Source organism: Pseudomonas sp. HP_01, from assembly GCF_055284355.1.
On the sequence record NZ_JBTOPV010000078.1, the window covers coordinates 1 to 56,462 of the forward strand.

Here is a 56,462-nt window from a genome sequence, read left to right on the forward strand (position 1 = left end):
CGAAGCATTCCTCGCTGCTTACTTCGTCCAACTCTTTGATTATCAAGGAGTTTTCCGTTTCGTCTGCGCCGGAAGTGGGGCGAATTATAGACAGATCCAGAGGGGCGTCAAGCACTTATTTCAACTTACCTGCCAATCACTGGTATTTGGCGCCTTTGCTGCTTAACACACGTCTATTCGTGGGTTCTTATAAGAAACGCGAGCCTCGCACCCCTGCCCCGTGCGGATCCGAGTAGCAGGCGGCAGCGAAGCCATCGGCGTGATACACGATGTCACTGGCATTTGTCTCACTATTGAGCGATGTTTAGCCCGTGCGCCTTAACATGGTGCCCCTGCTCCACACGGACGTGAAGGTCGGGCAGCATGCGAATTCTGGACAGTCACTGACCGCAACGTGCCGGTCGGGTAAGGATATGAATGAAGTACTTTTTGATGGCACTGGCAGCATTGGCTGTCGCTGGTTGCGCGGCAACGTCGAAACCGGTGATGGGGAAACGCGGGATTCATATCAACTGCTCGGGGCTATCGTCCTCATGGGAGCAGTGCTACGACATGGCGACCAACTCCTGCGTCTCCAAGCAATACCGGGTGATCGCGAAATCCGGTGACGGCGCAGAAGACACCGGAGGCTACCCACTCGGTCTCAATCCGGCCGGCTACACCAGCCGCAGCATGATCGTCGTTTGCAAAAAGCCGGCTAACCCTTAGTCGGCTGCCGGCATACCAGCATCGGTGAGCCCGCGGGTTTCAAAGGCCTCTATATAGATAGATAGTCAAAGGCTTCTATATAGACAGAAGACACCAGGCGCACTGCCCGCATTTGATGCCACCGCCTGCGCAGCGGTGGCAGTGACATCACACTGCTTGGGTACGACCGTTCAGCCACGCCAACGCGGCGCCCTCCACTAATGGAGTGAGGCGCTGTCTGACCTGAGCGTGGTACTCATTGAGCCATTCACGCTCCTCTTGCGCCAGCAAACTGATTTCCAGGCAGCGCGTGTCTATCGGACACAACGTGAGGGTCTCGAACTTGAGAAACTCGCCGAACTCGGTCTTGCCCGCTTGCTGATTGATCACCAGGTTTTCAATACGCACACCCCACTGCCCCGGCCGATACGTGCCGGGCTCGATCGAGGTGATCATCCCTGGCTGCATCGCGGTTTGCGGCGTGGCGGCGGCCTGATAGGCAATCACCTGCGGGCCTTCGTGTACGTTCAGGAAATAACCGACACCGTGACCGGTGCCGTGGCCGTAGTTGACGCCCTCGGCCCAGATCGGCGCGCGCGCAATTGAGTCAAGCAATGGCGAAAGAATGCCCCGGGGAAAGTGCGCCCGGGACAGCGCGATCACGCCTTTCAACACGCGTGTGCAGTCGCGCTTCTGCTCGGCCGTCGGAGTGCCGACGGGCACCATGCGGGTGATATCGGTCGTGCCGCCCAGGTATTGGCCGCCGGAATCGATCAGCAACAGGCCGTCACCTTCGATTTGCGCGTGCTCTTCTTCGGTGGCGCGGTAGTGAGGCATGGCGCCGTTGCCGTTGAAGCCGGCGATGGTGGCGAAACTCTGGGACACGTAGCCCGGTCGACGCGCCCGCGCTGCGCTAAGTTTCTCGTCGATGGTCAGTTCGCTGACGGACTCTTTGCCAAGCGCTGAATCCAGCCAGGCGAAGAACTCGCACAGCGCCGCGCCATCCTGTTCCATCGCCTGACGGATATGCCGGGTGTCGGCGGCGCTTTTCTGCGATTTGAACAGCGTCGTCGGGTTGAGCCCCTCGACCAGCGTGACTTCACTGTCGAGATAATCCAGCAGGCCGCAGGTGACCCGCGCCGGATCGACCAGCAGTCGCGCATCCTTGGGCACATTGCGCAGCGCGGTGCCGATGCGCGTGTATTCATGCAGGGTGATGCCGTCTTGCTCAAGGGTGCTGCGCAGTGCAGCGTCGACCTTCTCTGACGCGACAAACAGGTTGATGCTATTTGGGCCGATCAGGGCGAAGGAGATGAACACCGGGTTATAGGACACATCGGCGCCGCGCAGGTTAAACAGCCAGGCGATGTCGTCCAGCGTGGCGAGGAAATGCCAGTCCGCGCCGCGCTCGTCCATCATAGTGCGCAGTCGTCTGAGTTTGTCGCCGCGGGTTTCAGAGGCGTGGGGCGCCGTGTGCTCATAAATAGCCTGAGCCGGCAAAGCAGGTCGGTCGTTCCACAGCTCCGTTAAGGGGTCGAGGTCAGTGCGGAGCCGAGCACCTTTTTCGTACAGATTGGCAGCCAGCGTACGCGAAGACGCCACGGCCAATACCGCGCCATCCACCGCGACGACGGAATCCGTCCTGGCTTGCTCGGCGAGCCATTCAAGTGGGCCGGTCTGACCCGGCTGCAACCTGACCAGCTCGATGCCGCTGCCTGCCAGTTCCTTGCTCGCCTGCTCCCAATAACGGCTGTCGGCCCACAGCCCAGCGAAATCCCGGGTGATGATCAAAGTGCCGACTGAGCCGTGGAAGCCCGACAACCACTGCCGCCCCTGCCAGTAACCCGGCAGATATTCAGAAAGATGAGGGTCGGCCGACGGCACAAGCCACGCGTCGATGCCTTCACGGCTCATTAGGGCGCGCGCCTGCGCAAGGCGTTGCATCGCCACTCCAGTGGTTTTCGACTGCGTATTCATTGCATCTCCTGGTGACCCGAATTGTTTGCATCGCAGACCCGGATAATGGAGCAGCGATCAAGGCTGAGCAACCGCAGCGCCGCCCCCATCTCGGAGATGCAATGCCGCGCCCGGGCAATTGCATCGCACACTGATAAAATCTTCAGGCCTATCACGCGCGCACCCACGTTGTTTTTATATATAACCGGACACAGTTCTCTCCATAAAACTGCAACAGTGGCGTGAACCCTTGATTGCGCAATTCAAACTCATCTGATTAGTTAGCCCGGCGCATAATTACGGTTGAATGACGCATTCAATAATCGAGCGCCATAAAACCGTTACCCGCCGTCCGTGTCCAACTTCTGACGTTGGAAAAACGTCTTCCACGCCTTTTTTGGTCATGAAAGAAGCGGCCTTCACAAGCGCCTAAAAAGCGTCGCACACCTGAATAGGACGGTGATGGTTTCTTGACTACTAATAAAATCAATGACTTAGCGATGCCGAGTACAGGGTTATCAAAAAATTAACAGAATGATGGCGAAATAATTTGACAGAAACTCCGCCTCCGCCGATATATAGGCATGTCCAATGTTTTCCCGTTTTTGCAGCGCGACCCAAGAGTCGTGCGCCGAGAGCATTCCGACTTAATTAATCTGCCAGTGCCCATAAAGTTGACGATTCAAACGGTGTGAAATCAGCGCCGGTGGGCAGTTTTTGGTTCAAAGAAAGCTTTTTCGAATTACTGAATGTGCTCGGTGGGGCGGTAGCTTTGCCCAACGCTTTAGTCAGCCGCCGCTGAATGAAGCCACCGTTTGAATGCACGCCTAATTAGTACAACGGCAGGATCTGCAGATTCGGGCGGTAGCGTGCCTGAAGCACAATTTACCCCCTCCCCTGCACTCCTCACTCTCTACGAGGGCCTGATGCAATGCCTTTATCTTTCGACATGGATGAGCAGCTGGTTCAGCGACTGGCTGACGAAATCGATACCAACGGCTTTGCAAAACTGAACGCGGCCGTGCCTGACACGGACCTGCAGCAGTTGCGGGCCTGGACCGACGAGCAGGCGCAGAAACACCAGGGCGAATACTTTGCCTACCACGGTGAAGCGGCACTGAGCGAAAGCCTGCTGGCGAGCTACTGGTCCGACCCGCGATTCAAGACGCTGCTGGGTCGCCTCTATAAGCATGCCGCCCGCCGCGACGCCGCCAGTGACCGAATCTTCCCGGTGCTGCGCTGCGTGCAGGGCAATCAGGGGAAGCGCGAGTCCAACAGCTTTCATTACGACGCCAGCCTGGTGACCGCGCTGATACCGGTGTTCATTCCCAGTGAAGGCGAAGGACGTGGCGACCTGATGCTGTTTCCGAACATCCGCCGGGTTCGCTCATGGGTGTTGTTCAACGTGATCGAGAAAGCACTGCTGCAGAACAAGATCACCCGCGGCTGGATCATCAAAGGCATGCAACGCAACTGGCTCAAGCCGTATGTGCTGCGCCTGGAGCCGGGCAGCGTTTATTTCTTCTGGGGTTATCGCAGCCTGCACGCCAACCAGGCCTGTCGGCCGGACGTGAAGCGCGCCACCGCGCTGTTCCACTTTGGCGACCCCCATGCAGGCAGCCTGGCCACCCGGTTGATCCTGAAAATCAATCAGGGTCGCGCGCGGCGGATGAGCAACAAGGCGGGCAACCAGCCGCCGGCATCCACTCCCAACTGATTTCGCTCGAACCTGGCGTTGACGGCCCGGCGCTAACGCGTCACTGCCCAGAAAGCCTTTTAAAAGCCTTGCATCTGAAATGGAGAATTCGATGATCAACGTCACCAAGACTTACCTGGGCGATATCGACAAGTTCAAGGGCTACGTTGAGGGCATTTACGCCCGCGGCTGGCTGACCAACCATGGCCCGCTGGTGTGCGAGCTCGAGCAGCGTTTGAAAGATTACCTGGGCGTCAAGCACGTCATCCTCACCAACAACGGCACCCTCGCCCTGCAAGTCGCCTACCGCGCGCTGGGCCTGAGCGGCAGCGCCGTGACTACGCCGTTCAGCTTCGTGGCCACCAGCAGTTCGCTGCAGTGGGAAGGCATTCGCCCGATCTTCGCCGACATCGACGCGCAGACCTGGAACATTTCGCCCGAGCACATCGAGAGCCGCATCGTCTCCGACACCACCGCGATTGTTGGCACTCACGTGTTCGGTAACCCGTGCGCCGTTGAACGCATCGAAGAAATCGCACGTCGGCGCAATCTGAAAGTCGTGTACGACGGCGCCCATGCCTTTGCCGTGCGTCACGCCGGCCAGTCGGTGCTCAACTGGGGTGACATCAGCACACTGAGTTTCCACGCCACCAAGCTGTTTCACACCATTGAAGGCGGCGCGATCATCACCAACGATGACGAAACGGCGCGCCGGGCTCACCTGCTGTGCAACTTCGGCATCGTTGATGTCGACAAGATCGACGGCATCGGCATCAATGCCAAGCTCAACGAATTCTCCGCCGCGATGGGCCTGTGCATTCTCGACGACATCGAGAACATTCTTCAGCAACGCGCTGAAATTGCTGACCGCTACACCACCCGCCTGGGCGATTACGTCGACCTGCAGCGGCCGGAAAGCAACAGCCAGCTCAACCACAGCTATTACCCGATCGCCCTGCGCGACGAACAACAACTGCTGCGTTTGCGTTCCGGGCTGAACACCAACGGGATCAACCCGCGCCGCTACTTCTACCCGTCCCTGGACACCCTGGAGTACTTGCAGCCGCAAGCCGCGCAAACCGCTTCGCGTTCACTGAGCGAGCGCGTGCTGTGCCTGCCGATTTATCCGGGCCTGCTGCGCGACGATCAGGACCGCGTCATCAACACAGTGATCGCCGAAACCAGCACCGCCCACTCGCCGTACCGTGTGCCGTCGCTCGCGCAGGTCATGTAACGCCGCTGGGCCAGCCATTGCGCCATTCACCCTGTTTTGCCGGAAGGACTTTCGATGTCAACCAAGCGCTCAGTCATACGCAACACTGCGTTGAGCTATGCAGGCCAGGCTTACACGCTGCTCGTGGGCATCCTGATCATGCCGTTCAACCTCGGCCATATGGGCGCCGAGGCATACGGCCTGATCGGGTTCTTCTCGGTGCTGCAAGCCTGGCTGCAATTGCTGGACGCCGGGTTGTCGCCGAGTCTGGTCAGGGCGGTGGCGCACCGTCAGGGCAGTGATGGACTGGATCGCTACACCGGTCGCCTGCTGCGTTCATTCGAGATCATCTTCCTGCCGCTGGCAGGTTTCTGCTGCGTGGCGATGTACTTTGGCAGCGAATGGATTGCCGTGCACTGGCTCAATGCCCAGGAACTGTCGACCGAGACGCTGGTGCAGTGCATCGGCCTGATGGGCATCGTCATCGCCCTGAGGTTGTTTTCGACGCTCTATAAAAGCGGGATTCAAGGCCTTGAACAGCACGCATGGCTGAACATCGCCAACGTGATCATCGCCACGCTGCGCTACTTCGGTGGCCTGCTGCTGGTGAGCACAATCTCCAACGACCCTGTGCACTTCTTCGAATTCCAGGCGCTGGTGGGCTTGATCGAAGCGTTGATCTTCGCCGCACGTGCCTATCAGCAGATGCCGACACCGTCGCCGCTGACCGGTTTCGACTGGGATCTGGTCAAGCCGATCATCCCGTTCGCAGCGAGCATGTCCGGCACCGCGGTGCTGTGGATCGTACTGACCCAGATCGACAAAGTGCTGCTCTCCGAACTGCTGCCCCTCAATGAATACGGCTACTTCTCGCTGGTGGCGCTGATCACCACCGGAATCATGATGCTCTCCAACCCGCTGGCGCAGACGTTACTGCCGCGCCTCACCGTGTTGATGGCCGAAGGGCGTCGGGATGACATGCATCAGCTGTATCTCGCGGCCAACCGGTTTGTCTGCACGTTCCTGTTTCCCCTCGCCGCGCTGATCGCGCTGCACGCCGACGCGATGGTGTTTGCCTGGTCGGGCGATCGCCCTGCCGCCGACTGGAGCCGGACGATTCTGCCGTGGTACTCGCTGGGCAGCGCCATCATGGCGGTCAGCACGTTCCAGTTTTATCTGCAATACGCCTATGGGCGGATGCACCTGCATGTCTGGTACAGCCTTGTTTCGGCGCTGATCACGGTACCGGTGATGTTTTTGGCGATTCGCGGCTATGGCGCTTACGGCGCGGCGATCGCCTGGTTCGTGTTGCGCGTGGTGTCCTTCGCCATCTGGCCGGGCATCGTGCACCAGCGCCTGGCCCCTGGCATTCACAGCCAATGGCTGCGCGACATCATCCGCATCAGCGTGATGACCGGCGTGGGCCTGGCGATCACCGAGCCGTTGCTGCGCCTGATCGCCAATGAAAACCGCCTCAGCATCTTCCTGGGTCTGGCCGTCTGCGGCCTGCTCACACTGCTGATTGTGGCCGCCAGCTACAAGCCGCTGGTGATGAAGATTTCCGTTCTGTTCAGCAAACCCAGCGTTTAACTCCGAGTACCCAAGCCATGGATGCTAATAGCAATAAGACGAGCACCTCGCCGTCCGCCGCACCCCTGGTCAGCATTGTCTGTCCAGCCTACAACCAGGAGGCCTACATCGCGCAGACGCTGGATGGCTTCCTGCTCCAGCAAACCACGTTCACCTTTGAAATCCTGGTGAACGACGATGCTTCCACGGACGGCACCGCCCGCATCATTGCCGATTACGTCAAACGCTTCCCGGCGCTGATCCGCCCTTTCTACCACGAGACGAATCAGTACTCGCAGAACAACCCGCCGGTGCCGCGTCTGTTCGGCGAAGCGCGGGGCCGCTACATCGCCTACTGCGAAGGAGATGATTACTGGACTGACCCGCGCAAGCTTCAGATCCAGGTAGATTTTCTCGAGAACAACCCGGATTACGTGCTGACCTACCACGATGCCATCCCCTTCGACATCAGCGGCCAGTACCCGATCCAGCTGCAAGGCAAGCTGCGCGGGGATGCCACGGCGCTGGAGCTGCAGAAGGCGCGTCGGGTGTCGACGCTGACCACGGTGTTCCGCAACGTGTTCGAGTCGTTGCCCCCCGAGCTGCGCGCCGCGCCGCTCAACGACCTGGTCTGGTGGTCGCTGCTCGGTGCCTACGGCAAGGGCAAATTCATGGGTGAGGTCAAGCCTGCCATGTACCGGTTGCACCCCGGCGGCGTGTTTTCCATGCGCTCCAACAAACGCAAATTGCACATGGCGCTGCAGACATCGGGCGCCTTGGCCAACTACTACAACCGGCTCGGTAATCAGGAGCTGTATGAGCATTTTCTGATGGAGCTGGTCGAGTATTCGCTGTCGGCGATTACCCCGAAACGCAAGATGCAGACCCTCCTGGCCGTTGGCCAGAACTTCACCGCAAACATCAGCAAGAGACTGATGACGACCCTCAGCAAAGGTCATGTTCAGTAACGTACTGGTGGTCTGCGTCGGCAATATCTGTCGCAGCCCCATGGCCGAAGCCATGTTCCGACAACGCGTGCCCAACGCTCGCGTACAGATTTCGTCGGCCGGAACCCACGCCATGCTCAGTTCCACCATCGACCCGCTGGCCGAGGCCGTGCTGCACGTCAACGGCGTCCCCGTCCACAGACACCGAAGCCGTCAGATTGATCGGCAGATGCTCCATGAAGCAGAGCTGATTCTGGTCATGGAGCATCGTCAGACCCACAGCGTCCTCAAGCTGGCCCCCGAGGTGCGCGGCAAGACGTTTCTGATTGGCAAATGGCAACAAGCGCTGGAAATCGCCGATCCCTACCGGCGCCCGAAACTAGCCTTTGAACAGACCTACGAGCAGCTTTCGCGTTGTGTCGACGACTGGCTTCCTTATCTTCAGTCAGGAGATCCAAGATAAATGACCGCTATGAACCGTACTTCTCTGGACGAGGTCCAGGACTCCCGGATCGATTTGGCGACTATCTTGCGCACACTTTTCGATCACAAAGGATTGATTGCGTCGATTGTCGGCATCTGCGTCCTGCTCGGCGCCACCTACGCCATTCTGGCCACACCGATCTTCCAGGCCAACGCGATGATTCAAATCGAGCCGCGGAAAGTGGGCATCGAGGGCCGCACCGAAGTCTCCAACAAGCCGCTGTCGGTTTCCCAGGCCACCACCGAAATCGAGCTGATCAAATCCCGCGCGGTGCTGGGCAAGGTCGTCGACGACCTCAAGCTGTACATCGTGCAGAAGCCCAAATACATCCCGGGGCTGGGCAGCTACATGGCGCGTCGGTTCAAGCCGGAACGTGATGGCGCGCTGGCCGACCCGATGTTCGGCCTGAACAGCTACGCCTGGGGCGGTGAGAAAATCGACATCTTCCAGCTGGAGGTGCCGGACGCACTGCTGGGCGAAAAAATGATCATGGTGGCCGGCAAGCCCGGCACCTTCACCCTGTATGACGAAGACCGTAACAAGCTGCTCAGCGGCCCGGTCGGCCAGACCGTCGAAGGCAGCGGCATCAAAATCCAGGTGGCTGCGCTCAACGCACGTCCAGGCACCGAGTTCACCGTGGCGCGTCAACGCACCCTGACCACCGCACTTGATTTTCAGGACCGTCTGAAAATCATGGAAGCGGGCAAGGATTCCGGGATCGTCTACCTGTCGATCCAGGACCCGGACCCGGCACTGGCCAAGCGCATCCTAAACGAAGTCAGCCGCCTGTACGTGCGTCAGAACGTCGAGCGCAGTTCGGCCGAAGCCGCCCAGCGTCTGGAGTTCCTGCGTTCGCAATTGCCGGCCGTGCGCAAGCAGCTGGAACAGTCGGAAATCGCGCTGAACAACTTCCAGATGGGCGCCAAGTCGGTTGACCTGAGCGTTGAAACCAAGTCGGTTCTGGATCAGGTGGTCAAGCTGGAAGGCACCCTGTCGGACTTGAAAATGAAGCGCGTCGACGTCGAACGTCTGTACACGCCGGAGCACCCGAACTACCGCGCCCTGATGACTCAGATCGGCCAGGTCGAATCCCAGAAAGCCGCGCTGCTGAAGAAGATCGAGGCCCTGCCGGCCACGCAACAAGAGTTGCTGCGTCTGAACCGTGACATGCAGGTCACCTCGCAGACTTACACCCTGTTGCTGGACAAGAGCCAGGAGCAGGACATTCTGCGCGCCGGCAGCATCGGCAACGTCCGCATCATCGACAACGCCGACGCCAACGTCGAAGAGCCGGTCAAGCCGATGCGCAAAATCATTGTGCTGGTCGCCGCGCTGATCGGTCTGTTGCTGGCTGTTGCCACCGTGTTTGTGCGTCAGGCGTTCTATCGTGGCGTGGACAACCCGGAAGTCATCGAAAACCTCGGCATGCCGGTGTACGCGTCGCTGCCGTATTCGCGACTGCAGGAGCGCCTGGAAAAGGCCGCCCAGAGCCGTTCGGCGAGCAAGGAGCCGCGCCTGCTGAGCGTCAGCGCCCCGACGGAACTGGCGATCGAAGCATTGCGCAGCCTGCGCACCAGCTTGCACTTCGCCATGCTCGAAGCGCGCAACAACGTGCTGATGATTTCCAGCCCGACGCCGGGCGTGGGCAAGTCGTTCGTCTCCAGCAACCTGGCGGTGATCATTGCGCAGACCGGCAAACGCGTGTTGCTGATCGACGCCGACATGCGCAAAGGCTACCTGCACAAGATGTTCAACCTGACGCCCAAGCACGGTTTGTCGGACACCCTCGCCGCGCGTCTGGGCAGCAAGGAAGTCATCAACCACACCGAAGTGCGCAACCTGGATTTCATCTCCTGCGGTTACGCGGCGCCGAACCCGTCCGAGCTGTTGATGCACGACAACTTCAACAAAATGATCAGCGAGCTGTCGCCGCTGTATGACCTGGTGATCATCGACACCCCGCCGATCCTGGCCGTGACCGATGCCACGCTGGTCGGCCGCCAGTCGGGTACATGCCTGCTGGTGACCCGCTTTGGTCTGAGCACCGCTAAGGAAATCGAAGCGTGCAAACGCCGACTGATGCACAACGGCATTCTGATCAAGGGTGCGATCTTCAACGGTGTCCTGCGCAAGGCGTCGACCGCCGACTACGACTGCGCCGCGTACGGTTACGACTACACCACGGTCCGCAAGTAAATCGACACGCTCGCCAAGGAGATACACATGGCCAGGACCCTCGCAGTGATGCAGCCGTATATGTTCCCCTACCTGGGTTACTTTCAGCTCATTGCCGCTGCAGACATCTTCGTCCTGGGAGATGATCTGCAGTATGTGCGGTCCGGCTGGGTGAATCGCAACCGCATCCTGCACAACGGCGAGGCGAAGCTGATCACCTTTCCGTTGAAGAAAGACCGCTTTCAGTTACAGATCAATCAGCGCCAACTGTGCGACCATTTCAGCGATGAAGGACTGCGGATGATCGATCTGCTCGCCGAGAATTATCGAGAGGCGCCCTACTTCGCGCAGGTCATGCCGCTGCTGGAACGGTTGATCCGTTTCCCGCAGCAGAACATCGCGCTGTATGCCGAACACGCAATACGAGAAATGTGTGCTTATTTACACATCGTGACGCCGATCCTGCGCAGCTCGGACCTTATACTGGGTAGCGCTGCGGACAAGCAGGAGCGCATCATCCGCATCGCTCACACCTTTGAAGCGACCACGTTCATCACCCCCGAAGGCGGATCGGTGCTCTACGACCGCGATCACTTCGCCCGCAACGGCTTGCTGGTGCGGTTCTTCCGGATGAACCCGGTGGAGTATCGGCAGTTTCGGCACCCTTTCGTCGCCAACCTGTCGATCATCGATGTGCTGATGTTCAACTGCGTCGAGCAGGTGCAGCAGATGTTGACCGAATACGGGCTGGACAAACATCCAACCCGCGCCGAGCCCCGGATGATGCAGGGGCCGGCACAAAAACCTGACGTTGTCCTGACCGGGTCGCACCGGATCGCAGTGGAGTGAAGTGTATGTCTGAAGTCGTCAATAGCGCCTGTGGCTCCGCGCGCTGGTACCTGATCCAGACCAAACCCCGCCAGGAGGCACGTGCGGCAGAGCATCTGCAACGTCAGCAGTTCGAGTGCTACCGCCCGGTCAAGCACGGCGAGAAAAAACGCGGCTCACGGACGCCGGCCGAAGAAGAGCTGTTCCCCGGCTACCTGTTCATTCACATGGATCAGGCCAGCGACAACTGGTACCCGATCCGCTCGACCCGTGGCGTGGCGCGCATCGTCACCTTCGGCGGCATGCCGGTTCCGGTGCAGGATGCGTTGATCGAGCAGATCCGCCAGCGTCTGCTGGCGCCGCCGGCCAGGGTCGCCTTTCAAGAAGGTGAAACGGTACGGATCACAGCCGAGGGCTTCAACGACGTCGAGGCGATCTTCCTCGCCGCAGACGGTGATGAACGTGCGGTGATTCTGCTCAATCTGCTGCAACGGGAGCAGAAGGTCACCCTGCCGGTCAGCAGCCTGTCGCGTATGCAAGCGCAGGCTTGAACCGAGCCTTACTGTCTTTCAACTTCTTGCACCTCTGACCCACACATCCTGACTCCCACGGGGCTGATGCTTTCAGCCTCTTGACCCCCCTTCGCCCGGAACTCGCCATGACCCAGAAAACCACGCTGGTGACGCTCACCTATGGTGATCGTTTCAACTACCTGCACACCCTGGTCAGCCGCTCGCTGGAAAGCCCGCTGATTGATCGCGTGATCATCGTCAGCAACGCGTCCACCGCGCCGCTGGACAACCTGCGCCGCACCTGGCCGAATCAGGTCAGCGTGATTTACATGCACGAGAACACCGGTTCCGCGCGGGGGTATTCGGTGGGGATCCAGGCTGCGCTGGACGCCGGTGCCGAACACATCTGGCTGATGGACGACGACAACGCGCCGACCATCAACGCTATCGCAACGCTCCATCAGGTGCTCGAAGAACGTATCCGCATCGACGGCGAAGACAAGGCTGCCGTTCTGGGCTTTCGTCCGACCCATCAGGCGGACATCGCCGCTGGCGTGCCGAACCGGTTCGCCATCCAGCGCCGCTCGAGCTTCTTCGGTTTTCACATCGCGCAGCTGCCGTACAAGATCTGGCGCCGACTGCCGTGGGGCGCGCCGCAAAGCCCGCACAGCAAACTGCCGATGGTGCAGTTGCCGTTCGCTACGTATGGCGGCCTGCTCGCCCACCGCAATCTGTATCGCCGCATCGGCCTGCCGCTGGACGCGTTGATGCTTTACGCCGACGACAGCGAATACACCTGGCGTATCACGGCCGGTGGCGGCCGGATCTTTCTGGTGCCGGACGCCTTGCTCGACGACCTGGAAAGCTCGTGGAACATCAAGGCCCGCACCAACAACATCTACGAAAGCTTCCTGCTGGGCGGCTCGGACTTGCGCGCCTACTACGGCGCGCGCAACCAGGCCTGGTTCGACAAGAACATCTGGGCCAATTCGTCGCTGCTGTACGGCCTCAACCGCTGGGTGTTCTTCCGCCTGCTGCGGCTGATCGCCAAGCGACGCGGTGCCGAGGAGCGCCTCGGCCTGATCGAACAAGCCATCCGCGACGGTGAGTCCGGCGTACTGGGTCTGAATCAGTCGTATCCCCTATGAAAATACTGTTCATCAGCAGCCTGTATGCTCCTCACATTGGAGGCGGCGCGGAAATCATTCTTCAGCGTACCGTCGAAGGCCTGCAGCAGCGCGGCTGTGAAGTCAGCGTGCTGGTGACCGGTCCCGACGCGGGTTTGACCGTTGAGGCGGTGAACGGCGTCAAGGTCTACCGCGCCGGCCTGCGTAACTTCTATTGGCATTTCAGTTCGCAACGGCCTGGCCGTCTGGCGCGCCTGGGCTGGCATCTGCGCGATCGCTACAACGGCGCGATGCGCAGCTACGTAAAACAGGTCATCGGCAACGAGCAGCCGCAACTGGTGGTCTGCCACAACCTGAGCGGCTGGTCGGTCTCTGTCTGGGACGAGATCACCGCGGCAAAGCTGCCGATCGTCCAGGTGCTGCATGACATGTACCTGATGTGCCCAAGCAGCAACATGTTCAAACGCGGCCAGTGCTGCCAGCAGCAATGCGGCAGTTGCCAGACCTTCCGCAAGGGCCACGACGCACGCTCGGCGCAGGTCGCGGCGGTGGTCGGGGTCAGCCGTTTCATTCTTGAAAAGCTGCAGCTGCGCGGTTATTTCAACGCCGCCAGCCCTTACGTCGTGCACAACGCCAGCCCGTTCACGCCGCCGACGGCCTCGCCCCATCAGCGTCGGCAAGCGGATCTGGTGGCAAAAAAAGCGCCGTTGCGCTTCGGCTACATGGGCACGCTGTCCCATCAGAAAGGCGTGGGCTGGCTGATCGAGCAATTTCAGCGACTGCCTTTCGACGCCACGTTGCAGATCGCAGGCCGTGGCCAGGACGCGGACGAAGCCACGTTCAAGGCGCTGGCGAACTCGCCGAAGATCAGTTTTGTCGGTTATCAGAAGCCTGAAGTGTTCTACCGCCAGATCGACGTCGCCGTGGTGCCTTCGCTGTGGAACGAGCCGTTCGGCATGGTCGCCGTCGAGGCATGCGCCCACTCGGTGCCGGTCATTGCCAGCCGCATGGGCGGGTTGCCGGAGATCATTCAGGACCCGCTCAACGGTCTGCTGTGCGATCCGCAGGATCCCGACTCACTGGGCCAGGCAATGTTGCGTTTGCACCAGAACCCGGAATTGCTGGCGCGTCTGAGCGGTCAGGCCCGGGGCAGCGTGGCGTCGTTACTGAACCTGGAGTTGATGCTCGACAGCTACCAGAGCATTTTTGCCCAGACACTGCTGGACGACGCCGCCCAGCGCAACCGGCATTCACTGGCTCACCCGGTTTGAGCCGCACTCGCTTTGAACACACCGGCATGCACCCTCGTCATGCCGAGATTATCGCCGACGGCCCGAGACCTACCTGAGCAAGCGCTCCGGACCGTGCCTCTTCATTGAGACAAGCCATGCACATCCCTTACCTGACCCGGTTACGACGACCCTCGGCGGTCCTGTTGCTGGGCTTGTTGATCAGCTGCATCACGCGGGCTGACGAAGCGTTCATCATCGGCGTCGACACGCACTTGATGAACAAACCCGGCACCTCCACCCGCGCGTTGCAGCTGTTGAAAGCGGCGGGTGTCGACTCGGTGCGCGACGATGCCTATTGGTCCGGCGCCGAGCCGCGACGAGGGTTGTTGAAGATTGAGCCCTCGTGGCAGTCATTCCTGAGCGCCGTTCAGGAAAACAGTCTGCGACCGCTGCTGGTGCTGGGCTACGGCAACCGGTTTTACGAGAACTACGCCAAACCGCGAACCCCACCGATGCGCGATGCGTACGGCAACTACGCCAGCTTCGTCACCCGCCAGCTCACCGACAGCGTGGACTTCTACGAGATCTGGAACGAGTGGGACAAGGAAAACCCGGTCGATCCAGAGTTCGCCCGGGACTACTTCCAGCTCATCGAACAAACCGCCAGGCGCATTCGCACCAATCAGCGGCCGATGGTGATTCTGGCAGGCGCCGTCACCAGCCAGGGCATGGACCTGGGGTTCGCCGACCGGCTGGTGGAATCGGGGGTGCTCAATCATGTCGACGGGCTGTCGCTTCATCCGTATGTGTATTGCCGTTCGGATGAGCGCAATACGCCGGAAAACTGGATTGCCTGGCTGCGGCGGATCAGCGAGGACCTGAAGGAGAAGAACCGCAACAAAGGCCCGGTGCCGTTGTATCTCACCGAAATGGGCTGGCCCAGTAACGACGGGCGCTGCGGCGGTGATGAGAAGATTCAGGCAGCGTTTCTGGCGCGCAGTTTCTTCTTGGCGCAGACGATGCCCAACATCAAGGGCATGTGGTGGAACGGCTTGCTCAACGACGGTCCCGACGGCACTGATCCAGAGCAGAACTTCGGCCTGCTCAATCAGGACCTGAGCATCAAGCAGGCGTACCTGACGCTCAAGGCCATTAGCCCGACGCTGCATCAATTCCGTTACGACGCTGAGAAGAGTCGGGAAATCGAATCGCAATACCTGTTGCGGTTCGCCAAGGGTTCGGAGCAGATCATGGTCGCCTGGACCGCCGGGCTGCCGCGATCGATCAAGATCGACGCCAGCAGCGTGCTGCGCGGCAACGTGCACTACATCGACACTCGGCAGCCGCAACGCGGACTGGTCGACAGCGGTATCCCGTGGAACTGCAATGACGGGCGTTGCTCGGCGCAAGTGCCGATTGATGACTTCCCGAAAATAATAAGCCTGGGCACACGCCCGGCACTGTTTGCCTTGCCCTGAATTCTGCCTTTTTTATTCCGGCCCGCCTTTAGAGCGCCCCTTCATTCAGGGCGCTGACGCCCTTTTCACTCAGGGCGCTGACGGCTCCTGCGCACGACTGCGCACGACCCCTTTATCTCTTCTACAGGTCGACCACAATGATTGTGATCAATGCACGTTTTCTGACTCAGGAATTGCGTGGCGTTCAGCGCTTCGCCGAACAGATCTGCCTGGCCCTCAAACAACTGCGCGACGACGTGGTGTTTGTTGCTCCCCATGGCATTCAGATGCACGAGAGCGCCAAGGCCCTCGACGTGCAATGCATCGGCAGCCACAGCGGCCACCTGTGGGAACAGCTGGACCTGCCGCTGTACCTGCGCCGTCAGGGCAATCCGCTGCTGATCTCCCTGTGCAGCACCGCCCCGCTGTTGTACGGCAATCAGATCGCCACCCACCACGACGTCACCTATGTGCGTCACCCGGAAAGCTACACGCGCACGTTTCGCCTGCTGTACCGGACCATGACGCCGATCATGCTGTCGCGCATCAAATCACTGCTGACGGTGAGCGCCTTCTCCAAGGGTGAGATTTCGCAGTTCTACAAATACCCGGAGAAGAAAATCTTCGTGGTGCCCAATGCCGTGAGCGGTGCGTTCCAGCCGGGCCCGCCGCTCAAAGAGCAACAGGACTACCTGCTGGCGGTGTCTTCGCCCAGCGCGCACAAGAACTTCAGCCGGATGATCAAAGCGTTCCTGCTGCTGCGCGGCCACGATGATCTGCAACTGCGCATCGTCGGTGGCGCCAGCGGGATTTTCAGCGACGACAACCTGCAACGCCTGGCCAGCCGTGACCCACGCATCCGCTTTCTGGGGCGCCTGAGCGATGACGAACTGATCAGCCAGTACCAGGGCGCAACGGCCTTTGTGTTTCCGTCGCTGTATGAAGGCTTCGGCATTCCGCCCCTGGAAGCTCAGGCGTGCGGTTGCCCGGTGCTGGCGGCGAACGCGGCCTCGATTCCTGAAGTGCTGCAGGCCAGCGCGCTGTATTTCGACCCGCTGGACGTCTGCCATATGGCCGCTGCCATGGAACGCATTCTGACCGACATGCCGCTGCGCCAGTCGCTGCGCCGACGCGGGCTGAACAACGTGGCGCGGTTCTCCTGGGAAGAATCGGCGCGACAGGTTTCCCAACGCATCGACGCGCTGCTGAGTCCGGCCAGAGACCGCCGCACCAACCAGGGCAGCGATGCCCTGGGGCGTGAATCTTCCAGCAAGCTCTGAGGCGCTGCAATGAAACGCCTTGCCTATCTCGACGCATTGCGCGGCATCGCCGCCTTGATGGTGGTCTTCACCCATTTGTACGAACCGGTCATCGGTCACGACTGGGTGCTGGATTACCTGATCGACCCCGGCAAGTTAGGGGTGCTGTGGTTTTTCATGATCAGCGGCGTAGTGATTCCCTACAGCCTCAAGCCGGTGCCCGACGGCGCCCGCCGCTTTGTGATCTCGCGCGTGATGCGCTTGTACCCGGCCTACTGGCTGTCACTGGTGCTGTTTGTGCTGATGCTTCAGTTGACCGGCGCGCCGCTGCCGTCCTGGCCGCAGATCGTCGCCAACCTGACGATGGTGCAGACGGCGCTGGGCTTCAATGACGTGGTCGGCCTGTACTGGACGCTGTTCATCGAACTGGTGTTCTACGGTCTGTGCCTGGCGTTGTTCATCGCCGGCAAGCTCTACGACCTGGCGTACCGGGCGCGCTGTTCGCTGGTGTTTCTGCTCGCGGCGCTGGCGTTGGGCATTGCCCGCGCGTTGACCGAACACAAGCTGCCGGTGGCCCTGCCCCTGGCGTTGTCGCTGATGTTCTTCGGTTCTGTATGGCGCCAGTGGTTGCTGGCTGAACACAGCGCGGCGCTGACGCGGAACCTGAAAATGCTGTTCGTGGCCTTCGCCGTGCTATTGCCGCCGACGCTGATCATGGCCTACAGCGAAGACATGGGCACCGGCGAAACCTGGGGCCGTTACTGCTTCACCTACGCCGTGGCCATTGTCAGCTTCGTGCTGCTGACCCGCAGTGTGCGTCTGGATCACCCGGCGCTGGTCTGGCTGGGCGCAGTGAGTTACTCGCTGTACCTGCTGCACCCGTCGATGGGCCTGTTCAGCAACTACCTGCTGCGCGGCACCGACGCACCGGCCCTGCTGGTGGCGCTGGTCGCGACGCTGCTGACCCTGGCCGCGGCCCATCTGTGTTTTCGCTACATCGAACACCCTTTCATCCAGCTCGGAAAACGCCTCAATAACCGCAACGCCAAGACGCAGCCTGTGAGCGTCTGATTTAGCGCCTGCGCACATGGAAAGGCATGGGATCGCCCTCGCGAGCTTCGCTCGACATGCCGGGCGTCCCTCAGCCGTTAATGCAGAGAATTCCAATGAAAATTGCTATCGTCCACGACTGGTTGGTGACGTACGCCGGTGCCGAAAGGGTTTTGGCATCGCTGATCAAAATCTGGCCCGAGGCGGATCTGTTCTCCGTCATCGATTTCCTCAGCGACCAGGACCGTGCCCAGTTGGGCGGCAAAGTCGCCAAGACCACGTTCATTCAGCACCTGCCCAAGGCCAAAACCAAATACCAGCGCTACCTGCCGCTGATGCCGATGGCCATCGAGCAACTGGACCTGTCCGGTTACGACCTGATCATCAGCAGCAGCCACGCGGTGGCCAAAGGTGTCCTGTGCGGACCGGACCAGTTACACGTGAGCTACGTGCACTCGCCGATTCGTTACGCCTGGGACCTGCAGCACCAGTACCTCAAAGAAGCCAACCTGAGCAACGGCCTGAAAGGCAAAGTGGCGCGGATGATCCTCCATTACATGCGCATGTGGGATCAGCGCACCGCAGCCGGCGTCGATGACTTCATCGCCAACTCGCACTTTATTGGCGCGCGCATCACCAAGGCCTACCGCCGCGAATCCACGGTGATCTACCCGCCAGTGGACACCCGCGGTTTCGCGCTGCAGGAACAGAAGCAGGATTACTACTTCACCGCCTCGCGCATGGTCCCGTACAAGCGCATGCCGATGATCATCGAAGCTTTCGCGGCAATGCCGAACAAGCGTCTGGTGGTGATCGGCGACGGCCCGGAAATGGAAAAGGCCAAGGCCGCTGCTGCCCACGCGCCGAACGTCACGCTGCTGGGTTATCAGCCGTTCGCGGTGCTGCAGGAACACATGAGCAACGCCAAGGCGTTCGTGTTTGCCGCCGAAGAGGATTTCGGCATCAGCCCGGTGGAAGCCCAGGCCTGCGGCACGCCGGTCATTGCGTTCGCCAAGGGTGGCGTGGTGGAAACGGTTTGCGGTCTGGATCATCCGCAGCCCACCGGCGTGCTCTACCCGGAGCAGAGCGTTGCGTCGCTGATAGCGGCCATCGAAACGTTCGAGATCAACGGTTCACGTATCACTGCGCAAGCTTGCCGGACCAACGCCGAGCGCTTCAGCGAAGCCCGCTTCGAACAGGAAATGCGCCAGTTCGTCGAGAGCCGTCTGACCGCTGCCCGTCAAAGCCGCCAGCCTGCGCACGCACGGCCGCTGCAGTCCGCGCCGACGCTGGTCAGCAGCGACCTCTCCGCCCGTGTTGTTCCGATCAAATCCGTCTGAGCGAGCACAGAATATGCGCACACCATTAAGGGGCATCCTGCATGCCCATTCATCGTCGCTGTCCGTCGCTCACCGGCTGCTCGATCTGGCGGTCATCGCGGTTGGCGGTTACTGGGTAAACCTGCTCACCGGCACGCCGATGAGCAGCGAAGCCTGGATGCAGATTCTGCTGGCAGCGGTGGCTTTTCACTGGCTGGCCGAATACCACCAACTGTACGGCTCCTGGCGTGGCGAGCGCATTGTGCGCGAGCTGCTGAAGGTCGCCAATTACTGGGGGCTGGCCTTTGTGCTGCTGCTGTTCGTCGATTACCTGCTGCTGCAGCCCGACGATCTGGCGAACGACAGCCAGATGGCCTGGTTTGCCGCCGTGGTGGTGGCGTTGTGTGGTTATCGTCTGGCGATTCGCAGCGTGCTGCACACCTTGCGCGCCCAGGGTTTCAACACCCGTCGCGTGGCGATCGTCGGCACCGGCCACTGCGGCGAACGCCTGGCGATGTCCATCGAACGCGCGCCGTGGATGGGCCTGAACCTGCTGGGCTTCTATGACGAAGCGCCTCAGCAGATCGACCTGGCGCGCATCGGCCGACGCATTCCGGTGCTGGGCGATCTGGATCAACTGATCCAGGACGCCCGCGACGGCAAGATCGACAAGGTGTACATCACCCTGGAGCTCGGCGCACAGGAACGGTTGCAAGCGCTGATCAAGGGCTTGAGCGACACCACCGCGTCGGTCTACGTGATCCCCGACGTGTTCATGTTCGAGTTGTTGCACGCCCGCAGCGAAAGCATCAACGGCCTGCCGAGCATCAGCATTTTCGACTCGCCCATGGACGGCGCCTGGAGCGTGGTAAAGCGTCTGGAAGACATCGTGCTGTCGAGCATCATCCTGACCATGATCGCCCTGCCGCTGATGCTGATTGCCCTGGCGATCAAGATCACCTCCCCCGGCCCGGTGCTGTTCCGTCAACGTCGTTACGGCCTGGACGGGCGGCCGATCATGGTCTGGAAATTCCGCAGCATGAGCGTGCAGGAGAACGGCTCCGTGGTGACCCAGGCCACGCGCAATGACAGCCGCATCACGCCGCTGGGCGCGTTCCTGCGTCGCACCTCGCTGGACGAACTGCCGCAGTTCTTCAACGTGCTGCGCGGCGAGATGTCCGTCGTTGGCCCGCGCCCACACGCCGTGGCGCACAACGAGCAGTACCGCAAACAGGTGTCGGGCTACATGCTGCGGCACAAGGTCAAGCCGGGCATCACCGGCTGGGCACAGATCAACGGCTGGCGTGGCGAGACCGACACGCTGGACAAGATGCAGAAACGCGTTGAATTCGACCTGCAGTACATCGAGCACTGGTCGGTCTGGCTGGACTTGAAAATTATCCTGCTGACGCTCTTCAAAGGCTTCGTCAACAAGAACGCCTTCTAAAAGAAAATCTGCCAATCACAACAAACATGGCCAAGGGCTAGTAAGCTTGGCGGGAGGTGCACGGGTGCATGAGCGAATGTGATCCGATGTTCGGTGTGAGTAAGGGATGCAAAGAAATCACTGCGGTGCCAGTACGCACCTATTAGGATGAGAAGGAACATTCATATGAAAGTAACGTTAGCGGTCGTGCTGCTTTCCAGCCTGGTGTTGCAAGGCTGCGCATTCGCCCCTGGTCAATACATGTCTTACAGCGATGTCACTGAGAAAGACCCCGACGGTCCCCAGGTCACGCTGATCAACATCACCCCCGCCACCCTTGCGCAGCAGCAGAAAACCGCAGACGCGGCGGCCAAACCGCTGCCCCCGGAACTGCTGAACTACAAGACACCTGAATACATCGTCGGCCCGGGCGACGCCTTGCTGGTGACCGTGTTCGAACACCCTGAACTGACCGCGCCAGGCTCCCAGGAACAGCTGGACGCCAACAGCCGCGAAGTGCTGAACGACGGCACCGTGTTCTTCCCGTACGTAGGCCGTATTCAGGCCGCCGGCAAGACCGTTTCCCAGATCCGCGACCAACTGCGCATGGGTCTGGCGCCGCAGTACACCGAAGTGAAAGTCGACGTCAAAGTGCTCCGCTACAACAGCCAGCGCGTTCTGCTCTCGGGTGCATTCAAGACGGCTGGCCCGCAACCGATCACCAACATTCCGCTGAGCCTGGTTCAGGCCATCAGCCAGGCCGGTCTTGATTCGACCGACGCCAACCTTGCCAGCCTGACCCTGCGTCGCGACGGCAAGGATTACGTGATCGACGTTGACTCGCTGAACCGCAAGGACTCGCAGATCAGCAAGATCTTCCTGAAGGACGGCGATTACCTGCACCTCAATAGCAACTCGAAAAACAAGATCTACGTGCTGGGTGAAGTTCAGCGCCCGCAAGTGATCTCGTTCAGCACCACCAGCGTGACCTTGCTGGAAGCGCTCGGCACCTCTGGCGGCCTGAGCCCTGACGCAGCCGATGGCGACGCGGTGTATGTGATTCGTGCACAGGACGCCACCCACGGCGCAACGGTGTATCACCTGTCGGCGAAGAAGCCGACCAGCTATGCGCTGGCCAAGGGCTTCGAGCTGGCGGCCCAGGACGTGGTGTTTGTCGGCCCGGCCAACATCACCCGCTGGAGCCGTTACGTAAGTCAGTTGCTGGGCTCGAACAACATCATCCAGACGGGTGCGATGTTCAGGAATTGATGGGGCAGGCAGCTTCAAGCGGCAAGTTTGAAGCTTCAAGCTGACAGCCGCGCACCAGAGCAACACGGAAATCCTCGCAGTGGTCCGACTGCGGGGATTTTTTTTGCGCTGAATTTGATGAGGGCGGGTGTTGCGTGGGCAACAGTGAATCAACAGATAGGTGGGTGTGAATGACAGTTGGGGGATTGCAGCGGTGCGTGTTTGCTGGATTTACAGGGCTGGCAGCCCATGGCGAGCGCTGGCACGCATGCTGCTTCTACCCTGCCAAAGGGTCTTCATGCCCATCACTGCGCGTTGAACGCGGCCTGCTCGGTGCCTGGCACCACGGGTGACTGACCCCAAGGAAACAACACATGTTGGTAGTCTCGATTTCAGGTAGCCCTTCCACCCGGTCGCGCTCGGGCGTAGTGCTGCAACATGCCGCGCACTGGCTCAAGGACCGTGGCGTAGAAGTCAACGGTGTGCGCCTTCAGGATTTTGCTGCCGAGGATCTGCTCTACGCCCGATTCGACAGCCCGCAGGTGGTGGCTTTCATCGAAGCAGTGTCGAAGGCGGACGGTTTACTGATCGGCACGCCGGTGTACAAAGCTTCGTTTTCGGGGGCGCTGAAGACGCTGCTCGACCTGCTGCCGGAGCGTTCACTGCACGGCAAAGTGGTCTTGCCGGTCGCGACCGGAGGGAGCATTGCACACATGCTGGCGGTGGATTACGCACTGAAACCGGTGCTGTCGGCGCTGAAATGCCAAGAGGTGCTGCACGGGGTATTCGCCATCGACAGCCAGATCAGCTACGGCGAGAACGCGTCGGGCGGCGATCTGGATGAACTGCTGACCCAGCGTCTGCACGACGGTCTGGATCACTTTTTACTGGGCCTGCAACACCGGACCCAGGCACGTCACAAGGAAGCGGGCGGGCATTTGAAACTGGCGTTGTGAGTCTTCCGGCTTAACCCTGGCGGGCTTTCGAAGCAACGCTGACTTCGGCATTCACTTCGCCGCGGTTATCGAACTCATGGGCGCGTTGCAGTTGTGGCTGCTCCATCAGTTGCGCCTTGCGGGCCTGAAAGTCGTCGTAGGACAAGCCGCGACGATTGAGGTCTTCGAGGGCCAGCTGGTGGGTCTCTTCAGCGCTGTAGGCACGCAGTTCGGGATGATTGCCAGCGGCACAACCGGCGAGAACGGAGGCGGAAAGTAACAGGGAGAGGACAAGAAGACGGTTCATTGGGAGCCTCCATTCGGCTCGTTTCTGGAATGAACCCAAGGCTACGCCCCGGGCCTTTCCAGCAGAAATCAGTCGTCTTGATAGTGGCTATCGGGTTTGGCGCGCAATTGGGTGTTCGGCGATCTATCCAGGTGCAGGGTGCGTCGGCCTAACGGCCTCGTGTTTCGCCTTCGGCGAGTTACTTGGAAAAGCACCCCAAGTAACCAAGGGTGCTTGCTCTCGGTTGGGCCCGACTTCGTCGGGTTCCTTCACTCCGGTCTCGCTCCGTGGGCCCGCGCCGAACGGGCATCCATGCCCTGACGGCGCTCTCGCCGCATCCATGCGGCTCGGCCCACTGCGCGAGACCTGCGTTCAGCCTGCACCCAAGTCGCGTTTGGCGGTGACTGGACTTTTTGCATTCGAAGATCAAGATCAAAAGCTTCCCGGCTAAAGCCGGTCCTACAGACACCGCGCACCCACTGTAGGACCGGCTTCAGCCGGGAAGAGGCCGGCATGACCGTCATCAATTTCTTGGCAAATACCATTCCATAGGGCTGCTCACTCCCAAAAGGCTTCAGCGTTTGCTCTGGACATGGTCAGACCAAAAAGTGCCACAGCAGCGACGTGCCGATCAGCCCCACCACCGAGACAATCGTCTGCAGCACCGACCAGACCCAGATTGTCTGCTTCAGTTGCAGGCCGAAGTATTCGCGGACCATCCAGAACCCCGCGTCGTTGACGTGGCAGAAGAACACCGAGCCTGCGCCGATCACCAGCGCCACCAGTGACGCTTCCACCGGCGCCAGCCCGGCCATCATCGGCGCAAGAATGCCCGCCGTGGTGGTGGTCGCGACGGTGGCTGAACCGGTCGCCTGACGCAGCGCAACCGCAATCAACCACGCCAGCAGCAGATACGGCATGTGCGCGCCTTCGGCCACTTTGCTGATGGTCTGGCTGACGCCGGCATCCAGCAACGTTTGCTTCAAGCCGCCGCCCGCACCGATGGTCAACAGCAGCACGGCAATTGGCGCCAGGCTCTTGCGCAGCGTGCCGCCCACTTGTTCGCGGGAAATACCGTTGGCCCAGCCCAGACACACCGTTGCGGCCAGCACCGCAATGCCCAACGCCACCAGCGGTTCACCGAGAAATTTCAGCGTCAGCGCGATGTTGCTTTCCGGCTCCATGGCTATTTTTGCCAGGGTACTCCCGAGCATGAGAATCACCGGCAGCAGAATGATCAGCAACGAAACGCCGAAGCTCGGTTGGCGGGAGGCAGTGGGTTTGGCCGAGAACAGCTCGCCCAGTTCCGCCGGCTCCTCTATGTGCATGCGCTTTGACAGCCAGTTGCCGTACAGAGGACCGGCCAGAATCACCGCCGGCACCGCCACGCAGAAACCCAGCAACATGGTCAGGCCAAGATCGGCGTGCAAGGCGCTGACGGCAATCAGCGGCCCCGGGTGGGGCGGCATCAGCGCGTGCAGGGTGGTCATGCCGGCCAGTGCCGGGATGGCAATTTTCAGCAGCGGCTGATTCGACTGGCGCGCCATGACGAAGATAATCGGCACCATCATTACCAGGCCCACTTCGAAGAACAGTGGCAGGCCGATCACCATCGCCACCAGGGCCATGACCCACGGCAGCATCTTGCCTTTGCCCAGCCCCAGCAGCGTCGACGCGATGCGATCGGCCGCACCGGATTCGGCCATCAGCGCACCGAGCATCGCACCGAGGGCGATGATGATCCCGGCTTCACCGAGTATCCCGCCCGCGCCCTTGCTAAACGCCTTCGCCACTGCCTCCGCTGGCAACCCCGCGCCTATCCCTGCGATGAATGTGCCCACCAGAATCGACAGAAACGGCGGGAGCTTGGTTGCGCTGATCAGCACGATGATGGTGGCAATGGCGATCAGGCAGCAGATGATCAGGCGAGTGTCATGAAACACCCAGGCAGCAGACGATAAACCCAACGCGGAACCCCTTATCGCTCGGTTTTATTTCGGAATGGATTGAAACAATATGTTTCAACCGGCCGAACCATACCGGATGCGGCATTGGGTCGCAGTTAAATTTTCACAGGATCTGGCCGTTTCGCCACGGGTCTCCAACTTGGAGCGCGACATCATCCTGTGGGATCGAGCTTGCTCGCAAAAGCAGCATTTGAGTCTCGCGCGCATTCGATCAGCACCTCGCGCAGACCCTGTGCCGCTGCCGACAATTGGTGGTCCGCCTGGGTCATCAAACCGATACGGCGCTCGATGCGCGGGCCTTCCAGGGCAATGCAGCGAGCGCCTAGCTCTTCCATCTGCGCGATGCACAGCGACGGCACCGCGCTGACGCCCAGGCCGTTGGCGACCATGCGCCCGACCGTCGACAGTTGATGGCTTTCGAACGCCACCGACAGTTTGCCGTGCTGGCTCTGCAGGTCCTGCTCCAGCAACAAGCGCACGGCGGACGGACGTTGCAGGGTGATGAAGTCGTGACGCAGCAGTTCGTCCCAACTCACTTCGCGACGTGCGGCCAGTGGCGAGTCCTTCGGCACCACGGCGACAAAACGGTCCATGTAAAACGGCGTGAAAATCAGGTTGGTGCCCGCCTCGGGCTCGAAGCCAATGCCCAGCTCCACACGCCGATGCCCGACCATTTCCACCACTTGCTCGTTGATCACGTCGTGCACCGCCACGTTCACCCGCGGGTAGCGCTCGCGGAACACCTTCAGCGCGATCGGCAACAGATTGCCCGCGTAGGACGGCATCGCGGCCACCGACACCCTGCCCATTTGCAGGGTGAACCGCTGGCGCAGGAGTTCTTCGGTGTTGTCCCAGTCGGCGAGCAACTGGCGCGCCAGTGGCAGCAAGGCCTCACCCTCCGGGGTCAGGCTGACATTGCGCGTGGTGCGGGTCAGCAACTGCCCGCCCAGGTCCTCCTCCAGCGCCTTGATGGTCAGGCTCAACGCCGGCTGCGACACATGCAGCCGCTCCCCCGCCTGAGCAAAACTGAGGCACTGCGCCACCGCCAGAAACGCCCGAAGCTGTTTCACGTTCATATATTTGGATTACTTATCAATCGATCAAAAAAACAAAATTAACAAATCAGTGCATGCAAGAGAAGATGCGGGCAACGCTCTCCGATGCTTAGATTGTCGGACACAACTACAAATAAGGCGGGATCTCACCATGGCTGGACTCGATAAACGCGTGGCAACCTACGCTGAAGCCCTCGCCGGGCTGACCGACAACATGACCGTGCTGTCCGGCGGCTTCGGATTGTGCGGCATCCCCGAAAACCTCATCGCTGAAATCAAACGCATGGGGGTGAAGGGCCTCACCGTCGTTTCCAACAACTGCGGCGTCGACGGTTTTGGCCTGGGCATCCTTCTGGAAGACCGGCAGATCCGCAAAATGGTCGCGTCTTACGTCGGTGAAAACGCCCTGTTCGAGCGCCAGTTGCTCAGCGGCGAGCTGGAAGTCGAGTTAACCCCCCAAGGCACCCTCGCCGAAAAAATGCGCGCAGGTGGCGCCGGCATTCCCGCCTTCTACACCGCCACCGGTTACGGCACCCCCGTCGCGGAAGGCAAGGAAACCCGTCAGTTCAACGGCCGCAACGTGATTCTCGAAGAAGCCATCACCGGCGACTTCGCCATCGTCAAAGGCTGGAAAGCCGACCACTTCGGCAACGTGGTCTACCGTCACACCGCGCAGAACTTCAATCCGGTGGTCGCCACCGCCGGCAAGATCACCGTGGTGGAAGTGGAAGAAATCGTCGAGCCCGGCGTGTTGCTGCCCACCGAAATCCACACCCCCGGCATCTATGTCGATCGCGTGATCCTGGGCACGTTCGAGAAGCGCATCGAGCAGCGAACCGTCAGAAAAGTCTGACATCAGCGTCGTCCTCGAACCGATTTCCCCCTTTGTATCTCCGGTTTTTCTACAGTCCGGACAGAATAAAAGAGACCCAAGATCATGGCACTCTCCCGCGAACAAATGGCACAGCGCGTCGCCCGCGAACTGCAAGACGGCTTCTACGTTAACCTGGGCATCGGCATTCCGACCCTGGTCGCCAACTATGTGCCGGACGGCATCGACGTGATGCTGCAATCGGAAAACGGCCTGCTCGGCATGGGCCCGTTTCCTACCGAAGAAACCATCGATGCCGACATGATCAACGCCGGCAAACAGACCGTAACCGCACGCAAGGGCGCGTCGATCTTCTCGTCGGCCGAGTCCTTCGCCATGATCCGTGGCGGCCACGTCGACCTGACTGTGCTTGGCGCGTTTGAAGTGGACGTCGAAGGCAACATTGCCTCGTGGATGATCCCCGGCAAGCTGGTCAAGGGCATGGGCGGGGCGATGGACCTGGTCGCCGGCGCCGAGAACATCATCGTCACCATGACCCACGCGTCCAAGGACGGCGAATCCAAGCTGCTGTCGCGCTGCAGCCTGCCGTTGACCGGCGCCGGCTGCATCAAGAAAGTGCTGACCGACCTTGCGTACCTCGAGATCGAAAACGGCGCCTTCGTGCTGCGCGAAACCGCACCGGGCGTGACGGTCGATGAAATCATCGCCAAGACCGCCGGCAAACTGATCGTGCCCGATGACGTGGTGGAAATGACGTTTTAACGGCGATGGCGCGGTACTTGTAGGAGCGCGCTTGCCCGCGAACCGCGGATGGCCAGACACCCACGCAGTGTCTGAAACGTCCTTTCGCGGGCAAGCGCGCTCCTACAGGATCCGCACCGTGCTCCACGTATTGGCAACACCATGAGCTTTCGCACACCTGCACCTTTCGTCAGACCGCCCTGCCCCTTCAGCGATGAAGGGGCTTTGCTGTATCTAAGCCGGTGCTTTTTTCGCGTCACCGCCAACACTTGAAACTGCCGTCCTACACACCTGAACAATAATTAGAAGAGGTAACACACGTGGCCGCCGACATCGAAGAAAGCCGCTCCGCCCGCTTTGCCCTGCGTTGCGCCAAATGGGCGGAACGCTGGTTCCCGGACTCGTGGGTGTTCGCCGCCCTGGCCGTGGTCATCGTCACCCTCGCCACGCTGGTCATCGGCGCCAAACCCGCCGACACCGCCAAAGCCTTTGGCGACGGCTTCTGGAGCCTGATCCCCTTCACCATGCAAATGGCCTTCGTGGTCATCGGCGGTTACGTCGTCGCCAGTTCGCCGCCTGCGGTCAAACTGATCGACCGCCTGGCGCGCATCCCGAAAAACGGCCGTTCGGCCGTGGCCTGGGTCGCGCTCATCAGCATGGTGGCCTCCTTGCTCAATTGGGGCTTGTCGCTGGTCTTCGGCGGCTTGCTGGTGCGTGCCCTGGCCCGTCGTACCGATCTGAAAATGGACTACCGCGCCGCCGGTGCCGCGGCTTATCTGGGTCTGGGCGCGGTGTGGGCCTTGGGTCTTTCGTCGTCCGCCGCGCAGTTGCAAGCCAACCCGGCCAGCTTGCCGCCGTCGATTCTGGCGATCACCGGGGTGATTCCGTTCACCCAGACGATCTTCCTCTGGCAGTCCGGCGTGATGCTGCTGGCCTTGGTGGTGGTCTCGATCATCGTCGCCTACGCCACGGCGCCCGGTCCGGCCAACGCCCGCGATGCCAAGGAATGCGGCATTGACCCCAGCTTCAGCCTGCCACCGCTGCCGCCGCGAACCCGCCCGGGCGAATGGCTGGAATACAGCCCGCTGCTGATCATTCTGATGGTCGTGCTGGCGTCCGGCTGGTTGTACAACGAGTTCAGCACCAAACCGGCGATCACTGCGATTTCCGGCCTGAACACCTACAACTTCCTGTTCATCATGGTCGGCGCGTTGCTGCACTGGCGTCCGCGCAGTTTCCTTGATGCCGTGGCCCGCGCCGTGCCGACCACCACCGGCGTACTGATCCAGTTTCCGTTGTACGGTTCGATCGCCGCGCTGCTGACCACGGTCAAGGGCGGTGATGCGCAAACCGTCGCGCACCACATCTCGACGTTCTTCACCAGCATCGCGTCCCACGACACCTATGCGCTACTGATGGGTGTGTACTCGGCAATTCTCGGGTTCTTCATCCCGTCCGGCGGCGGCAAGTGGATCATCGAAGCGCCGTACGTGATGCAGGTCGCCAACGACCTCAAATACCACCTCGGCTGGGCGGTGCAGATCTACAACGCCGCCGAAGCGCTGCCAAACCTGATCAACCCCTTCTACATGCTGCCGCTGCTGGGCGTACTGGGCCTGAAGGCGCGGGATTTGATCGGCTTCTCGTTCGTGCAACTGCTGGTGCATACGCCGCTGGTGTTGTTCCTGTTATGGGTGCTGGGCACAACGCTGGCGTACGTTCCGCCGGTCATGCCCTGACCGGGTAGAAAATCCAGGTGCGCGGAGGATTGAACTCCCCGCGCGCCCCTTCGCAGGTCACTATTCCTCCGCCGTCGCAAATCCTGTAGGAGCGCGCTTGCCCGCGAAGGCGTCGTGTCAGTCGCTGGACATTTCAGGAATTAACCGCGTTCGCCAGCAAGCCGGCTCCGGATTTTGTGTACGACCGACATTCCTCAGCGGTGGCAAAACCACCCTCGAAATGGGCTTGATCGAGCATCAACGTCCGAAGCTGTATTCCCGCTCCACCCTGGAAACTCGAGTGGTGCATCGCCGATACCACGTCGACCGGCCGCGCTCACGGATTTCCCGGTGTTCCGGATGCTCCTTCCACGCCAGGATCGCGGCTTCGTTGGCCCAGTACGACACGGTGATCCCCAGCCCGTCATCGCCGCGTACCGATTCCACGCCGAGGAAACCCGGCTGCTGACGAACGAGTTCGAGCATCCGCCGCGCCGCGTCGTCGTATGCCTGCGCTTCGACCTCAGTGCGGACCGAGGTGAAGATCACCGCGTAATAAGGCACGCCGAAGGTGTCTGCCATCATCATGTCAAATCGACTCCGCTGCACAGGCCAGCACAAACGCCTTCACCAGCGGCGGGGTGCTCCCCTCCAGCGCAGCGCGTTCCGGTTGAAACAACGTCGCGACGAAAAACGGATGGCCGTCGAGCTCCATCGCCCGGACCTCGTCGTCTTCGTCATGGCCGGACACTTTCAGCGGACCGGTAAAAACGTCCGCTTCCAGCTCCTTGCGCAAACCGTAGCGGCACCGGTAGCGCTCTTGGGTCTCGAGCGTCCCGTACGCAGCGGCGATCAGTGACCCCGACCGCAGACGAATCGGCGCAAAGGCCTCGACCAGCGAACAGCTCAACGGCGTAATGATGGCGTTCTCGGATTCCGGCGCCGTTTCGGCGTGCTCGGCATCGGCCCAACCCAGATAATTGCGCGCGTACTCCAGCAACGCATGCTGAAAGCCGCCGCACGTCCCGAGGAAGGGAATCTGCCGCTCCCGGGCGAAGCGAATTGCCGTCAGCGCGCCGTCCATGTCGCGGTAGGGGCTGGCCGGCACGCACCAGATGCCCTCGAACCCCTGCAGGCTCGCGCCATCTTTCACATCCGTCGTCGGCACCCACCTTGCCTGCACGCTGAGTCCGGTTTCGCTCGCCACCCTGTCCAGCGCAACGGGTATGGCCTGATGTGCCGGCACGCTCGGGTCGTAATCGCCCACCAATGCGATGCGGATGTTCTGCTGCTGAGTCATGTGTGCTCCCTGATATCAAAACGCTTTGCGTGAGGTCCGGAGGCGACTATAAGCTTGTCCTCCTGCAATCAGAATTGGCGTTCAGGCAAGTGATCAATGCAGCCACGCACTATCGAATCAATCATGCCGACCTCACCCTCATCCTCGCGCTGGTGCGGGGGCGGACGCTGGCCAAGGCCGCCGAGCTGCTGAAGGTCGATGTCTCCACGGTGTTCCGCGCGGTGCGGCGGATGGAAAAGGCGGTGGGCACGGCGCTCTTCGACAAGAGCCGCGCCGGCTACGTACCGACCAGCGCAGCGCTGGCGCTTGCTCAGCAGGCCGAGAGCGCCGAGAACGCTCTGGCGCTGGCGCAATTGAGTCTCGAGCAGGGCCGGCAGGTCGTCAGCGGTACCGTGCGCCTGACCTGCACCGAAGCCGTGTTGCAAAGCCTGTTGCTCCCCGCCCTGAGCCGCTTCATGCCGGACTACCCGGGCCTGCGCCTGGAACTGAACACCTCCAGCACCTTTGCCAACCTGAGCCGCCGCGACGCCGACATTGCCCTGCGTCTGACCAACACGCCGCCTGAGCACCTGGTCGGCACTCGCCTGGGCACGGTTGCGTATCGGGTGTGTTCGAGCGAGGCCTACGCGCGACGCTGTGGTGATCTGGCCCTGGACGCCATGGCCTGGATCGCCCCCGACGATTTCCTCCCCGATCACCCCACCGTGATGTGGCGCCGGCAGCATCTGCCCGGCGTGAACCTCGCCTATCGCTGCAGCTCCATGCTTGCGGTGGCTCAACTGGTGCGCGCAGGCATGGGCGTGGCAGCGCTGCCGGATTTCATGCTGAAGGACAGCGAGCTTCAGCCCGTGAGCGAAGCGCTCGAAGGGCATGACACCGGGCTGTGGCTGCTGACGCGACCGGATTGCCGGGCGCTGCGCTCGGTGTCGGCGTTGTTCAGCGAGCTGACCAGGGCGATTGAGCTGTAGGCGGACGGCGCCAGATCGATGCCAGCTGTTCCGACGCCTTCCCGGCGCCATCACTTTCTCGCTCGAACGGGGACAGATTAATTTACGGTGAAGCGCTGTAAATAAATCAGTCCCCTTTAAAACCGCAGACACCATCACCTTTGCAGTAGAACCCCGCTGCCTTCCAAACCTCGTTCAACCACCGCGCCGATCCCGGCGAAACTGCCCCGGCGGCATGCCGTGGGCTTTGCGAAAGCGCCGCGAGAAATACGCTTCATCGGCAAACCCGCAGACCTCGGCGATGTGGCTCAGGGGTTTGCTGCTGTTCATCAAGTGCGTGCGCGCCAGCCGCATGCGCCGCTCCAGGACCAGTTCGGAAAAGCTGTTGCCGGTTTCCTTGCGCAACAGGTGGGTCAGGTAATTGGGTGACAGAAAAGCCGCCGCTGCGGCATCGGTGAGGGTCATGGCCGGATCGGCGATGTGCGCGCGGATATAATCGATCACCCGACTCATCGCATCGCGCCGTCCACGCCGCTCGGCCTTGTTCGCCGACAGCGCCAGTAACTGCGCTTCGTAGCGATTGCACACCGTGCCGATCAATTGCAGCAGGCAACCGCGCAGGATAGCGCCGGAGCCCAGCTGCCTGGCGCGGTCCATGTCGCGCATCTGCCTCAACAGCGCGGTCACCTCGGCGAAATCAGTGTCATCGAGGATGAAATCCAGATGTTCCTGAAAACGGAACGGCGCCAGCTCGGGTGCCTCGGCCACAGGCACGTCTTCAAGGTCCATCGGATCGCACTGCAGATGCTGCAGGAAAAACTCCTGAGAGAAATTGATCAGCACGAAGTTGCCGTCTTCGGGGTGCGGAATCACGTGCAGGCGATGGGGCAGGATGAACGCGAGGGTGTTGCGGGGGAATGGCCTGACCGCGCCACCGATGTGCTGCACGGTGTCGCCGCCGAGGTTGATCTGGATCTGAAAATATTCATGACGATGGGGCGCGGTCAGCGCGGGTCGGGCGGACTTGTCACGGATGTAGAAATCCATGCGGTCGCTGCGCTGCTGCATGCCATAGGTCTGGATGCGGGAGGGATGGGCCATCGCTGAAACACCTGAAATCGCCGGTCGGACCGCCCCATGGTAGGGCAACGGCGGCAGCCGGAACAAACGATTCTCAGGCGGACGGAAACAGCGGATCAACCAATCGTCACACTCAGTTCGGCGATGCCTTCGATCCCGGCGGTCACCACATCGCCGCGCTGCAACGCGCCCACCCCGGCCGGCGTGCCGGTGTAGATCAGGTCGCCCGCTTTGAGGCCCACCGATTGCGACAGGTGCGCGATCACGTCCCGGACCGCCCAGATCTGGTCAGACAGATCGCCACGCTGGCGATGCTCGCCATTGACGGCGAGCCAGATCGCGCCGGCTTCCGGGTGGCCGATCTCGCTGACCGGACGCAAGGGTGTGGCGGGGGCAGAGGCGTCGAAGGCTTTGGCCCACTCCCACGGCCGGCCCATTTGTTTGGCCTGCGCCTGCAAGTCGCGGCGGGTCAGGTCCAGGCCGACGCCGTAGCCCCAGACATGGGTCAGGGCGTCCTGCGGGTCGATGTTCACGCCGTCCTTGCCGATCGCCACGACCAGTTCGATCTCGTGATGCAGGTCCTCGGTGAGCGGCGGGTAGGCAATCCGGCCTTCGGCGGGCACCACGGCGTCGGCGGGCTTCATGAAGAAGAACGGCGGCTCGCGGTCAGGGTCGTGGCCCATTTCCCGGGCATGGTCGGAATAATTGCGACCGACGCAGAAGACCCGGCGAATCGGAAAGCGGCTAGACGTCCCGGCGACGGCCAGGGACGGCGTGGCAACGGGGGCAACAACGAACTCGGTCATGGCAGTGTCCTCGATTGAAGGTGGCTCGGCATGGGTTGAGTGTGGCGATTGATCCTTCAGCCGGGTTGGACGGATCCCGCCAGCTTTTGGACAAAACAACGCAACTCAACGCAACGAGCCGCCCCGGTCAATCAGCCACGTCCCACAAAAGGCATGCTGCTGGCCATGACAGTCATGTTCAGTACGTTGGCCGACAGTGGCAGCCCGGCCATGTAACTCACCGCTTCAGCCACGTGCTGCACGTTCATGGTTGGCTCGACCTGCAGATTGCCGTTGGGCTGCAACACGCCTTTGGTCATGCGGTCGGTCATTTCCGTCAGGGCGTTGCCGATGTCGATCTGGCCACAGGCGATGTTGAACTGCCGACCGTCCAGCGCAGTGCTTTTGGTCAGGCCCAGCACCGCGTGCTTGCTGGACGTATAGGGCGAGCTGAACAGCCGCGGCGTGTGCGCGGAAATCGAGCCGTTGTTGATGATCCGGCCGCCTTGGGGCACTTGGCGTCGCATCAGGCCAAACGCTGCGCGCACACACAAAAACATCCCGGTGACGTTGGTGTCGATGACGTTCTTCCACTGCTCGACCGACAATTCGTCCATCGGCACTGCCGGTGCGCCAATGCCAGCGTTATTGAACGAAACGTCCAGCCGCCCGAACGTGTTTTCAATGGTCGCGAACAGCGCATCGACACTGGCGGGATCGCGCACGTCCGTCGGTACCGCCAGCGCCTGCTGCCCGGCAGCCTCGGCCTGCTCGACCAGCGCCTGCAAGGGTTCAGACCGACGCCCGGCCAGCACCACGGCAAAACCGTCAGTCAGCAGTTGCAGGGCCACCGCACGGCCAATGCCGCTGCCGGCACCCGTCACCAAAGCAACTTTCAAACCTGAAGATGAAGACATGCGCGATTACTCTTGTTATTGGAGAGGTGTTGTTAGAGAGGGTTATGGGGCCGATCGTCAGCTGTGAACAGGGGTCAGCACCGGCTTGCCTGCGTAAAACGCCAGCAGATTGTCGGCGACCATTTTCACAGTGTCGCGCGATGCCTCCGGCGACAACCCTGCCAGATGCGGGGTGAGGACCACGTTGTTCAAAGCTTTCAGGGCGTCGGGAACCTGCGGTTCGTCGTCAAACACGTCCAGCGCCGCTCCGGCCAGGCGGCCCTGCTGCAGCGCGTCGATCAGCGCATCGGTGTCGACGACGCTGGCCCGGGCGATGTTGACGATGAAGCCCTCGGCGCCCAACGCCTCGATGGCAGCCTTGTCGATCAGGTGCCGCGTCGACCCGCCGCCCGGCGTCGCCACCACCAGAAAGTCTGACGCTTCGGCCAGCGCCAGCGGCGTCGCGCAATAGTTGAAGTTCACGCCGGCGCGGGGCGAGCGGCTGTGATAGTGGATGACCATGTCAAAACCCAGCGCGCGTTTGGCGATGGCCATCCCGACCGAGCCAAGGCCAAGAATGCCCAGGCGTTTGCCAGCGAACGAGGGCCGGGTGACCTTGCGCCATTCGTTGCGGCGCACCGACGCGTCTGACTGGGGAATGTCGCGAACCGCCGCCAGCAGCAAGGCCATCGCGTGGTCCGCCACAGTCGGGGCATTCACCCCTGCCCCGTTGGTCACCACGATCCCTCGCGCCTCGGCGGCTTCGAGGTCGACACGCTCGTAGCCCGCGCCAATCACACAGATGATGCCGAGGTTCGGCAGCGCGGCCATTTCCTCGGCGGTAAACCCCAGCGGCCCGCGGGTCAGCACGGCGTCAATCTCCGCGCCCCCATTCGCCACCGCCTCGGCACGCATCGCCGGCGTCGGCGCCAGGATCAGGCGAAAGCCGCTGCTTTCCAGAATCGGCAAATACATGTTCACGCTTTCAACCAGCACCAACACCGTCTTCATCATTGCTCCGCTGCACGAAATGTCTGGTGCTGACAGTAGCGCGAGTTAGAGCGGTTGGGCAGAGGCGGACATGAAAATCCAGTGTCCTGACAAAACGCGTTAGCCCGGCAGACCCATTAACGTCACAACGAACGTGGACACTTTCACTCACCCGATACCGAGTGAACGGAGCAGCCGAGGCCTTTACGATCTCCTTCAAACCGACAGCAATCCCCCTCGCAACGACAATCCCGGTTGCCCGCCATACCGGTTGCTGTTTAAGGTCTGAACCCTGGGACACCTGATTTCGTCACGATAAAAACGATGTGCCACGCGGTGCGGCAACGGCTGCGCCCTGAACGGACATGTACAAAAGGAACGTCAGAACCATGTTGAAAGGATTATCCAGAACGTTGAGCGGCGCCGCGATTGCCGGTGTGTTGTTGTCATCCGCCGTGGCCCTGGCGGCCGCGGACACCGACAAGGAGCCGGGTCGGGCGCTGGCGGCGAAGATCGGCGTGCCGTGGCCGGCGGTGATTGCCCATCGCGGCGCTTCGTTCAATGCGCCCGAGGAAACCGTGCCGTCCTACACGCTGGCCCGCGAGCTGGGCGCGGACTACCTGGAGATGGACATCCAGCGCACCAAGGATGGCGTGCTCATCGCCCTGCATGACAACACGCTGGAACGCACCACCAACATCGCCGAGGTCTACCCGCAACGGGCCAAGGACCCGCTGAACACGTTCACGCTGGAAGAAATCAAGCGTCTGGACGCCGGCTCCTGGTTCAACAAGGCCTACCCCGATCGCGCCCGCGCCACCTACGCCGGGTTGAAGATTCTGACGCTGGACGAAGTCATCGACATCGCCGAAGGCGGCAAGAACAAGCCCGGTCTGTACATCGAGACCAAGGTGCCGGCGCAGTTTCCGGGCATCGAAGAAGATTTGAAGAAGAAGCTCGATCAGCGCGGTTGGCTGACCCAGCGCCCTGCCGCCGAGAAAGGCTACGTCAACGTCGCCCACCTGCCGGGCCGCGTCGTGCTGCAGACCTTTGAGAAACCAAGCCTGGAATTGCTGCAGAAGAGCATGCCCGACACGCCGAAAGTGCTGCTGCTGTGGCTGGGTGACGGCTCTATCGAAACGGCTTCGGGCAAAACGTTCAAGGACTCGGGGGCCAAGGACAAAGCCAGCTTTTACGCCAGCCAGCAGGTGAAATCGAAAGAGGAGTTCGCCGCCTGGATGGACTGGGCCAAAGCCCACGGCGCCGTAGGTACCGGGCCGTCGGCAGCGCTGAAGAACGGCGGGGACCAGAGCTACAGTGACCTGGTGCAGCCGTGGATGAACAAGATGGCCCACGATCGCGGAATGATCGTTCACCCGTACACCGTGGATGACGCAGTGGATTTCAAAGCGATCAGCGAACAAGGGGTGGACGGGTTCTTCACCAACCGGGCTTCGGAATTGCTGAAGTTCTACGGTCGGCCCTCCAAGGAAAGCATAGAGTCGATCCTGAAACGCAGCGGTTTCTGAGTGAGAAACCGGTGGTGCGGGATACGGGCGATTACGGCGTGTGACGCGGTACCTTGTGTCGCTCACATACCGTGATCGCGGGCAAGCGCGCTCCTACAGGATCGAGTCCAGCAGCAGCTGGCGTGCTTTACGCCAGCTCTGCAACCACCGCAGCCAACGCTTTCGCCGGATCGGCCGCCTGGCTGATCGGGCGGCCAATGACCAGATAGTCGGAGCCTGCATCCAGCGCCTGTCGCGGCGTGAGGATGCGACGCTGATCGTCCTGCGCGCTGCCGGCGGGACGAATGCCCGGCGTCACCAACTGGAGGGACGGGTGCGCGGCTTTAAGTGCCTGGGCTTCCAGCGCGGAACACACCAGACCGTCCATTCCGGCTTTTTCAGCCAGCGCCGCCAAGCGAAGTACTTGCTCCTGGGGTTCGATGTCCAGACCGATTCCGGCCAGATCCTCGCGCTCCATGCTGGTCAGCACGGTGACGCCGATCAACAGCGGCTTGGGGCCGGTGCGCTGATCCAGCACGTCACGGCAGGCCGCCATCATGCGCAAGCCGCCTGAGCAGTGCACGTTGACCATCCACACCCCCATCTCGGCAGCGGCCTTGACCGCCATCGCCGTGGTGTTGGGAATGTCATGGAATTTGAGATCCAGGAACACTTCGAAGCCCTTGCTGTTGAGGGTTTCGACGATGTCCGATGCGCAGCTGGTGAACAACTCCTTGCCCACTTTGACCCGGCACAGCTTGGGATCCAGCTGATCAGCCAGATTCAACGCGGCTTCGCGGGTCGGGAAATCCAGGGCGACGATGATGGGGGTCTGGCAGACGGACATGAGCGGGTTCTCTGGCAAGTCGAAATCGGCGCGCATTGTAGCCGAACATCCCGCAGCGCGGGACCCGGCAATCGGTAAATGCCTGCCGACCCGCGCCAGGCGTCGGGCATCTTCTACAATTGAACCACTGGACAGCGTCGCTGCTCCAACCTCTATCACAAGAAGGAGAGCGTTATGCCCTGGTATGCCTGGTTAATTCTGGTCGTTGCAATCGGCTCGATCGTTGGCGGTCTGCTGATGCTCAAGGATTCAGCGAAGAAACTGCCCCTGACCGATGAACAACTCAAGCGCGTCCACGAACGCAATGCCGAGATGGACGCAAAGGAAGCGCGAGACCGCTGAGTCACCCCGCCTAAACCCTACGTTTGAAGCCATTGGTGGGAGCGCGTTGCCAGCGCTCCCGCATCGAGCTCTTAAAGTCGCCTGCCGCGCGTTCCAGCCGGTAATGCCTGCCCTCGTCAGTCTTTCTCGTTGCCTTCCCCCAGCGCTACCGCGTGGTGGGTGGATTGTGGCGTCACCGCGATGCGAAACGGCTGAAAGATTTTGAACATTTCCCCGTTCTCCCGAAGCTGGCGCAGCAGTTCGCTGAAACGTTCGCCAGTGATGGGCGCATCCGGACGCAGCAGCGCATAGTGGCGATAAACCTGATCCACCCGGTCCGAGACCAGAAACTGGTCTGCATCCTTCGGGTTGTTGGACATGAACGTGCTCAGGTAGGAGCGCGTCACAAGGGCGATGTCGGCACGGTCCCGCAGCACCATCTGCAGGTTGCTGTCGTGGGAATAGGTCAGCGTGGCGTTATAGCTGTCGGCAAGGAATTTAGGGTCGGCGTCGAAACCCGCGAACGCGTAGTGATAGCCGCTAAACAGGGCGAGGCGTTTGCCATGCAGTTCATCGAAATACGTCTGGGTCCTGCCCTGCAAGCGATGGGCGACAAACACTTCGGCGTCTTCGAGACCCATATCGACAGCTACATGGGGAATGCCCTTCCAGCCCCAGGCGGGGTTTTCGAAGATGGCCATGTCGAAGCGCGCCTGCTGGAAATCGCGAAACCGGCGCGGGATGGAAGTGGGCACCGCTTCAAAGCGGTAATCATTCTGCATCGCGTTCAGTGCGCTGATCATCTGCGGCAAGAGCCCGGTGTCTTCACCGCGCTCGGGACGAATCGTATACGGCGGGAAATGCGCCGCACCAATGCGCACGATCTGCGTCGCACCGACCTGCCAGGCCCACAGGGTCGTGGTCGTGAACAGCAGGGTTTTAAAAGCCATCCGCATCGGCGTGGACATAAAGACAAGGCACCTCAGGCGAAACGGAGTACGTAAGCTATGCGTTCGCAATCAATTAGACAACGGTAAAACGGAGGCTAAATCGCCCCTGTCGTTCCCACTCTCGCCGTCCTTGCGCCTTGCTGCCCCTTTCCCTTTTAGCCCCCATCCAAGCCCCGGACCCACCGTAGAGGGCTCAAGCCGTCCTTGTCCTGTGCGTTATCGACCGCGCTGCGCTTTATGTGAGGACCAAATGCGCCTGCAATTTATGCCGAGGTGCATTGGCCAGGCAAGGGCTGTCCCGGCCATATGCCAGTCAGACACTACAAAAGACGCAACCCCGGCAAACCTTCCTGCCTGCCGCGAGTCCCAATCATGGATCATCTGCCCCGGCAGTTGGACGTGACGGCCGTGAAGTGGCTACGCTCCAGGGCGCTGTCGCTGGTTATGAAACAGGAGTTCGAAATGTCCTACTGGCTGGTGATAGACCTGGAGGCCACCACTGAAGAGGGCGGATGGCCGGTAGCGGAAATGGAAATCATCGAAATCGGTGCGTCGCTGGTCAATCAGGACGGGCGCGAGATCGACCATTTCGAACGCTACGTGCGGCCCGTGCGCCGGCCGTTACTCACACCCTTCTGCCGAGAGCTGACCCACATTCGGCAGAGCTTCATCGACAGTGCCTTGACGCTGCCCGCCGTATGGCCTCAGTTCGAACGCTGGATTGCCCAATACCGCGAGCGCCTGGTCGCCTGGACCAGTTGGGGGGATTACGATCGTCAGCAACTGCAACAGGACTGGCGTCATCATCAGCTCTCCAGCGAACTTGCCAGCCTGCCCCACATCAACCTGAAACAACGCTTCGCCAAAGCCCGTCACCTGCAAAAACACTGCGGCCTGAATACCGCGCTGCAACTGGCAGGGATGCATTTCAATGGTCAGCAACACCGGGCGCTGTCAGACGCGCGCAATACCGCACGTTTGTTACCGCTGGTGATTCCAGGCTGAAGTGTGACGCCCTTACCAAAGCGGATGACGGCCTTTTGTACGTTCGGCATACTGTCCGGCCCTTTCCAGCCCTTCCCAAGGAGATCAGCCATGTTCAAGGTCAACGAGTATTTCGACGGTACCGTCAAATCCATCGCCTTCAAGCAAGCAGCAGGCGACGCGACCATCGGCGTCATGGCTCCAGGAAAATACAACTTCGGCACCGGCGACCGCGAAATCATGCACGTGATCTCGGGCGAGTTGAAAGTACTGCTACCGGGCGCCAATGATTGGGAAACCTTCAAGGCCGGCACGGATTTCAAGATCCCGGCGAACGTCAAATTCGACGTCGAAGCCACCGAAGAAACCGCCTATCTCTGCGAATACCGCAAAGATTGATGCGCAGACGCAGGTCGGCATTCACCCGGCCTGCTCCACCCCGGCGTTGAACTGCAAGGCTGCCAGCCGCGCGTATAGCGGGTTACTGGCAATCAGCTCGCGATGGGTCCCCACCGCCACCAATTTCCCCTGATCCATCACCGCAATCCGGTCCGCGTTCTGCACCGTCGCCAGTCGGTGGGCGATCACCAGGGTCGTGCGGCCCTTCATCAACGTCGGCAACGCCTGCTGAATCAGGTACTCACTCTGGGCATCCAGTGCGCTGGTGGCTTCGTCGAGCAAGAGAATCGGCGCATCGGCCAGCACCGCCCGGGCGATCGCCAACCGCTGACGCTGACCGCCCGACAAGCCCATCCCTCCGTCACCCAGATGGGTCTGATAACCCTGTGGCAGCAACTGAATGAATTCATGGGCATGGGCAATCCGTGCGGCCGCCTGCACCTGCTCGACACTGGCCGCCGGGTTGCCGTAGCGAATGTTGTCCTCAACCGAGCCGAAAAACAGCGCAGGGGTCTGCGACACCCAGGCGAAGCAACGGCGCAGGTCCAGCGGATCGAGGCGTTCGGCATCGATGCCTTCAATCAGCACGCGCCCCTGTTGTGGGTCATAGAAGCGCAGCAGCAGGTCGAACAGTGTCGACTTGCCCGCGCCCGAAGGCCCGACCAACGCCAGGGTTTCCCCGGCTTCGACGGTCAGGCTCAAGCCGTCCACGGCATTGCGCTCCGGGCGTGAGGGGTAGGCGAAACTGAGGTTTTCCAGGGCCAGGCGACCGCTGATGCGTTTGGGTAACGTGAGCAGATCGTTGACGGGCGCAGTGATTTCGCTGCGCGCCTGCAGCAATTCGGTGATGCGCTCTGCCGCGCCCGCCGCCCGCTGCATTTCGCCGATCACTTCGCTGAGGGTGCCGAACGCGCTGCCGACGATCAGGCTGTAGAACACGAAAGCCGCCAGTTCGCCGCCGGAAATGCGGCCGGCAATCACGTCCATCCCGCCGACCCACAGCATCACACCCACCGCCCCCAGCACCAGCACGATCACCAGAGTAATCAGCCACGAGCGCTGCAGAATTCGCTTGCGCGCCGTCTCGAAGGCGCCTTCGGCGGTCTGCGCGAAACGCTGCCGATCCTGCTCCTGGTGGTTGTAGGCCTGAACGGTTTTGATCTGCCCCAGCGCCTCGGACACGTAGCTGCCAACATCCGCCACCCGGTCCTGGCTCTCCCGCGACAGGCTGCGCACACGCCGCCCGAAAATCAGGATCGGCGCGATCACCAGCGGCAATGCCACGACGACGATGCTGGTGAGCTTGGGGTTGGTGAAGAACAGCAGGATGATCCCGCCTATGACCATCAGCGCGTTGCGCAGGAACATCGACAGCGACGAGCCGATCACCGACTGCAGCAGCGTGGTGTCAGCGGTCAGGCGCGACTGGATTTCCGAGCTGCGATTGTTCTCATAGAAGCCCGGATGCAGGCTGACCAAATGATCGAACACCTGCTTGCGCAGATCGGCGACCACTCGTTCGCCGATCCACGAGACCAGATAAAAACGCGCGAAGGTGCCGATGGCGAGGGCGACCACCAGCCCCATGAACAGGCCGATGGTTTCGTTGAGCAGGGTTGGGGAACGGGTCATGAACCCCTGATCGACCATCAGCCGGATACCTTGGCCCATCGACAGCGTGATGCCCGCAGTGACCACAAGCGCGAGCAACGCGCCGATGGCTTGCTTGCGGTACGGCGCGATCATGCGCAAGGCAAGGCGAATGGCATGCCGCTGACGGCCGGAGAACACTGAAGCCATGGGAAACACTCGCGAGACAAATCAGTCGCAGAGCCTACACCTCCCTCCCCGCGCACGCTTGTCAGCTTTCGATGAACTCTGCGCGAGGGAGTCAGTCAAGGAATGCTGTCACGGCGCGGTCATGCCGGCGTGATTACTATCGACGCGCACACACCTGATGAGGAGACAGCCATGAGCTTGCAAAGCAGCAGCAATCAAGAACCCGTGTTCCGCCCTCAACCCGAACTGCAACTGGGTGGCGCGATTCTCGACAGAAACGGGCAGGAAATTCTGATTACTGAAGAAATGGTCCAGGCCGCCTGCCAGGAATGCGAGAAATACTGGGTGCAGCCCGAAAAACAAGATTGATGTGCAGCTTTGATTGAAACCCGGCCATGGCGCCGGGTTTTTTATGGGCGTTATAAACATTCTGCAATACACAGCGCGTTTATCCAGTTGCTCATTGCCGGGCACTGCGATTACGTCCTTGAGACTTTCAACAGTCAATCCGACTTAACTCAAGGAAGAACCGCCATGACCGAAACACACTACGCCTACACGCCAAAAGAACTGGATGCCGTATTCGAGGCGATCGTAGGCACCATGTTTGATGTGCCTAAAGACATTGCAGACGATGGAAGTCCTGCACCGAAGATCCTGGTGGTCGCCGGCGTGCAGGGCTCGGGCAAGACGTACATGCTGAACAATACGCTCCTCAAAACACCGGGCTACGGCAACTACGTGCATCTGTACCAGGAAAACTTCCGCGAGCTGCACCCTCGATATGCGGACTTCGCCGATCAGGACGTGACCCGCCGGTACAAACATACGGAGGCGTTCATCTGGGAGCTGTGCAGCCGCATCTTCGCTTATGCCCACAGCAACAAGTTCAACATCGTGATGGAAACCGCGCTGGACACCAAAGCGTTCGCCACGGTGATTTCGGGCCAGGAACTGGCTGACTACCAGTTCGACGTTCATTTGATCGGATGCAAGAAGGACTTCGTTCACCTCTCAACCATCAAGCGCGCCTTCAACGCGCTGGAAGCCGGGACCCTGGAGCGCTTCGTCGATATCGCGACCATCGAAACGAGCATCGAAAACGCCGAGGTCATTCTCAACGCGTTCGAAGAGGCCTGCATGAGGGTCAGTGGCTCTACGATCAGTCTGTACGAGCGGGGCTTCGGTGAACTGAAGAACCGAAAGAAGCTGTGCAGCAGCCGCTGTGATCGGGTCAGTTCGCTGACCCCTTACGTGTTCACCGACGAACAAGGTGTGGCGATCACCGTGCAGGAACAGATGCACCGGATTGAGCGTAGCGAGGCGTTACCGATCCCTTGCAGCTTCGCCAGCTTCATCGGGCTGATCGAAGCCCCGGTGACGCGCCCTGAAGATCGCGAGGAGGCGTGGCAAGAGGCCTATAACGCACTCCCGAAGATGCGCCGATTCTGGCAGCACGTTCCGCAACGACTGCCCGAAACGTTGTGGTCTTACATCAAGAAATACGCCGTGTGAATCAATCGGCGATCAACGTTGCGCCCAAGGCCTCGACGATCTGACGCAGGGCCGCCGACTCGCCGTTGATGCGCACCTGCAGGCTGTCGATTTCCCGGCGGGGCGGGTAATGCTTGCGTAGCGCGTCGAAGGCCAGGCGTTGGCTGTCGCCCCCCCCTACCAGACTGCGGCGGAAATCCGCGTCGTCGCGGCGAGGATCGTAAACGCCGCGACACAACGCATTCAGCGCCCAGACCGGGTCGGTCGCAGCGTCCAACGTGACCTGCGCCAGCCAGGGCTTGGGCAGCAGGTCTTCAAGCCTGAGGCTCGCCGGCTGGCCAAGGTGCGCACACAGGGCCTGATAGATTTGCGCCGTGCCGCGCTGCCGGCCGTCGAGGCTATAGCCGGCGATATGGGGCGTGCCGATCACGCACAATTCGGCCAGTTCGACATCGACCGCTGGCTCGTGCTCCCAGACATCCAGCACCGCTTGCAGGTCTTCGCGCTCCAGCAACACCTGGCGCAAGGCGGTGTTGTCGACCACCGGACCGCGCGCGGCGTTGATCAGCCAGGCTCCCTGCTTGAGCTGCTGCAAGCGGGCGCAGTCGAACAGGTGCCAGGTGGGCGTGTCGCCGTGTTTATCCAGCGGTGTGTGCAGGCTGATCACATCGCAGCGGCCGATGATCTCGTCGAGGCTGACGTAATCGCCGCCTTCACTGGCCTGACGCTGCGGGTCGCAGACCAGGACGTTCCAGCCAAGCCCGCGCAGGACCTCGATCAGGCGACCGCCGACCTGACCCGCCCCGACCACGCCATAGGTGCGACTGGCGAGTTCGACGCCTTCGATTTCCGCCAGAGTCAGCAGGCTGCCCAGCACGTAGTCCACCACGCCACGGGCGTTGCAGCCCGGGGCGCTGGACCATTGAATGCCGGCTTCTTTGAAGTAATCGAGGTCGAGGTGATCGGTGCCGATGGTGCAGGTGCCGACGAATCGTACGGGGGTGCCTTCGAGCAAGGCGCGGTCGACCAGGGTCACCGAGCGCACCAGCAGGATATCGGCCTCGGCGACGGCGGCGCGGTCGAGTGTGCGGCCCGGGTAACGCTGGATATCACCGATGCCTGCGAAAAAGGCGTCGAGCAGTGGAATGTTTTCGTCGGCAACTATGCGCATGTGAGGGCTCCTGGAGTGGCCGCAGTGTAGGCGCCAGCGCCCTGCCGAGCCAGCGCGAAGCGAAATGCGTCAGCTGATACGCAGCCAGTCAGTCGAGCTTCTTGCGGATCCAGTACAGGAACTCGCCGTCGCCCGCCTGTTTGTCCACCAGTTCGTGGCCGAGGAACACACAGAATTTCGGGATATCACGCTGGGTGGAAGGATCGGTGGCAATCACCTTGAGCAGGCCGCCAGGGTGCAGGTCACGCACCTTCTGGTGCAGCATCATGACCGGCTCGGGGCAATTGAGGCCGGTGGCGTCGAGCACGGCATCGACGGCGGGGCTTTTAATGGAATCAGACATGGGGCGCTCCGGAAACAGGCCGGCATTGTCGCCTAATTGATGAAGTACGCCAAATCGGTGAGCCGGACTTCAGGCGAACAAAGTTGTGTCAATTGCTATGGACTACGCTGCTGCCTACAAACTTTGTAGGATTCTGCGACATCTTGGCGTTTGGTCATCCCGGACCCGGCACGTATGATCCTTGACATTTCTTCGCAGATTAGAAGCCTATGTCCCTGATAGTTCTACTGCTTCTGCCTTTCATCGGCAGCTGTCTGGCGGCGCTTTTGCCGCACAACGCACGCAACAGTGAATCCATCCTCGCAGGCCTGATCGCTTTAATCGGCGCGGTGCAGGTCGCACTGTGGTATCCGCAGATCGCCAACGGCGGGGTCATCAGAGAAGAGTTTTTCTGGCTGCCCAGCCTGGGCCTGAACTTCGTCCTGCGCCTGGACGGTTTTGCCTGGCTGTTCTCGATGCTGGTGCTGGGCATCGGCGCGCTGGTGTCGCTGTATGCGCGTTATTACATGTCGCCGGACGACCCGGTGCCGCGCTTCTTCTCCTTCTTTCTGGCGTTCATGGGCGCCATGCTCGGGCTGGTCATGTCCGGCAACCTCATTCAAATCGTGTTTTTCTGGGAGCTGACCAGTGTCTTCTCGTTCCTGCTGATCGGCTACTGGCACCACCGCGCCGACGCTCGACGCGGCGCTTACATGGCGCTGATGGTGACCGGCGCCGGAGGCCTCGCGCTGCTGGTCGGGATGATGCTGCTCGGGCACGTCGTCGGCAGCTACGACCTGGACCGCGTGCTGGCCTCGGGCGATGCGATTCGCGCCCACGCGCTGTACCCCGTCCTGCTGACGCTGATCCTGATCGGCGCACTCAGCAAGAGCGCGCAATTCCCTTTCCATTTCTGGCTGCCCCACGCCATGGCGGCGCCGACACCGGTGTCGGCCTATCTGCACTCGGCGACCATGGTCAAGGCCGGGGTGTTCCTGCTCGCGCGCCTGTGGCCGTCGCTGTCGGGCAGCGAACAGTGGTTCTGGATCGTCAGCGGCGCAGGGGCCGCCACGCTGGTGATCGGCGCCTATTCGGCGATGTTTCAAAATGACCTCAAGGGCCTGCTGGCCTACTCCACCATCAGCCACTTGGGTTTGATCACGCTGCTGCTGGGCCTGAACAGTCCGCTGGCCGCCGTCGCCGCAGTGTTTCACATCCTCAACCACGCCACCTTCAAGGCCTCGCTGTTCATGGCGGCGGGGATCATCGACCACGAAAGCGGCACCCGCGACATCCGCAAGCTCAGCGGGCTGATCAAGCTGATGCCCTACACCGCGACGCTGGCGATGGTCGCCAGCGCGTCAATGGCCGGGGTGCCGCTGCTCAATGGCTTCCTGTCCAAGGAAATGTTCTTTGCAGAAACGGTGTTCATCACCTCCACCGACTGGGTGGAAATCGCTCTGCCAGTGATCGCCACGATCGCCGGGATTTTCAGCGTGGCGTATTCCCTGCGCTTTACCGTCGATGTGTTCTTCGGCCCGAAAGCCACGCGCCTGCCCCATACGCCCCACGAACCGCCGCGCTGGATGCGCCTGCCGGTGGAATTGCTGGTGCTGGCCTGCCTGATCGTCGGCATTTTTCCCACGCACTCCGTCGGCCCATTGCTCGCCGCCGCGGCGCAACCGGTGGTGGGCGGTGAGCTCCCCGAATACAGCCTGGCGATCTGGCACGGACTCAACGCGCCGATGATCATGAGCCTGATCGCCATGGCCGCCGGCATCGTTCTGTACCTGCTGCTGCGCGGCCCGATCAAGCGCAAACAGGTCAATGGCCCGCCGCTGATGTGGCGCCTGAACGGCAAGCGCATGTTCGAGCGCGTGCTGGTGCTGAAGATGCGCGGCGCGCGGCGACTGGTGGGGCTGCTGACGACCCGTCGCCTGCAGGCGCAGCTGTTTCTGATGGTGCTGGCGGCACTGGTCGCCGGCTTCGTGCCGATGTACGAGAGCGGGCTGAGCTGGGGCGATCGACCGAAGATCCCGGGTTCCGGCGTGTTCGTGATGCTCTGGCTGATCGCCATTGCCTGCGCCATCGGCGCTGCTTGGCAGGCCAAGTACCACCGTCTGGCGGCCGTGACCATGGTCAGCGTCTGCGGGCTGATGACCTGCGTGACCTTCGTCTGGTTCTCCGCGCCGGACCTGGCACTGACCCAACTGGCGGTGGAAGTCGTCACCACGGTGTTGATCCTGCTCGGCCTGCGCTGGCTGCCGCGACGCAACGAAAACGTGCCGCCGCCGTCCCAGGCGCGACGCCGGGCCAAGGTGCGGCGGATCCGCGATTTCGTCCTCGCCGTGGCGGTGGGCGGCGGCATGGCAGTGCTGTCCTACGCGATGCTGACGCGGCCGACGCCGAACACCATTTCCGAGTTCTACCTGAGCCGCGCCCTGGCCCAGGGCGGCGGCACCAATGCCGTCAACGTCATGCTCGTGGACTTCCGTGGCTTCGACACCTTTGGCGAAATCACCGTGCTGGCCGTGGTGGCGCTGACGGTCTTCGCCCTGCTGCGTCGGTTCCGTCCGCCGAAAGAAAGCATCGCTCTGCCGGCGCAACAGCGCTTGCTGGCCCGTGACGTGGTTACCGATCTGGTGAATCCGCGTCATGCCGCCGATACCGCGCTGGGCTTCATGATGGTGCCGGCGGTGCTGGTGCGCCTGCTGTTGCCGGTGGCCTTCGTGGTCTCGATGTACCTGTTCATGCGCGGGCATAACCAGCCGGGTGGCGGTTTCGTTGCCGGGCTGGTGATGTCGGTGGCGTTCATCCTGCAATACATGGTCGCTGGCACCCAATGGGTCGAGGCCAACATGAGCCTGCGGCCGTTGCGCTGGATGGGCACCGGGCTGTTCTTCGCGCTGGCCACGGGGCTGGGCTCGATGGCCCTGGGCTATCCGTTCATGACCACCCACACCGCGCACGTGGTCCTGCCGATCCTGGGCGACCTGCACATCGCCAGCGCGCTGTTTTTCGACATCGGCGTGTACGCGGTGGTGGTCGGCTCGACCCTGCTGATCCTCACCGCGCTTGCTCACCAGTCGGTGCGCAGCCATCGCCCGACCTCGCTGCCGCAGCCCATTGAACCGGTCCCGGCCGACAGCCCGATTTCACAAGGAGCCATCTGATGGAAGAAGTCATCGCCATTGCCATCGGCGTGCTTGCCGCCTCCGGCGTGTGGCTGATCCTGCGTCCACGAACCTTTCAGGTCGTGATGGGCCTGTGCCTGCTGTCCTACGGCGTCAATCTGTTCATCTTCAGCATGGGCAGCCTGTTCATCGGCAAAGAGCCGATCATCAAGGACGGCGTGCCCCAGGACCTGCTCAATTACACCGATCCCCTGCCCCAGGCGCTGGTGCTGACAGCCATCGTCATCAGTTTCGCCATGACCGCGCTGTTTCTGGTGGTGCTGCTGGCGTCGCGCGGTCTGACCGGCAACGACCACGTCGACGGTCGGGAGCTGGGTGAATGAGTGTGATGAATCAACTGATCGTCGCGCCGATCCTGCTGCCGGTGCTGACCGCGGCGCTGATGCTGTGGCTCGGCGAGAAACACCGCCCGCTGAAAGCGCGGATCAACCTCTTCTCCACCGGGCTCGGTCTGGCGATCGCCATCACGCTGATGATGTGGGTACAGAAAACCGGCACCACTGGCTCCATCGGTGTGTACCTGCCGGGCAACTGGGAGGCGCCGTTCGGCATCGTGCTGGTGGTCGATCACCTGTCGGCGCTGATGCTGGTGCTGACCGGCATCGTCGCCTTCTGCGCCCTGCTCTTCGCCCTGGCGCGCTGGGATCGCGCGGGGGCCAGTTTCCACGCCCTGTTTCAGATCCAGCTGATGGGGTTGTATGGCGCGTTTCTCACCGCCGACCTTTTCAACCTGTTCGTATTCTTCGAGGTGCTGCTGGCCGCGTCCTACGGCCTGATGCTGCACGGCTCGGGACGCGCGCGCGTGTCAGCAGGTTTGCACTACATCACCATCAACTTGCTGGCTTCGTCGCTGTTTCTGATCGGCGCGGCGCTGATTTATGGCGTCACCGGCACGCTGAACCTCGCGGACCTGGCGATAAAGATCCCTCAGGTGCCGGAGGGTGACTTGGGCTTGCTGCACGCAGGCGCGGCCATTCTGGCGGTGGCCTTTCTAGCCAAGGCCGGCATGTGGCCACTGAATTTCTGGCTGGTGCCGGCCTATTCCGCCGCCAGCGCACCGGTGGCGGCACTGTTCGCGATCATGACCAAGGTGGGTTTCTACACACTGATGCGGTTGTGGACGCTGCTGTTTTCCGGTCAGGCCGGCGCCTCGGCGTTCTTCGGCGGGGACTGGCTGATCTGGGGCGGCATGGCCACGATCACCGTCGCCGCGATTTCCGTGGTGGCCGCCCAGCGCCTGGAGCGCATGGCCAGTCTGAGCATTCTGGTGTCGGCGGGGATTCTGCTGTCGGCGGTCGGTTTCGCGCAGCCAAGCCTGACCGCCGGGGCGCTGTTTTATCTGGTCAGCTCGACCCTGGCGCTCAGTGCGCTGTTCCTGCTCGCGGAGTTGATCGAGCGCTCACGCTCGGCCAACGACATCGCCCTCGACGAAGACGCCGATCAGTTGCCCAAGGCGCTGGAGTCGTTGCATCCCGTGCCGGGGACCAATCTGGATGACGAGCAGAAAGCCGTGGTCGGCCACGTCATCCCCTGGACCATGGCGTTTCTGGGCTTGAGTTTCATTGCCTGCGCGCTGTTGATCATCGGCATGCCGCCGCTGTCGGGCTTCCTCGGCAAGCTGACGCTGATCAGTTCCCTGCTTAATCCGCTGGGCCTTGATGTGGCGAAGGACGAAAGCATTCGGGGCGCCAGCTGGACGCTGGTGGCGCTGCTGATTATTTCCGGACTGACGTCGCTGTTTGCTTTCGTGCGTGTCGGCATCAAGCGCTTCTGGACGCCCCAGGAACACGCGGCGCCCCTGCTGCGGCTCAACGAATGCCTGCCGATCGCTTTGCTGGTGGGCTGCGCCATTGTGCTGACGTTCAAGGCTCAGGCGCTGTTGCATTACACCCAGGACACCGCCCAGGCGCTGCATGACCCACAGCAATACGTGCTGTCGGTAATGGCGGCGCGGCCGATACCGGGGCCCGCCTCGGTAGCGGCAGAGGTGCAGCCATGAAGCGCCTGTTTCCCGCGCCGCTGTTGTCGCTGTCGCTGTGGGGCTTGTGGCTGTTGCTCAACCTGTCGCTGAGCCCGGGCAATCTGCTGCTGGGCGCCCTGCTCGGTTTTTTTGCGCCGTACATTTTCGCGCCGTTGCGCCCCTCACCTGCGCGGATCCGCAAACCCGGCGTCGCTGTTCGCTTGTTCCTGCTGGTGGGTCGCGATGTGGTGATGTCCAATCTGGCGGTTGCCTGGGGCGTGCTGCGCGCGGGCCGTCGTCCGCCGCGCTCGGCGTTCGTCAAAGTCCCGCTGGACCTGCACGACGCCCACGGCCTCGCCGCGCTGGCGATGATTTGCACGGTGGTGCCGGGAACGGTCTGGTCCGAACTGGCGCTGGATCGCAGCGTGCTGCTGATGCATGTGTTCGATCTGAACGACGAAGCGGCCTTCATCGAGCACTTCAAAAGCACGTATGAACGGCCACTGATGGAGATTTTCCAATGAGCGTCCTGCTCACAAACGCGATTCTGTTTACGTTGTCGGTGTTCACCCTTGCCATGGTCCTGACCCTGATTCGCCTGTTCAAAGGCCCGTCGGCCCAAGACCGGGTACTGGCGCTGGACTACCTGTACATCCTGGCGATGCTGATGATGCTGGTGCTGGGGATTCGCTACGCCAGTGACACCTATTTCGAGGCGGCGCTGCTGATCGCGCTGTTCGGCTTCGTCGGCTCATTTGCGCTGGCCAAATTTCTGTTGCGCGGCGAGGTGATCGAATGAATTCGTTGCAGGTGTTGCCGTTCTGGGTCGAAGTGCTGACCGCCCTCCTGCTGGTGCTGAGCAGCCTGTTCGGCCTGATTGGCGCGCTGGGCCTGTTGCGCCTGAAAGACTTTTTCCAGCGCATGCACCCGCCCGCGTTGGCCTCGACGCTGGGTGCGTGGTGCGTGGCGCTGGCGTCGATCGTCTACTTCTCGGCGCTGAAGGACGGTCCCGTGTTGCACGCGTGGCTGATCCCGATCCTGCTCGCTATCACCGTGCCGGTGACCACCCTGCTGCTGGCACGTACCGGGCTGTTTCGCAAGCGCATGGCCGGTGACGACGTGCCTCCCGAGGTCAGCGACGGCAGACAGCAGGGGCATTGAAGCTGTGCCGTTTGCGATGGCAGGACGCACGCCTGCCGCCCATCGCGTGTGGCGTGGGGGATGTGGGCGCGTTCCGTGTGCAGGTGTGTCGAAGCGCTTTCTTACTCGCTGGCTTTGAACGTCAGCTCGCCCTTGCGCCATTTGGCGGCTTTGGCGGTGGCGGCTTTGAGGACTTTGCTCAGGCCGGACTCAATTTGCTCGTGGGCGGCGAACACCATGAAGATGCTGTGGGACTCTTTGAACACGATGCCGTGGCCTTCCGGCACTTCGACAAAAGCGTATTCGCCCAGGCCGTAGATGGTCATCTTGATGTCGCGGAAACGGAGTTCGAACTTGCCACCTTCGCGGCTGGGCAATACCGCGGCACGGAAGTGGTCACCCACTTTCAGTTCCAGCCCGGGCTTGTCATCGACCACCAGTGCGGTTTCGGTGTCGATCTCCGACATGTAAATGCCTTCAGGGGATTGTTCGATGACATAAACGAATCGCGCCTGGAACAGCTTCACCAACTTCGCGCGCACGTCGCCGAGCACGAATAACGCGTGGGTATCCAGATTACCTACTGCCAATGTACAAACTCCCAACCAGATAGGAACTCGCCCGGACAGTGGGCCGGGCGAGAAAAAAACGAGAAATGGTGCGTCCTGAAGCCGGACGCTGGCGTGAGCACGGATTCTACCGGCAGTCAGTCTATACGGGCTATATCCCTTTCGTCCGGAGTGATGTGGTTTTTGACGCCCTAGGCTGTTTCAGTTGGCCTGACTCCACACAGTAGGACGCTATGGGATGTTTTAGTGGGACCGGCTTCAGCCGGGAAGAGGCCGGTTTGGGCACTCTCAATTTCGCGGTGTGCACCAGACGCTTTCCCGGCTAAAGCCGGTCCCACATAAATACCTCGCGCCTGCACTGGCTAACTGACTTCGCTGAGAGTCTGCTGCCTGACGCGGGCAATTCGTGCGCGCTTGGCCGCGAAAGCGGTGAATCAGGCGATACCGTCATCACTGGTCTTACGCCTTCGCGAGCAAGCTCACTCCTACAGAAGGCTGAGTGCGCCCCGGAACTCTGTGGCCGAACACAATCAACTGTAGGAGTGAGCTTGCTCGCGAAAGCGGCATTCGGGCCGCTGAAGATGTATCGAATGTACCAACCTCTTCGCGAGCAAGCTCACTCCTGCAGGAGGCTGAGTACGCCTCGGAATTCTGTGGCCGAACACAATCAACTGTAGGAGTGAGCTTGCTCGCGAAAGCGGCATTCGGGCCGCTGAAGATGTATCGAATGTACCAACCTCTTCGCGGGCAAGCGCGCTCCTGCAGAATGCGCGTCAGCCAGCGTCATCTGTGTTTCCCGCCCTGCCCCCCATGCCGACCAGGCCCCCCGGTCCCACACCTTCAGGCAATCAGTTAGAACTCTTGCCTGCCCCGCGCACTCCCATGCAACAGAAGGTTACTCACTGACTACGCCAATCCGGGTCCTTTGACCCGTTCGGGAGAAACAAATGGAAATCATGACGCCGTCGCTTGAGCTCTTGTTCGAACAAATGGGGCTGGAGTCCGATCAGGCCAGCATCGATTCATTCGTCGCTGCGCATCAGTTGCCGGAAGGCGTGAAGGTGTCCGAAGCCGATTTCTGGACAGACAATCAAGCGGCACTGCTCAAGGAAAAGATCCAGCTGGATGACGATTGGGCACCCATCGTTGACGAGCTGAACGTGTTGCTGCACACGCCGACCTGACCGGCGCAGGTGCAAAAAAAGGCGGCCCTTCGAGGCCGCCCTTTTTTTGCCTGATGTCCCGTTATCGTGACCCATTGTTGAATGCAACCCGGTCACTGTGGATAACCGGGCTGACCGACATTGAAAAACGTCTGCCGCCCGTTCTGCGCAGGTGCATGCACAAAAAGACCGTCCACCAGCGCGTCGCGACGGGCGTTGTTCCAGTGGGCCGAGCGATGGATATAGCGCTGATGCAACAAACTCAGCTCCGCGTCGCTCAACACCCCGCCCTCTCCTTTCGCGTGGCTGATCAGCTTGGCGGCGATGGGGCGCAATTCCGGTGGCAGGGTGATCTCTGCCGAGTCGCGGATCGGCAAAAACGGCACACCTTCATCAGTTGCCAGCGTGTGCATCACCCGCAGGTAAACGTGGGCCAGGTGGTTGTAGACGCGCCGCTCCAGCGTCACCGTCGCGACCACCGTTTTGACCCCGCGTGAGCTGCTGGCGAACCGTTCGAAACATTCAACGCCCAGCGAGGCGCTGTCATCCGTAGGGTCGAGCAGACGCTTGGCGTCGAGGGTGGACAGCTCGGCATGGGCCTGCAGCCAGGCTTCTGTGGCGTCGTACGGCGTACTGACGCTGACCAGACTGCGGCGAGGCCGGAACAGCGACACTTTCTCCACCTCCTGGGGTTGATAGCCGCCGCCGATGTCCGAATGGCTGCCGGGCAGGACGATTTCACGGGGCCAGTCGGGTTTGACGCTGTTGAGCACAAAGTTGCGACGATGCTCATCGCCGGCCACCAGATGCAGCACCTGCTGCGCGCACCCGGGAGGCAGAAACAGATTGACCCGTTTATTGACCCCATCGCGAACGCTGCCCAGATCGGAAATCCCGCCCACGGCAGCCACCGTGTCGAACAGCCCGACAACCTTCAACCGCACGCTGCCGCTGGCCCATGAGAAGCTGTCCGAGAGCGGCAGTTTGCGGGGGTCGAGCACCGGATCCAGCGCGCCCCGGGATTTTTTCAGCACTTCGTTGGCCAGATGCCGGGCCGAAGCCGCACCCCGACTGAAGCCAAACACGTCCAGCTCCAGCGCACCGATGACACAACCCGGGTTATCGCTTTCAAACATATGAAGTTCGTCGGCAAGTTTTTTGATGCCTCGTGACACTTTTGCCACCACGCCGGTGGTGCCGCGACCAAAGCCCTGGCCCGATACGCGGGAATCGCGCCCGCCAGAGGTAGTGCCAACGCCACTGACATACACCGCGCCATACACATACATGCCGTCCGGGTTAACAATTGCCTTGCGCTGTTGCCTGTATAAACCGGCGAGTCTTGCGATATTGGTGGGGCTGTTGCTGTAACTGCTGCCGGGGTCAGTGTGTCGGCCGCCACATTCTTTTATATGCATGCCGCCGTTAACTTCCGACATGGCCTGACAGTCGGCGCCTATCTGGCTATTCACCCGGTTATTACCGGTCCCGTCGAAGAACACACCGAGGCGGACGGTGACTTCCTGGGCGTCGGTGCGGGAATCGGCCGACGCATGAGTAGAGTTTTTCTTTGTCATTTGATTCATCCGTGAGTACTGACATGAGTCCCGAACAGGCATTTACATATTCGGACATATACTCACAGGATGATCGCACTTAACGTCCCGTCAACCGATGGAACTGCACTTCAGACGCTTCCTACTTCAATATCGGACGGTTAAATAGTTTTCCGGAGCTGCAAGCTACAAGTGGCAAGCTACAAGACGCCTGCTCTTAGCTTGAAGCTTGCAGCTTGCCGCTTACAACTTGCCGCTCAGCTTTTCTCCGGCTTATAGCCCAGACGCAGCCCGCCCCAATGCCGTCCCTTGACCATGATAGGCACGGACAGATCGTGCATCAGTTCGCCGGTGTCGCGGGTGTAGGTCTGCAGCAGCACCGGTTGCTGGTGGCTGCCGCAGCGAATGCCGGTGCGGTCGTCGAACTTGCGCTTGGTGCGGTTGTTGACCGCGTCGACCGCCGTGTCGCCCGTCAACGGTCGGCTGAACACCTGATTGTGGGTCGGCACGTAGCCTTGCTGTGTGCAGGCGATGGCGAAAACCATCCCCTCATGACGGGTGAGCAGCGGTTCCTGAATAGCCGGGAGCGTCTGATCGGTGTAGCGATCGAAGCGCGTCTGGTACTTGGCCGGCGAGGTGTTGGCGATGGGCTGATAGGTGCGGTCGAACAGATCGGTCAGGCTGACCCGGCCCTGATCGATGTCCTGCTCGAACTTCGCGGCGATCTGGCTGGCGCCTTCGCGCGCGAGGTCGTAGATGCGCTGGTGATAGTCATCAAGACCCACCTGAGCGAGGCGTTCACTGATGGTTTCCGCCTGTTCTTCCATCTGCAACGCCGACTGCGCCAGTCGCCGGGTCTGGTCATCGCTGATGGCAAGGTCGCTGCGCATTTGCTCGACGGCAACGAACAGGCTGCTCAGTTGCTCCTGATTGGTCTGCGCGCCCCGTGCGATTTCGCCGACCTGCTGTTCAACCCCAACGGCCAGCCGGGCAATGCTCGCCAGTTGCTGACCGGTGGATTCGACCTGCGCCACGCCACCGCTCAGGTCACCCGACAACTGCCGAATCTGCTCGACCACCTGACGGGTGCGCTGCTGGATATCCACGACCATCTCCCCAACTTCACTGGTCGCCGTCGCCGTACGCCCGGCCAGCCCGCGCACTTCATCGGCGACTACGGCAAAGCCACGGCCGTGTTCACCGGCCCGCGCCGCTTCGATGGCGGCGTTGAGGGCGAGCAGATTGGTCTGGCTGGCGATGGACTGAATCACCGCCGTGACACGCTGAATGTCTTCGCTGCGCTGGCTGAGGGCTTCGATGAGTTCACGGCTGCTGTCGGCCCGTTCACTGAGTTGGTGCATCAGGCCGATGGAAGCGTTGAGCACGTT

53 protein-coding genes (1 of these 53 running past the window's edge) are annotated in these 56,462 nt (G+C 61.3%); 35 read left to right on the forward strand and 18 right to left on the reverse strand.

Going from position 1 to position 56,462, the window contains the following annotated elements:
• Positions 1-417: 417 nt before the first annotated feature.
• Complete coding sequence (locus tag ACYAR8_RS23855; protein ID WP_463581236.1) at positions 418-708, forward strand: hypothetical protein; 291 nt, start codon at positions 418-420, stop codon at positions 706-708.
• Between the two features lie 147 nt (positions 709-855).
• On the opposite strand, the gene ACYAR8_RS23860 is transcribed toward ACYAR8_RS23855, so the two are convergent.
• Positions 856-2,664 (reverse strand): aminopeptidase P family protein, encoded by a 1,809-nt coding sequence (locus tag ACYAR8_RS23860; protein ID WP_463581237.1) that lies wholly within the window; start codon positions 2,662-2,664, stop codon positions 856-858.
• A 910-nt stretch (positions 2,665-3,574) separates the two neighbouring features.
• Here ACYAR8_RS23860 and ACYAR8_RS23865 point away from each other — a divergent pair.
• From ACYAR8_RS23865 to ssuE, 17 genes are all read left to right on the forward strand, one after another.
• A complete protein-coding gene (locus ACYAR8_RS23865) occupies positions 3,575-4,360 on the forward strand; it encodes a hypothetical protein (protein ID WP_083398859.1) in 786 nt (261 codons plus the stop codon).
• Between the two features lie 91 nt (positions 4,361-4,451).
• Positions 4,452-5,573, forward strand: a complete 1,122-nt coding sequence (locus ACYAR8_RS23870; RefSeq protein ID WP_463581238.1) for a DegT/DnrJ/EryC1/StrS family aminotransferase — start codon at positions 4,452-4,454, stop codon at positions 5,571-5,573.
• Between the two features lie 54 nt (positions 5,574-5,627).
• Positions 5,628-7,142, forward strand: a complete 1,515-nt coding sequence (locus ACYAR8_RS23875; RefSeq protein WP_463581239.1) for a lipopolysaccharide biosynthesis protein — start codon at positions 5,628-5,630, stop codon at positions 7,140-7,142.
• A gap of 17 nt (positions 7,143-7,159) precedes the next feature.
• A complete protein-coding gene (locus ACYAR8_RS23880) occupies positions 7,160-8,089 on the forward strand; it encodes a glycosyltransferase family 2 protein (RefSeq protein ID WP_463581240.1) in 930 nt (309 codons plus the stop codon).
• Entirely contained in the window at positions 8,079-8,531 is a 453-nt protein-coding gene (locus tag ACYAR8_RS23885; RefSeq protein WP_463581241.1) for a low molecular weight protein-tyrosine-phosphatase, read from the forward strand. Before ACYAR8_RS23880 ends, ACYAR8_RS23885 begins: the two co-directional genes overlap by 11 nt.
• Complete coding sequence (locus ACYAR8_RS23890; RefSeq protein WP_463581242.1) at positions 8,532-10,748, forward strand: polysaccharide biosynthesis tyrosine autokinase; 2,217 nt, start codon at positions 8,532-8,534, stop codon at positions 10,746-10,748.
• Positions 10,749-10,775: 27 nt separating this feature from the next.
• Positions 10,776-11,576 (forward strand): WbqC family protein, encoded by an 801-nt coding sequence (locus tag ACYAR8_RS23895; protein ID WP_463581243.1) that lies wholly within the window; start codon positions 10,776-10,778, stop codon positions 11,574-11,576.
• A gap of 5 nt (positions 11,577-11,581) precedes the next feature.
• On the forward strand, positions 11,582-12,106 hold the full coding sequence (gene rfaH / locus ACYAR8_RS23900) for a transcription/translation regulatory transformer protein RfaH (RefSeq protein ID WP_463581244.1): 525 nt from the start codon (positions 11,582-11,584) through the stop codon (positions 12,104-12,106).
• Between the two features lie 107 nt (positions 12,107-12,213).
• Positions 12,214-13,215, forward strand: coding sequence for a glycosyltransferase (locus ACYAR8_RS23905; RefSeq protein WP_074892430.1), 1,002 nt, complete (start codon positions 12,214-12,216; stop codon positions 13,213-13,215).
• Positions 13,212-14,465 (forward strand): glycosyltransferase family 4 protein, encoded by a 1,254-nt coding sequence (locus tag ACYAR8_RS23910; protein WP_463581245.1) that lies wholly within the window; start codon positions 13,212-13,214, stop codon positions 14,463-14,465. Before ACYAR8_RS23905 ends, ACYAR8_RS23910 begins: the two co-directional genes overlap by 4 nt.
• A gap of 116 nt (positions 14,466-14,581) precedes the next feature.
• Positions 14,582-15,904, forward strand: a complete 1,323-nt coding sequence (locus tag ACYAR8_RS23915) for a hypothetical protein (RefSeq protein ID WP_463581246.1) — start codon at positions 14,582-14,584, stop codon at positions 15,902-15,904.
• Positions 15,905-16,041: 137 nt separating this feature from the next.
• Positions 16,042-17,163 (forward strand): glycosyltransferase family 4 protein, encoded by a 1,122-nt coding sequence (locus ACYAR8_RS23920; RefSeq protein ID WP_074892427.1) that lies wholly within the window; start codon positions 16,042-16,044, stop codon positions 17,161-17,163.
• A 9-nt stretch (positions 17,164-17,172) separates the two neighbouring features.
• Positions 17,173-18,213: an acyltransferase family protein gene (locus ACYAR8_RS23925; RefSeq protein ID WP_074892426.1), complete on the forward strand. Its 1,041-nt coding sequence runs from the start codon at positions 17,173-17,175 to the stop codon at positions 18,211-18,213.
• A 95-nt stretch (positions 18,214-18,308) separates the two neighbouring features.
• Complete coding sequence (locus tag ACYAR8_RS23930) at positions 18,309-19,532, forward strand: glycosyltransferase family 4 protein (protein WP_108121325.1); 1,224 nt, start codon at positions 18,309-18,311, stop codon at positions 19,530-19,532.
• A 13-nt stretch (positions 19,533-19,545) separates the two neighbouring features.
• Entirely contained in the window at positions 19,546-20,958 is a 1,413-nt protein-coding gene (locus ACYAR8_RS23935; RefSeq protein ID WP_108121326.1) for an undecaprenyl-phosphate glucose phosphotransferase, read from the forward strand.
• Positions 20,959-21,123: 165 nt separating this feature from the next.
• Positions 21,124-22,206, forward strand: a complete 1,083-nt coding sequence (locus ACYAR8_RS23940) for a polysaccharide biosynthesis/export family protein (RefSeq protein WP_463581247.1) — start codon at positions 21,124-21,126, stop codon at positions 22,204-22,206.
• A gap of 353 nt (positions 22,207-22,559) precedes the next feature.
• Complete coding sequence (gene ssuE / locus ACYAR8_RS23945; RefSeq protein ID WP_463581248.1) at positions 22,560-23,141, forward strand: NADPH-dependent FMN reductase; 582 nt, start codon at positions 22,560-22,562, stop codon at positions 23,139-23,141.
• A gap of 10 nt (positions 23,142-23,151) precedes the next feature.
• Here the strand turns inward: ssuE and ACYAR8_RS23950 are convergent, their stop codons facing one another.
• The 3 genes from ACYAR8_RS23950 to ACYAR8_RS23960 all read right to left on the reverse strand — a co-directional run bounded on the left by ACYAR8_RS23950 (position 23,152) and on the right by ACYAR8_RS23960 (position 26,449).
• Positions 23,152-23,427: a hypothetical protein gene (locus ACYAR8_RS23950; RefSeq protein ID WP_074892421.1), complete on the reverse strand. Its 276-nt coding sequence runs from the start codon at positions 23,425-23,427 to the stop codon at positions 23,152-23,154.
• 575 nt (positions 23,428-24,002) lie between these two features.
• On the reverse strand, positions 24,003-25,373 hold the full coding sequence (locus tag ACYAR8_RS23955; RefSeq protein ID WP_463581249.1) for a GntT/GntP/DsdX family permease: 1,371 nt from the start codon (positions 25,371-25,373) through the stop codon (positions 24,003-24,005).
• Positions 25,374-25,525: 152 nt separating this feature from the next.
• Positions 25,526-26,449, reverse strand: coding sequence for a LysR family transcriptional regulator (locus ACYAR8_RS23960; RefSeq protein WP_463581250.1), 924 nt, complete (start codon positions 26,447-26,449; stop codon positions 25,526-25,528).
• A 130-nt stretch (positions 26,450-26,579) separates the two neighbouring features.
• On the opposite strand from ACYAR8_RS23960, the gene ACYAR8_RS23965 reads away from it, so the two are divergent.
• From ACYAR8_RS23965 to ACYAR8_RS23975, 3 genes are all read left to right on the forward strand, one after another.
• On the forward strand, positions 26,580-27,281 hold the full coding sequence (locus ACYAR8_RS23965; RefSeq protein WP_463581251.1) for a CoA transferase subunit A: 702 nt from the start codon (positions 26,580-26,582) through the stop codon (positions 27,279-27,281).
• Positions 27,282-27,365: 84 nt separating this feature from the next.
• On the forward strand, positions 27,366-28,022 hold the full coding sequence (locus ACYAR8_RS23970) for a CoA transferase subunit B (RefSeq protein ID WP_074892416.1): 657 nt from the start codon (positions 27,366-27,368) through the stop codon (positions 28,020-28,022).
• Positions 28,023-28,321: 299 nt separating this feature from the next.
• Positions 28,322-29,740: a short-chain fatty acid transporter gene (locus ACYAR8_RS23975; RefSeq protein WP_463581252.1), complete on the forward strand. Its 1,419-nt coding sequence runs from the start codon at positions 28,322-28,324 to the stop codon at positions 29,738-29,740.
• A gap of 237 nt (positions 29,741-29,977) precedes the next feature.
• Here ACYAR8_RS23975 and ACYAR8_RS23980 read toward each other — a convergent pair whose 3' ends face one another.
• Positions 29,978-30,304 (reverse strand): antibiotic biosynthesis monooxygenase family protein, encoded by a 327-nt coding sequence (locus ACYAR8_RS23980; RefSeq protein WP_463581329.1) that lies wholly within the window; start codon positions 30,302-30,304, stop codon positions 29,978-29,980.
• A gap of 4 nt (positions 30,305-30,308) precedes the next feature.
• On the reverse strand, positions 30,309-31,019 hold the full coding sequence (locus ACYAR8_RS23985; protein WP_463581253.1) for a CTP synthase C-terminal region-related (seleno)protein: 711 nt from the start codon (positions 31,017-31,019) through the stop codon (positions 30,309-30,311).
• 89 nt (positions 31,020-31,108) lie between these two features.
• Here ACYAR8_RS23985 and ACYAR8_RS23990 point away from each other — a divergent pair, with 89 nt between their 5' ends.
• The gene (locus ACYAR8_RS23990; RefSeq protein ID WP_463581254.1) at positions 31,109-31,987 is read left to right on the forward strand and encodes a LysR family transcriptional regulator; all 879 of its coding nucleotides are present in this window, start codon (positions 31,109-31,111) and stop codon (positions 31,985-31,987) included.
• Between the two features lie 174 nt (positions 31,988-32,161).
• Here the strand turns inward: ACYAR8_RS23990 and ACYAR8_RS23995 are convergent, their stop codons facing one another.
• The 4 genes from ACYAR8_RS23995 to ACYAR8_RS24010 form a co-directional block, all read right to left on the reverse strand.
• Entirely contained in the window at positions 32,162-33,067 is a 906-nt protein-coding gene (locus tag ACYAR8_RS23995; RefSeq protein WP_463581255.1) for a helix-turn-helix transcriptional regulator, read from the reverse strand.
• A 95-nt stretch (positions 33,068-33,162) separates the two neighbouring features.
• Positions 33,163-33,852: a fumarylacetoacetate hydrolase family protein gene (locus ACYAR8_RS24000; protein WP_463581256.1), complete on the reverse strand. Its 690-nt coding sequence runs from the start codon at positions 33,850-33,852 to the stop codon at positions 33,163-33,165.
• Between the two features lie 131 nt (positions 33,853-33,983).
• The gene (locus ACYAR8_RS24005) at positions 33,984-34,748 is read right to left on the reverse strand and encodes an SDR family oxidoreductase (protein WP_463581257.1); all 765 of its coding nucleotides are present in this window, start codon (positions 34,746-34,748) and stop codon (positions 33,984-33,986) included.
• A gap of 57 nt (positions 34,749-34,805) precedes the next feature.
• Positions 34,806-35,738: a 2-hydroxyacid dehydrogenase gene (locus tag ACYAR8_RS24010; RefSeq protein ID WP_463581258.1), complete on the reverse strand. Its 933-nt coding sequence runs from the start codon at positions 35,736-35,738 to the stop codon at positions 34,806-34,808.
• A gap of 368 nt (positions 35,739-36,106) precedes the next feature.
• On the opposite strand from ACYAR8_RS24010, the gene ACYAR8_RS24015 reads away from it, so the two are divergent.
• Complete coding sequence (locus ACYAR8_RS24015) at positions 36,107-37,246, forward strand: glycerophosphodiester phosphodiesterase (protein ID WP_463581259.1); 1,140 nt, start codon at positions 36,107-36,109, stop codon at positions 37,244-37,246.
• A 127-nt stretch (positions 37,247-37,373) separates the two neighbouring features.
• On the opposite strand, the gene pyrF is transcribed toward ACYAR8_RS24015, so the two are convergent.
• On the reverse strand, positions 37,374-38,072 hold the full coding sequence (gene pyrF, locus ACYAR8_RS24020) for an orotidine-5'-phosphate decarboxylase (RefSeq protein ID WP_178086350.1): 699 nt from the start codon (positions 38,070-38,072) through the stop codon (positions 37,374-37,376).
• 174 nt (positions 38,073-38,246) lie between these two features.
• On the opposite strand from pyrF, the gene ACYAR8_RS24025 reads away from it, so the two are divergent.
• Complete coding sequence (locus ACYAR8_RS24025; RefSeq protein ID WP_065986232.1) at positions 38,247-38,414, forward strand: DUF2897 family protein; 168 nt, start codon at positions 38,247-38,249, stop codon at positions 38,412-38,414.
• Positions 38,415-38,530: 116 nt separating this feature from the next.
• On the opposite strand, the gene ACYAR8_RS24030 is transcribed toward ACYAR8_RS24025, so the two are convergent.
• Entirely contained in the window at positions 38,531-39,361 is an 831-nt protein-coding gene (locus ACYAR8_RS24030) for a substrate-binding periplasmic protein (RefSeq protein ID WP_108121342.1), read from the reverse strand.
• Positions 39,362-39,805: 444 nt separating this feature from the next.
• Here ACYAR8_RS24030 and ACYAR8_RS24035 point away from each other — a divergent pair, with 444 nt between their 5' ends.
• Together ACYAR8_RS24035 and ppnP are read left to right on the forward strand one after the other, a co-directional pair.
• On the forward strand, positions 39,806-40,348 hold the full coding sequence (locus ACYAR8_RS24035; protein WP_463581330.1) for a 3'-5' exonuclease: 543 nt from the start codon (positions 39,806-39,808) through the stop codon (positions 40,346-40,348).
• Positions 40,349-40,438: 90 nt separating this feature from the next.
• Positions 40,439-40,726, forward strand: coding sequence for a pyrimidine/purine nucleoside phosphorylase (ppnP, locus tag ACYAR8_RS24040; protein ID WP_065986230.1), 288 nt, complete (start codon positions 40,439-40,441; stop codon positions 40,724-40,726).
• 21 nt (positions 40,727-40,747) lie between these two features.
• Here the strand turns inward: ppnP and ACYAR8_RS24045 are convergent, their stop codons facing one another.
• On the reverse strand, positions 40,748-42,526 hold the full coding sequence (locus tag ACYAR8_RS24045; RefSeq protein ID WP_463581260.1) for an ABC transporter transmembrane domain-containing protein: 1,779 nt from the start codon (positions 42,524-42,526) through the stop codon (positions 40,748-40,750).
• Positions 42,527-42,697: 171 nt separating this feature from the next.
• On the opposite strand from ACYAR8_RS24045, the gene ACYAR8_RS24050 reads away from it, so the two are divergent.
• Together ACYAR8_RS24050 and ACYAR8_RS24055 are read left to right on the forward strand one after the other, a co-directional pair.
• A complete protein-coding gene (locus tag ACYAR8_RS24050; RefSeq protein WP_166650608.1) occupies positions 42,698-42,874 on the forward strand; it encodes a PA1571 family protein in 177 nt (58 codons plus the stop codon).
• A 165-nt stretch (positions 42,875-43,039) separates the two neighbouring features.
• Positions 43,040-44,020 carry a zeta toxin family protein gene (locus ACYAR8_RS24055; RefSeq protein WP_463581261.1) on the forward strand — a complete coding sequence of 327 codons (981 nt, stop codon included), beginning with the start codon at positions 43,040-43,042 and terminating at the stop codon, positions 44,018-44,020.
• 1 nt (position 44,021) lies between these two features.
• On the opposite strand, the gene pdxB is transcribed toward ACYAR8_RS24055, so the two are convergent.
• The gene (gene pdxB / locus ACYAR8_RS24060; RefSeq protein ID WP_463581262.1) at positions 44,022-45,170 is read right to left on the reverse strand and encodes a 4-phosphoerythronate dehydrogenase PdxB; all 1,149 of its coding nucleotides are present in this window, start codon (positions 45,168-45,170) and stop codon (positions 44,022-44,024) included.
• Positions 45,171-45,258: 88 nt separating this feature from the next.
• Complete coding sequence (tusA, locus tag ACYAR8_RS24065; RefSeq protein WP_074892403.1) at positions 45,259-45,513, reverse strand: sulfurtransferase TusA; 255 nt, start codon at positions 45,511-45,513, stop codon at positions 45,259-45,261.
• A 209-nt stretch (positions 45,514-45,722) separates the two neighbouring features.
• Here tusA and ACYAR8_RS24070 point away from each other — a divergent pair, with 209 nt between their 5' ends.
• From ACYAR8_RS24070 to ACYAR8_RS24095, 6 genes are read left to right on the forward strand one after another with little or no spacing between them, the layout of a single operon-like run.
• Positions 45,723-48,665, forward strand: coding sequence for a monovalent cation/H+ antiporter subunit A (locus tag ACYAR8_RS24070; protein WP_463581263.1), 2,943 nt, complete (start codon positions 45,723-45,725; stop codon positions 48,663-48,665).
• Positions 48,665-49,009: a Na+/H+ antiporter subunit C gene (locus ACYAR8_RS24075; RefSeq protein ID WP_065986226.1), complete on the forward strand. Its 345-nt coding sequence runs from the start codon at positions 48,665-48,667 to the stop codon at positions 49,007-49,009. Before ACYAR8_RS24070 ends, ACYAR8_RS24075 begins: the two co-directional genes overlap by 1 nt.
• Positions 49,006-50,685 carry a monovalent cation/H+ antiporter subunit D gene (locus ACYAR8_RS24080; RefSeq protein WP_463581264.1) on the forward strand — a complete coding sequence of 560 codons (1,680 nt, stop codon included), beginning with the start codon at positions 49,006-49,008 and terminating at the stop codon, positions 50,683-50,685. The genes ACYAR8_RS24075 and ACYAR8_RS24080 overlap by 4 nt, the downstream gene beginning before the upstream one ends.
• Complete coding sequence (locus tag ACYAR8_RS24085) at positions 50,682-51,170, forward strand: Na+/H+ antiporter subunit E (protein WP_074892400.1); 489 nt, start codon at positions 50,682-50,684, stop codon at positions 51,168-51,170. Before ACYAR8_RS24080 ends, ACYAR8_RS24085 begins: the two co-directional genes overlap by 4 nt.
• Positions 51,167-51,445, forward strand: a complete 279-nt coding sequence (locus ACYAR8_RS24090) for a K+/H+ antiporter subunit F (protein WP_074892399.1) — start codon at positions 51,167-51,169, stop codon at positions 51,443-51,445. Before ACYAR8_RS24085 ends, ACYAR8_RS24090 begins: the two co-directional genes overlap by 4 nt.
• Positions 51,442-51,807 carry a Na+/H+ antiporter subunit G gene (locus ACYAR8_RS24095; RefSeq protein ID WP_463581265.1) on the forward strand — a complete coding sequence of 122 codons (366 nt, stop codon included), beginning with the start codon at positions 51,442-51,444 and terminating at the stop codon, positions 51,805-51,807. Before ACYAR8_RS24090 ends, ACYAR8_RS24095 begins: the two co-directional genes overlap by 4 nt.
• A gap of 101 nt (positions 51,808-51,908) precedes the next feature.
• On the opposite strand, the gene ACYAR8_RS24100 is transcribed toward ACYAR8_RS24095, so the two are convergent.
• Complete coding sequence (locus tag ACYAR8_RS24100; RefSeq protein WP_074892397.1) at positions 51,909-52,376, reverse strand: hypothetical protein; 468 nt, start codon at positions 52,374-52,376, stop codon at positions 51,909-51,911.
• A gap of 926 nt (positions 52,377-53,302) precedes the next feature.
• Here ACYAR8_RS24100 and ACYAR8_RS24105 point away from each other — a divergent pair.
• On the forward strand, positions 53,303-53,539 hold the full coding sequence (locus ACYAR8_RS24105; RefSeq protein WP_463581266.1) for a DUF2789 family protein: 237 nt from the start codon (positions 53,303-53,305) through the stop codon (positions 53,537-53,539).
• A 92-nt stretch (positions 53,540-53,631) separates the two neighbouring features.
• On the opposite strand, the gene ACYAR8_RS24110 is transcribed toward ACYAR8_RS24105, so the two are convergent.
• Together ACYAR8_RS24110 and ACYAR8_RS24115 are read right to left on the reverse strand one after the other, a co-directional pair.
• Positions 53,632-55,095, reverse strand: a complete 1,464-nt coding sequence (locus ACYAR8_RS24110; RefSeq protein ID WP_463581267.1) for a T6SS phospholipase effector Tle1-like catalytic domain-containing protein — start codon at positions 55,093-55,095, stop codon at positions 53,632-53,634.
• A gap of 236 nt (positions 55,096-55,331) precedes the next feature.
• Positions 55,332-56,462, reverse strand: partial view of a methyl-accepting chemotaxis protein gene (locus ACYAR8_RS24115; protein WP_463581268.1) — the 3' portion only. The gene runs 552 nt beyond the window's last position; only the last 1,131 of its 1,683 coding nucleotides appear in the window; its start codon lies off the right edge, out of view — the gene reads right to left on this strand; the stop codon is at positions 55,332-55,334.

Bases quoted from the DNA above. Each gene is read 5' to 3' on its own strand.
- ACYAR8_RS23855 (WP_463581236.1), top strand. From the start codon at position 418: ATGAAGTACTTTTTGATGGCACTGGCAGCATTGGCTGTCGCTGGTTGC.
- ACYAR8_RS23860 (WP_463581237.1), bottom strand. From the start codon at position 2,664: ATGAATACGCAGTCGAAAACCACTGGAGTGGCGATGCAACGCCTTGCG.
- ACYAR8_RS23865 (WP_083398859.1), top strand. From the start codon at position 3,575: ATGCCTTTATCTTTCGACATGGATGAGCAGCTGGTTCAGCGACTGGCT.
- ACYAR8_RS23870 (WP_463581238.1), top strand. From the start codon at position 4,452: ATGATCAACGTCACCAAGACTTACCTGGGCGATATCGACAAGTTCAAG.
- ACYAR8_RS23875 (WP_463581239.1), top strand. From the start codon at position 5,628: ATGTCAACCAAGCGCTCAGTCATACGCAACACTGCGTTGAGCTATGCA.
- ACYAR8_RS23880 (WP_463581240.1), top strand. From the start codon at position 7,160: ATGGATGCTAATAGCAATAAGACGAGCACCTCGCCGTCCGCCGCACCC.
- ACYAR8_RS23885 (WP_463581241.1), top strand. From the start codon at position 8,079: ATGTTCAGTAACGTACTGGTGGTCTGCGTCGGCAATATCTGTCGCAGC.
- ACYAR8_RS23890 (WP_463581242.1), top strand. From the start codon at position 8,532: ATGACCGCTATGAACCGTACTTCTCTGGACGAGGTCCAGGACTCCCGG.
- ACYAR8_RS23895 (WP_463581243.1), top strand. From the start codon at position 10,776: ATGGCCAGGACCCTCGCAGTGATGCAGCCGTATATGTTCCCCTACCTG.
- rfaH (WP_463581244.1), top strand. From the start codon at position 11,582: ATGTCTGAAGTCGTCAATAGCGCCTGTGGCTCCGCGCGCTGGTACCTG.
- ACYAR8_RS23905 (WP_074892430.1), top strand. From the start codon at position 12,214: ATGACCCAGAAAACCACGCTGGTGACGCTCACCTATGGTGATCGTTTC.
- ACYAR8_RS23910 (WP_463581245.1), top strand. From the start codon at position 13,212: ATGAAAATACTGTTCATCAGCAGCCTGTATGCTCCTCACATTGGAGGC.
- ACYAR8_RS23915 (WP_463581246.1), top strand. From the start codon at position 14,582: ATGCACATCCCTTACCTGACCCGGTTACGACGACCCTCGGCGGTCCTG.
- ACYAR8_RS23920 (WP_074892427.1), top strand. From the start codon at position 16,042: ATGATTGTGATCAATGCACGTTTTCTGACTCAGGAATTGCGTGGCGTT.
- ACYAR8_RS23925 (WP_074892426.1), top strand. From the start codon at position 17,173: ATGAAACGCCTTGCCTATCTCGACGCATTGCGCGGCATCGCCGCCTTG.
- ACYAR8_RS23930 (WP_108121325.1), top strand. From the start codon at position 18,309: ATGAAAATTGCTATCGTCCACGACTGGTTGGTGACGTACGCCGGTGCC.
- ACYAR8_RS23935 (WP_108121326.1), top strand. From the start codon at position 19,546: ATGCGCACACCATTAAGGGGCATCCTGCATGCCCATTCATCGTCGCTG.
- ACYAR8_RS23940 (WP_463581247.1), top strand. From the start codon at position 21,124: ATGAAAGTAACGTTAGCGGTCGTGCTGCTTTCCAGCCTGGTGTTGCAA.
- ssuE (WP_463581248.1), top strand. From the start codon at position 22,560: ATGTTGGTAGTCTCGATTTCAGGTAGCCCTTCCACCCGGTCGCGCTCG.
- ACYAR8_RS23950 (WP_074892421.1), bottom strand. From the start codon at position 23,427: ATGAACCGTCTTCTTGTCCTCTCCCTGTTACTTTCCGCCTCCGTTCTC.
- ACYAR8_RS23960 (WP_463581250.1), bottom strand. From the start codon at position 26,449: ATGAACGTGAAACAGCTTCGGGCGTTTCTGGCGGTGGCGCAGTGCCTC.
- ACYAR8_RS23965 (WP_463581251.1), top strand. From the start codon at position 26,580: ATGGCTGGACTCGATAAACGCGTGGCAACCTACGCTGAAGCCCTCGCC.
- ACYAR8_RS23970 (WP_074892416.1), top strand. From the start codon at position 27,366: ATGGCACTCTCCCGCGAACAAATGGCACAGCGCGTCGCCCGCGAACTG.
- ACYAR8_RS23980 (WP_463581329.1), bottom strand. From the start codon at position 30,304: ATGATGGCAGACACCTTCGGCGTGCCTTATTACGCGGTGATCTTCACC.
- ACYAR8_RS23985 (WP_463581253.1), bottom strand. From the start codon at position 31,019: ATGACTCAGCAGCAGAACATCCGCATCGCATTGGTGGGCGATTACGAC.
- ACYAR8_RS23995 (WP_463581255.1), bottom strand. From the start codon at position 33,067: ATGGCCCATCCCTCCCGCATCCAGACCTATGGCATGCAGCAGCGCAGC.
- ACYAR8_RS24000 (WP_463581256.1), bottom strand. From the start codon at position 33,852: ATGACCGAGTTCGTTGTTGCCCCCGTTGCCACGCCGTCCCTGGCCGTC.
- ACYAR8_RS24005 (WP_463581257.1), bottom strand. From the start codon at position 34,748: ATGTCTTCATCTTCAGGTTTGAAAGTTGCTTTGGTGACGGGTGCCGGC.
- ACYAR8_RS24010 (WP_463581258.1), bottom strand. From the start codon at position 35,738: ATGAAGACGGTGTTGGTGCTGGTTGAAAGCGTGAACATGTATTTGCCG.
- ACYAR8_RS24015 (WP_463581259.1), top strand. From the start codon at position 36,107: ATGTTGAAAGGATTATCCAGAACGTTGAGCGGCGCCGCGATTGCCGGT.
- pyrF (WP_178086350.1), bottom strand. From the start codon at position 38,072: ATGTCCGTCTGCCAGACCCCCATCATCGTCGCCCTGGATTTCCCGACC.
- ACYAR8_RS24025 (WP_065986232.1), top strand. From the start codon at position 38,247: ATGCCCTGGTATGCCTGGTTAATTCTGGTCGTTGCAATCGGCTCGATC.
- ACYAR8_RS24030 (WP_108121342.1), bottom strand. From the start codon at position 39,361: ATGTCCACGCCGATGCGGATGGCTTTTAAAACCCTGCTGTTCACGACC.
- ACYAR8_RS24035 (WP_463581330.1), top strand. From the start codon at position 39,806: ATGTCCTACTGGCTGGTGATAGACCTGGAGGCCACCACTGAAGAGGGC.
- ppnP (WP_065986230.1), top strand. From the start codon at position 40,439: ATGTTCAAGGTCAACGAGTATTTCGACGGTACCGTCAAATCCATCGCC.
- ACYAR8_RS24045 (WP_463581260.1), bottom strand. From the start codon at position 42,526: ATGGCTTCAGTGTTCTCCGGCCGTCAGCGGCATGCCATTCGCCTTGCC.
- ACYAR8_RS24050 (WP_166650608.1), top strand. From the start codon at position 42,698: ATGAGCTTGCAAAGCAGCAGCAATCAAGAACCCGTGTTCCGCCCTCAA.
- ACYAR8_RS24055 (WP_463581261.1), top strand. From the start codon at position 43,040: ATGACCGAAACACACTACGCCTACACGCCAAAAGAACTGGATGCCGTA.
- pdxB (WP_463581262.1), bottom strand. From the start codon at position 45,170: ATGCGCATAGTTGCCGACGAAAACATTCCACTGCTCGACGCCTTTTTC.
- tusA (WP_074892403.1), bottom strand. From the start codon at position 45,513: ATGTCTGATTCCATTAAAAGCCCCGCCGTCGATGCCGTGCTCGACGCC.
- ACYAR8_RS24070 (WP_463581263.1), top strand. From the start codon at position 45,723: ATGTCCCTGATAGTTCTACTGCTTCTGCCTTTCATCGGCAGCTGTCTG.
- ACYAR8_RS24075 (WP_065986226.1), top strand. From the start codon at position 48,665: ATGGAAGAAGTCATCGCCATTGCCATCGGCGTGCTTGCCGCCTCCGGC.
- ACYAR8_RS24080 (WP_463581264.1), top strand. From the start codon at position 49,006: ATGAGTGTGATGAATCAACTGATCGTCGCGCCGATCCTGCTGCCGGTG.
- ACYAR8_RS24085 (WP_074892400.1), top strand. From the start codon at position 50,682: ATGAAGCGCCTGTTTCCCGCGCCGCTGTTGTCGCTGTCGCTGTGGGGC.
- ACYAR8_RS24090 (WP_074892399.1), top strand. From the start codon at position 51,167: ATGAGCGTCCTGCTCACAAACGCGATTCTGTTTACGTTGTCGGTGTTC.
- ACYAR8_RS24095 (WP_463581265.1), top strand. From the start codon at position 51,442: ATGAATTCGTTGCAGGTGTTGCCGTTCTGGGTCGAAGTGCTGACCGCC.
- ACYAR8_RS24105 (WP_463581266.1), top strand. From the start codon at position 53,303: ATGGAAATCATGACGCCGTCGCTTGAGCTCTTGTTCGAACAAATGGGG.
- ACYAR8_RS24110 (WP_463581267.1), bottom strand. From the start codon at position 55,095: ATGACAAAGAAAAACTCTACTCATGCGTCGGCCGATTCCCGCACCGAC.